Genomic DNA, 54,856 nt, shown 5'->3' with positions numbered 1-54,856 from the left:
CATCCGACACGGTCACCGTTCCCAGCGCGCCGCTCGCGAAGCGCAGCAGCAGCGCGGCAGTGTCCTCGACCGCGAAGCCGCGCACCTTGTTCGAGGTCAGCGCCTGCACCTCGACGATCTCGCCGCAGATGAAGCGGAGATTGTCGATGTCGTGAATGAGATTGAGCAGCAGCGGCCCGCCGCCTGCTTCGCGTCGCCAGGCGACCTTGAAATAATCATCGGGCTTCTTGAGGAGCCACAGCCCGACCACGGCCGTCAGTTGGCCGAGCTTGCCGCCCGCCACCGTTTCGCGCGCCGACTTGATGATGGGATTATGCCGGCGGTGGTGGCCGACCAGCATCGGCACGCCGGTGCGTCTCACCGCTGCGCACAGGCGCTGTGCGGTGGCGACCGTCTCGGTCACCGGCTTTTCGATCAACGCCGGCACGCCGGCTTCGGCGCAGTCGAGCGCCATCGGCAAGTGCAGCGTGTTGGGCGAGGCGATGATGAGGCCGTCGGGCTTCGCTTGTCCGAGCAGCGCACGATGATCGGGATAGCAGGGCACGTTGTGCGCCAGGGCCAAATCCGTCGCGGCGGGCGAGGGGTCGGCGATGCCGGCGAGCTCGCAGTGCTTTGATGCCGCGATCACCTCGATATGGCGACGGCCGATCAGGCCGGCGCCGGCCACGGCGATCCGCATTTTCGCGCTCATGCTGCACTCTCCTCCATGGCGCCACCGAGGAAGAGCTGCCCGATGCGCGGATCATTCAAAATGCGCTTGGCGTCGTCGACCATGCGGGTCTGGCCAAGCTCGAGCACGATGCCGATGTCGGAGATCTCCAGCGCCGAGCGTGCGTTCTGCTCGATCATCAGGATGGTGACGCCGCGGTCGCGCAAGCTCTTGAGGATGTCGAAGGTCTGCTGCACCATCAGCGGTGACAGGCCGATCGAAGGCTCGTCGACCAGCACCAGCTTCGGCTCGAGCAGCAGGGAGCGGGCGATCTCGAGCTGCTTCTGCTCGCCGCCGGAGAGCGTCGAGGCCTGCTGCGCGGACTTGCGCCGCAATGCCGGAAACAGGTCGAGCGCCGCCTCGATCCGTTTGGGCAGGTCGAGGCCCTTGTCGGCGGCGACGCCGCCGAGCTCGATGTTGTGGCGCACCGACAGCTCGGGGAAGATGTTGCGGCCCTGGGGCACATAGCAGATGCCGGCATTGAGCAGCGCGCGCTGGCTCAAATTGGTGACATCGCGGCCGGCGAAGCTGATCTTGCCCTCACGCAGCTTGAGCAGGCCGAAGATCGCCTTGAACACGGTCGACTTGCCGGCGCCGTTCGGGCCGATGATCGTCGTGATCGTGGCTGAAGGAACGGCAAACGTCGTGCCGTTCAAGATCGTCATCTTGCCGTAGCCGCCGACGAGATTGTGGACAGAGAGGATCGGGTCGCTCATCGCTCGCTCCCTACAGCATGATCCGGAAAAGTGCGCAGCGGTTTTCCGACAAGATCATGCTCAAACAATAAAACCCAAGCGCGATGACAATTCATTCCAATCTCCATCGCGCTTTAATGTCCGAGATAGGCTTCGATCACGGCGGAGTTCTTGCGGACCTCGTCGGGCCGGCCCATCGCCAGCACCTTGCCTTCCGCCATCACCATCACGCGCGAGCACAGCGACATCACGAACTCCATGTTGTGCTCGATCACGACGAAGGTGGCGTTCTTCTCGCGATTGATCGCGACCAGACGCTCCCTGAGGTCCGCCAGCATCGACGGGTTGACGCCGCCGGCGGGCTCGTCGAGCAGCACCAGGCGCGGGCCGCCCATGAAGGCCATGGCGGCATCGAGCAGCTTCTGTTGACCGTAGGAGAGACCACCGGCTGGCTCGTCGGCGAGATGGTCGAGCTTGAAGAAGCCGATCATCTGGTTGGCGGCCTCGGTCAGCCCGGCATCGGAGCGGCCGATCAGGCGCGAGGCCATGTTGCCCTGGTGCTCCTGTCCGGCGAGGATCAGGTTCTCGCGCACCGACAGCTTTGGGAACACCTGCAGCAGCTGGAAGGTGCGGCTGACGCCGAGCTTGTTGAGCTCGGAGGGGCGCAGGCCCGTGACGACCTGCCCGTCGAGCTTGACCTCGCCGCCTGTCGGCGTGAGCTGGCCGAGGATGCAGTTGAACAGCGTGGACTTGCCGCAGCCGTTCGGCCCGATCAGGCCGAGGATCTCGCCCTCGCGCACGTCGAACGAGACCCCGTTGACGGCGTGAATGCCGCCAAAGCTCTTCTTGATGTCGGTGACCTCGAGGACCGCGCTCATTGCACGGTCTCCAGGCGCGACTTTGCGACGGCGCGCAGCGCGGAGGCCGCCTTGGTGCGGCGTTCGGCGAGATAGCGGTCGAGGATTCCGAGAATGCCCGTCGGCGACCAGATCAGCAGCAGCATCACGGCCACCGCGTAGAGCATCAGATAATAGCCTTCCGTGAAGCGCAGCCATTCCGGCAGCAGCACCGCGATCATCGCGCCGAGGAACGGACCGAAATAGAAGCCGGCACCGCCGACGATCACCATCAGCAGGAGGTCGAGCGAGAGCGACAGGTTGAACGGCACCGGATCGATATATTGCGTCAACGGCGCGTAGAGCGCGCCGGCGACGCCGCCGAGCGCCGAGCCGATCGCGAACGCCATCAGCGTGTAGCGCCGGGTATCGACGCCGAGCGATTGCGCGCGCAAGGGATTTTCCCGCAGCGCCATGAAGGCGCGGCCCCAGGGCGAACGGATCAACCACCACACCGCCAATGAGACGATCGCGAGCGAGCCGAGGCAGACATAGTAGAACGGCAGCGGCTTGTTGGTCGCGATGCCGAAGATGTGCGGGCGCGGGATGTTGGAGATGCCGTAGATGCCGCCGGTGAGCCAGCTCTCGTTGCGGAACACCAGGAAGGCGAGGGTGGAGAAGGCCAGGGTGACGAAGGCGAGATAATGGTGCTGCACGCGCAGCGCGGGATAGCCGAGCACCCAGCCGATCGCAAAGCTCAAGCCGATCGCGACCAGGATCGCCGCCGGCAGCGGCCAGCCATGTGTGGTCATGATCGCGGCCGCATAGGCGCCGATGCCGACGAAGGCGCCCTGCGCCAGCGAGACCTGGCCGGCATAGCCGAGCGTGAGATTGAGCCCCATCGCCGCGATGCTCATCACCGCCCATTGGCTGAGGATGAACAGGCCGTAGCGGTTGAAGTTCATGGGGACGATGATCAGCGCGGCGATGATGGCGAGGCCGAGCGCGATCTTCAGGGGTTTGGCGAAGCCGCTCATACGGTGCGCTCCTCGGCACGGCCGAGCAAGCCCTGCGGCCGGAACAGGATGACGGCGATCAGGAAGATCATCGGCACGGCGGCGCGGTATTGCGTCGAGACATAGGCCGCCGCGAGATTGTCGAGCACGCCGATCAAGAGGCCGCCGACGATCGCGCCGCGCACCTGGTTGAAGCCGCCGACGATCGCGGCGATGAAGGCGGCCTGGCCCAGCACCTCACCGGACGAGAATTTTGCGAGGTAGATCGGCGTGATCAGCAGCGAGGCCAGCGCCACCAGGAAGGCGTTGATCAGGAAGGTCAGCAGGATCATGCGCTCGACCGGCACGCCGATGATGCGCGCTACCGTCGGGTTCTGCGCCGCCGCCTGCATCTGGTGGCCGAGCGAGGTACGGTTCAGCAGCGTGGTCAGGCCGAGAACGGCGAGGATGGCGACCGCGAGCACGCCGATGCTCTGCAGCGACACGGCATGGCCGAGGATGGAGACGTCGCCGGTCGGCACGATCGAGGGGAACGGCGAGGCCTCGGCGCTGAAGAACTGCTTGACGGCCTCCTTGATGCCGATCGCGAGCGCCATGGTCGCGATCGCGAGCGGCAGCACGCCGTGGCGCATCATCGGGTCCACCAGCAGCAGCTTGAAGGCGAGGCCGAGCAGGATCATCGACAAGAGGATGCCGAGGATGATCGCGAGCCAGAACGGCGCGCCGACATGCATCGCCGCCAGCATCAGGAACGCCGGCAGCATCACGAACTCGCCTTGCGCGAAATTGATGGTCTGCGAGGTCTGCCACAGCAGCGTGAAGCCGACCGCAACCAGCGCGTAGATCGCGCCGGTGGCGAGTCCCGCGACCAGAAGATCGAATAGATTGGACATTTTCCCCTCTCTCTTCTCCCTCTCCCCGCTTGCGGGGAGAGGGTTGGGGTGAGGGGGAGTCTCCGCGAGGTCGCTGACAGTCGGACTCGTGGAGGCTCCCCCTCACCCGGAATTTGCTCGCGCAAATTCCGGCCTCTCCCCGCACGCGGGGAGAGGCGAACACCCTCACTTCACCTTCGGCAGCACCTGCTTCACCACCTGCTTGCCCTCGACCACCTCGACCAGGAAGCTCTGGCGGTCGATGTCGCCGGTGTCGCTGAAGGTGACGTCCATCAGGATGCCCGGCTCGTCCGCGGCCTTGATGGTGAGGCCGTGCAGCGTGTCGGCGAATTTCTTCGGGTCGACCTTGCCCATCTTTTCGGTGGTGGCCTTCACCATGTAGACGGCGAGGTAGCCCTTCAGGCCGTTATGATCAGGGACGTAATTGTACTTCTTGGAGAACTTCTCGCGGAACGCCTTGATCAGGTCGACCGGTGCGTCGGTGGTGAGGCCGACATGGCCGCGCGCGCCGTTGGCGGCATCGCCGGCGAGCTCGATCACCTTCTGGCCGATCAACGTGGTCTCGCCCATCAGCGGCCCGGTGACGCCCTGGCGCTTCAGCTCCTTCAGGATGCGCGCGCTCTCTTCTTCATTCAGGTAGACGAACACGGCATCGGGATTGGCGGCCTTGATCTTGCCGACGTCGGCGGCGAAGTCGGCCTGACCCGCCTCGGTGGAGAGATCGGCGACGACCTTGGAGCCGAGCCGGTCGAGCTCCTTGATCATCACGTCGCGCCCGCCGCGGCCGAAGTCGTTGTTGACCCAGACCACCGCGACCGTCTTGGCCTTCATCTCGTCGTGGATGTACTTTGCGACCTTCGGCATCGAGGATTGCTGGCCGAACGAAGTGCGGAACAGGAACTTGTTGCCGCCTTGCGTCAGCTCGGCGGCTTCGCCGCCCATGATCTGCGCGATGCCGGCTTCGGCCGCGAGCGGCGCGGTCACCTTCACCGAGCCGGAATAGCCGGGTCCGAGCAGCACATAGGGCTCGGCGTCGAGCGCCTTCTGCACCTGGGCGCGCGCCACCCCCGGGTTGGACTGCGAGTCGGCGTGGCTGACCTCGAGCTTGCGGCCGAGCACGCCGCCCTTGGCGTTGATCTCCTCGATCGCGAGATCGATGCCGTTCTTCCAGTTCGTGCCGACGGTGGCGCCGCCGCCCGAGAGCTCCGCGACATTGGCGAGCTTGATCGCTTGGCCAAAGGCGCCCGTTGCCGTGATGACGGTGAGCAATGCGCCCACCACTAGCGTTGACTTCATCGTCCTCTCCTCCCGTTTCAAATCTTGCAAGCGGCCTTGTATCCGGCCGCTTCGCCTCAAGCTGCCTGATAGGCCGCGCTGCGCGCAGCCATCACGGCGTCAAAAGCCTCTCCCATGATCTCGGTCGATGGGGCAAGGCCTGTGAACAGTTCGAAGGCGTCGGCGGCCTGGTAAATCGCGAGCTCGCGGCCGGTCATGATCCGGGCGCCTTTCTCTCGCGCTGCGGCCAGCAGCGGCGTGATCAGCGGCGAATAGACGGCGTCGGCGACCCAAAGGTCCGCCCTGAGCAGTCCCACCGGCACCGGCGTGTCACGGTTCGGCAGCATGCCGACCGGGGTGCCGTTGACGAGACCGGTCGCGCCCTCGAGGGCGTCCTCGACGCTGGTGGCGACGCGGGCGCCGCGCGAGGCGAGCAGAGCGACCAGTTTCTCGGCGCGCGCCGGCTCACTGTCGAGAATGCGGATGTCGGCTACTTTCAGGCTCGCCAGCGCAAACGCGATGGCCTTGCCGACGCCGCCGGCGCCGATCACGGCGACGGCGTTGCCGGACGACGCCAGCAACGGCATCACCGCCCGCGCAAAACCCGTGGTGTCGGTGTTGTGGCCGGTCAGCCGGCCATCCCGGACGACGACGGTGTTGACCGCGCCCATGCTGGCCGCGCCCGGCGCCAGTGCGTCGAGCAGCGGCACGACCGCTTCCTTATAGGGGTAGGTGACATTGACGCCGGCAAAGCCGAGCCGCCGGACGCCCTCCAGCATCAGGCGCAGCCCGGCCGCATCGGCGCCCGCGACCTCGATGAGCTGGTAATGGCCGCGCAGGCCGAGCGCCTCGGCGGCGCGCTCGTGCATGGCGGGGGACGCGGAATGCGCGATCGGCGCGCCGATCAGGCCGGTGAGGAGCTTCTTGCTGGCGGCGTATCCGCGTTTCGACATGGTTCGCGATCGTTTCGTTGGGAGCATCCGGCCCCGGCCATTAGCGGGGAAATCTGTGCAATTCCAGCTGCGACGATAGTCTTTCCCCCGCCTAACACAATTACCCTTTTGTCCTGCAAACCTAACATCATGTTACTTCCTTCGTCCGCGGGCCGGGGTGGCCTTGCCACTGCCGCGGGACGGCTCGACCGCGCGCATCTCGGTGCGCAGCGCCTCGATGAAGTATTCGGCGTGCAGCGACAGCGGCGTGCCGCGCTTGACCGCGACATAGGTGTCGAACCGCGTCGGCTCGGCGATCTTCAAGAGCTCGATGCCGGGATAGCCGCCATGGGCCACCGTGAACTGGTCGATGATGGCGATGCCGAGCCCCGCCTTCACCAGCGCGCAGACCGTGGTGCCGAAGCGCGCGCGGATGGTGATGTTGTAGTCGAGCCGATGACGCGCGAAGATCTCGGCCATGATGCGGCCATAGGGATCGTTGGGGTCGATGCCGATCAGCGGATAGCGCGTGATCTCGGCGGCCGAGACCTGCTTGCGGCCGGAGAGCTCGTGGCCCGGCGGCACGATGCAATAGAGCTCGCCCGAGGCGAGCGGCATGAAGTCGAGCCCGGAATGCTCGAGCCGATAGCTCATCGCCACGCACTCGCCGCGGCCTAGCATCAGGTAGTCGATGGCTTCCTCGAGCTTGAGGATGTTGATGTCGATGCCGAGATCGGGATAGCGGCGGCGGACGCGCTCGATCGCGCGCGGCACCATCACCTGCGAGATGCTCGGCACCGAGCCGATGCGTAATTCCGACAGGCCGCCGCGGCCGATCTTGGAGATGATCTCGGAGAGGTCGTCGACCTTCTTGTAGACGCCGTTGATCTGCTCGAAAATGTTCTCGGCTTCCGGCGTCGGGAAGTAGCGCCCATTCTGGCGCTGGAAGAAGCGGATGCCGAGCGAGCGCTCGGTGTATTTGACGAGGCGGCTGATCCCCGGCGCCGAGACGTTGAGCAGCTTCGCCGCACCGCCAATGGTGCCCGTCACCATCACGGCACGGATCACTTCGACCTGGCGCAGCGTCATCATGGCCTTGAAATGTCCCTGGCATCGACAAGAGATCGTGGCGGCGATCATCTCACGAGAGATGCGATGTCATCCAGCGGCAAGTGTGTGTCGATGTGGACGGAGGCGCCCTGCTTTACCCTCCCCTGGAGGGGGAGGGTCGATCGCGCGAAGCGCGAGCGGGGTGGGGTGATCTCTCCACTCGGGCACTGTTCGTCGCGGAGGGACCGTCACCCCACCCCGTCTCACATTTCGCTGCGCTCAATATGAGACGACCCACGGGCGAGCTACGCTCGTCCCGGACCCTCCAGGGGAGGGCAAGAGCGCAGCAGGCTCGTTGCGGATGATGACGAAGCAACTTCCCGGTCAGAGTGTTCGACTAAAATCCGCGCGTTCAGATGGAGAGGCGTTCTCGTGGCGCGATCTGTTGCTTCGGCTGTTGCAACGGCACTCTAGCTCGCTGGCCCTTCCGGCAACACGCTCCCGGCCAGCTCCGCGCGCTCGCTCTGCAGCACCTCGCGCGCAAACTCGATGATCTTCTGCTTGTTTGCGGTTTCGCGGACGGCAAAAAACACGCGGTTCAATTCCAGGCCGAGCACGCTGTTGAGGGCGATGTCCTCGTCTTCCATCGTTGGTTTCCCGCTTCGACGCCTTCAGGTGTATCGTGGCGTCAATTCTGCCACAAGTAGTTTAAATCTTCAGAGTGGATGAGCACCGGGAAACTACTGCCATAGCGAATTGAGGCAGTCTGCGAATACGTGCTATACGGGAGCGGCGAGGGTCAGGAAACTTACGATGTCCGCCGTTGATTATGGCCGGGAGGCGCTCGATTTCATCGAAGGGCTCGCAGCCCATACCAAGGTTTCGGACGCCATGGACGCGCTTGCAACCGCGTTCGGTCGCTACGGTTTCGAACATATCATCGTGACGGGCTTGCCGAATCCCGAGCAGCGCTTTTCCCAGATGGTGCTTGCCAAGAAGTGGCCGGCGGAGTGGTTCAGCCTCTATACCGAAAAGAGCTACGACCGGGTCGATCCCGTGGTTCGCAAATGCCGGCAGACGGTGAACCCTTTCGAATGGTCCGAAGCGCCGTACGATCCGGAGCTGGAGCCCGGTGCGGTCGAGGTGATGCGGCGCGCAGCCGATTTTCGCATGTCGCGCGGCTTCGTCGTGCCGATCCACGGCTTGACTGGCTATGAGGCCGGCGTCTCGCTCGGCGGCGTCCACCTCGATCTCAATGCGCGCAGCAAGCCGGCGCTGCACCTGATCGGGATGTACGGCTTCGATCACATCCGCCGTTTGCTGGAGCCGGTGCCGCATCCGTCCACGCGTCTTACCCCCCGCGAGCGCGAGGTGATCGCCTGGGCCTCGCAAGGCAAGTCTGCCTGGGAAATCGGCGAGATCCTGCACATCACGCAACGCACCGCCGAAGAGCATCTTGCAACTGCTGCGCGCAAGCTCGGCGCCGTCAACCGGACGCATGCGGTCGCCATCGCGATCCGCCACAGAATCATCACTCCCTGAAATCTTCGCCTACTGGGAAATTTCCCAATAGTCGATTTTTCCTTTTTCGCTGAGGCTGCCCCCATTTCAAGCCATGGGGGACTTCATGATTCATGTGATTTCTTGCGTCAATCGGCACCTATACGAGGACGTTCTCGAACAGCATTTCCGAATTCGTCACGAGATTTTCGTCGAGGAGCGGAAATGGGAGGCGCTTCGCAAGCCCGATGGCCGCGAGATCGACACCTACGACAACGAGGACGCGGTCTACCTGCTGGCTCTCGAAAACCGCCGTGTGCTCGGCGGCTCCCGCCTGTATCCGACCACCCGGCCGACGATGATGAGCGAGGTTTTCCCGCATCTCGCCGCGGTGCGCGGTTGCCCTGCGGACCCGCTGGTCTGGGAGTGGTCGCGCTTCTTCGTCACGCGCGAGCGCCGCGATGGCGCGTTCAATTTACAATTGATGGCGGCCGCGCAGGAATTCTGTCTCGATCAGGGCATCGAACGGCTCTGCCTCGTCATGGAGACGTGGTGGTTGCCGCGGTTCCACGACATCGGATTTGTCGTGACGCCGCTGGGATTGCCGGCGCTGGTGGAGAATTCCTGGACCATGGCGGCGACCATCGAGATGCGCCAGGAGTCGCTCGATGTCGTGCGCGACCGTATTGGGATGACGAGCATCGTCCAGCAGGACGGTCCGCGGATCGACTGCATCGCCCGTGCCAACCTCCGCGGTCATGCTGCCGCGCAACGAAAGAGCGCCTGAAATGTCGAACGTGATGCGGGACAGCCAGATCATGGCGCAAATCCGGGACGAGGATCTCGGCTACATGTCCGACATGGCGCTCGAGCTGGCGCAGATGGCGGAAGACACCGGATTGACGACGCTCGCCTATCTGTTTCGGATGGCGGCCCTGGAGGCATCGACGGCCAACAGCGTCCTCACCGAGCCGGAGGAGCTCCCCCGGCAGATGACGTCGCACTAGGCGCAACATGATCGCACCCTCTCATCGCCAGCCGGTGAGAGGGTGATGTCATTTGAGTGCGGCAGGTTGCCTCACGGCGGGCGGCAGCCTTTTTGCATTGCAAGGCGCATATCGGCGCCCCTTTGCTGCACGAAGAAGCGCGGGATGCCTAAAATCCTCTATTGCTCCGAATTGTTTTAAGCCTAAAATGTTTTCTAGATCGTGCTGCCGGGTGCAATCCGCATGTGCCGAGATGCAACAAAGTGCATGTCTGGTGTCGAATCGCTCTTGCCTAGGAACGATACTGCCATTACCCATTTTTCGGCCTTGAAGAGGCAGGGGGAGCTCTTTCACTGATGGCGACTGTGTTCGAACATCGGCGCAACGCTGCGCGCGCCTGAAAGAGTCTTGATGCTGCTCGTCGTCGAACAATTCTTGAATGGGCTGCAGTTCGGCCTGCTGCTGTTCCTGCTCGCCGCCGGCCTGACGCTGGTGTTCGGGATCATGGATCTCGTCAACCTTGCGCACGGCTCGCTCTACATGATGGGCGCCTATTTCGCCGCGACCTTCGCAGCGTGGACCGGCAGCTTCCTGCTCGGCGCGCTGATGGCGCTGGGGGCCACGCTCGTGCTCGGCATCGTGCTGGAGGTGACGGCGCTGCGGCACCTCTACGGCCGCGACCATCTCGACCACGTGCTCGCGACCTTCGGCCTGATCCTGTTCTTCAATGAAGCCGTGCGGCTGATCTGGGGCCCGGCGGGCCTGGCGTTGCCGCTGCCGGCCTGGCTCACGGTGCCGGTGCCGATCCTGCCCGGCATTCATTATCCCGCCTATCGGCTCGCCATCATCGCGGTGGCGCTGCTGGTCGCGCTCCTCCTCTATCTCGGCGTGATGCGCACCCGCATCGGCATGCTGATCCGCGCCGGCGCCTCCAACCGCGAGATGATCGGTGCGCTCGGCATCAACATCAAGCTGCTCTACACGCTGGTGTTCGGCCTGGGCGCCGCGCTCGCGGGCCTCGCCGGCCTGATGCAGGCGCCGATCCTCACCGTGCAGATCGGCATGGGCGAGAACATCCTGATCCTCGCCTTCGTCATCATCGTCATCGGCGGCATCGGCTCGATCCGCGGCGCCTTCCTCGCCGCGATCTTCGTCGGCATGATCGACACGCTCGGCCGCGCCTTCCTGCCGAACCTGCTCCGCCAGGTGCTGAGCGGCGCCGCCGCGTCCACCGCCGCACCCGCGCTGTCCTCCATGCTGATCTATCTCCTGATGGCGATCGTGCTGGTGGTGCGGCCGGAGGGGCTGTTTCCGGCCAACCGTCGATGAAGGGTTTGAGCGTGAGCAAGGCCGTCACGGCCCTGATGCTGGCGGGCCTCGTGCTGCTGCCGCTCTATTCGCAGCTGTCCGGCAACATCTTCATCCTGACGCTGTTCACCCGCATCATCATCCTGGCGCTGGCGGCCGCGAGCCTCAACCTGATCATGGGGTTTGGCGGCATGATGAGCTTCGGCCATGCCGCCTATCTCGGTATCGGCGGCTACGCCGTCGGCATGCTCGCGCAGGAAGGCTTAGGTTCCGGCTTCATCCAGTTTCCGGTCGCGCTCGCCGCGTCCGCGATCTATGCGCTCGTGATCGGCGCGCTCTCGCTTCGCACCCGCGGCGTCTACTTCATCATGATTACGCTGGCCTTCGCGCAGATGGCCTATTACGTCGCCTCGGGGCTGGCGCGTTACGGCGGCGACGACGGCCTCACGATCTACAATCGCAGCGACTTCTCCGGCCTCATCAATCTCGGCAATCGCGTGCAGTTCTACTATCTCTGCCTCGCCTGCCTGTTCGGCGTCGTCTTCCTGATCTGGCGCATCGTCAATTCGCGCTTCGGTCTCGTGGTGCAGGGCCTGCGCTCCAACGAGCAGCGCATGCAGGCGATCGGCTTCCCGGCCAAGCGCTACAAGCTGGTCTGCTTCGTCATATCGGGTACCATGTGTGGCTTGGCCGGCGCGCTGCTCGCCAACAACACCGATTTCGTCAGCCCGGCCGTGATGTACTGGACCCGCTCCGGCGACCTCATGGTGATGGTGATCCTCGGCGGTATGGGCACGTTGTTCGGCCCGATCATGGGTGCGGTGGTGTTCCTGCTGCTGGAGGAGTTCCTGTCGCAGATCACCGAATATTGGGCGCTGATCATGGGGCCGCTGCTGCTGCTCATCGTGCTGTTCGGCCGCGGCGGCATCATGGGCGTGCTCGGGAGGGCTGGCCGTGGCTGAACCCTTGCTCCGCGTCGAAAAGCTGGTGCGCCGCTTCGGCGGCATCATCGCGACCGACAACGTCTCGCTCGACGTCGCATCCGGCGAGTTGCACGCCATCATCGGCCCGAACGGCGCCGGCAAGACCACGCTGATCAGCCAGCTCACCGGACATCTCGCGCCGCATTCCGGCAGCGTCTGGCTGGCGGGGCGGGACATTACCGACTTGCCGGCCTATCGCCGCTGCGCGCTCGGTCTTGCGCGTTCGTTCCAGATCACCTCGCTGCTGCTCGACTTCACCGCCGCCGACAACGTCGCGCTGGCGGCGCAGGCGCATGCCGGCACCTCGTTTCGCTTCTTCGCCAACGCGCGCAAGGAGCGACCCTTGCGCGATGCCGCACACGCCGCGCTCGACCGCGTCGGTCTCGGCCATCGGGCCGATGTCGTGGTGAACAGGCTCAGCCATGGCGAGCGTCGCGAGCTCGAGCTTGCCGTTGCGCTCGCCAGCAAGCCGAAGCTGCTGCTGCTGGACGAGCCGATGGCCGGCCTCGGTGTCACCGAATCCCAGCGCATGGTGAAGCTGCTCCAGGAGCTGCGGAAGGAGGTCTCGATCGTGCTGGTCGAGCATGACATGCCGGCGGTGTTCGCGCTCGCCGACCGCATCTCGGTGCTGGTCTATGGCCGCGTCATCGCCTCTGGCGATCCGGCCGCGATCCGGGCCAACGAAGACGTCAAGCGCGCCTATCTCGGCGATCAGCACGTGGTGACGCATCATGGCTGACACGCTGCTCGACGTCGACGGCATCGAGACCTGTTACGGCCTGTCCCAGGTGCTGTTCGGCCTGTCGCTGTCGATCAAGCCGGGCGAGATGGTCTCGCTGATGGGCCGCAACGGCATGGGCAAGACCACCACCATCCGCTCCATCATGGGCCTGACGCCGGCACGCGCAGGCGCAATCCGTTTCGCGGGCGCTGAGGTGCGGCAGCTTCCGTCCTACAGAATCGCCAAGCTGGGCGTCGGCCTCGTTCCCGAGGGACGCCAGATCTTCCCGAACCTCACCGTACGCGAAAACCTGGTCGCGGCTGCGGCCGATCGCTTCAACAGCGATAATCCCTGGACGCTCGCGGCCATCTACGTGCTGTTCCCGCGCCTGGCCGAGCGTGCGTCCAACATGGGCAACCAGCTCTCCGGCGGCGAGCAGCAGATGCTCGCAATCGGCCGCGCGCTGATGACGAATCCCAAACTCCTGATCCTGGACGAGGCGACCGAGGGCCTCGCGCCGCTGATCCGCGAAGAAATCTGGAACTGCCTGTCGTTGCTCAAGAGCCGGGGCCAGTCGATCCTGGTCGTCGACAAGAACGTCGATCATCTCGCCCGCATCTGCGATCGCCACTACATCATCGAGCGCGGCAAGACGGTGTGGAGCGGCACCTCCGACGAGCTGATGGCCGCGCCGGACTTGCAGCACAAATATCTGGGAATCTGACGCGTTCGTTGCCTTCCCGGCGCAACGCAAGCTTCCTTCGAGCAAATCCAATTTCGAAATCCTCCAAACTGCGCGCTGAGCTCTTGAGCGCGCCGCCGTCAGCCGTCAAAGAAGGCGCGGCGTTGTGGATTCGATGCGGGACTTTTACGAGCAAATTGTCGGGTTGCCTCAGGACGACATCGGTTCCGCACAGCGAGGGGCCGCCCAATGGCTGGATTATCCGGGCTGTGTGTTCGTCAAAGGTGAGTTTCGAGCAGACGCCGAGGGGCCTGCAATCGCGGCGCCGGGCCTGTTCATCTCGGTAGCGTTCGATGAAGCCGACACTGGCCGCGGCACTCTGACGCGCTCAATCGGCGAGAGGCGGATGGGCGTGATGGCTGTGCGGGAGTCCCTCGCCGTGAAACGCTCAGTGCGGTGTGGGAAGCGGCCCGCCATCGGCCTCGCGTTGCCCGAAGCTTCCATCGATCAGCTCGGACTCGGCGCCGCGTTTCGGGCGCTGTTCAAGGACGAGAGATCTGGTGCGGTCATCGTCTCGCGGACCGCACCAGCGCGGGTGCGGGCGGTCGCGGCGGAAATGTTCTCGCCGCCGGTCGCCGGAAACGCGGCGCGATTGTTGTTGTCGGCGCATGCCGCCGAGATCGTCGTCCATGTCTTGTTCGGTGAGTGCGGCCGGATCGCGGTTGATCCGGCGACAGATCTCCAGCGCATGCGGCTGCAATCGGCCAAGGAGCGGATGGACGCCGACCTTGCCTATCCCTGGAGCATCGACGAGCTGGCGCGCAACGCAGGCCTGAGCCGGCGATCTTTCAATCAGAAATTCCAGATCGCCTATGGCGAGAGCGCCATCGATTATCTGAGGGCCCGCCGGCTCGATACCGCACGAGCCCTTCTGATTCACCAGCGCTTGTCGGTCACCGAGGCGGCCTATCGGGTCGGCTATACCCATCCGGCGAACTTCGCGACGGCCTTTCGCAGGCGCTTCGGTCATTCGCCGAGCCGCTGCCAGTAACAGCAGCACGCGATGCGCGGCCTCAGGCCTCAGTCTTGAAAGCTTCCACGTGGAATCAAAGGCGATTTGCGCGGTCGCAAAGGCGGCGTGCGCCTCGATCTGGTTACTCCCGGGTTGTCCAAAGACGGAGCTTGGGGAAGACGATGAGGCGTGGCGACGGGCAAACGTTCCGTTGGGAACGGGTGATGAAGGCTGGTCTGGGTGTGGCCGGTCTGGGCGCGGTTTTGCAGTCGACGCCGACCCTTGCACAGGTCTCCGGGACCAATTCGGGATCAACGGCCGCGACATTGCCGCCCGTCACCGTGGAGGCGCCGAGCCAGGTGCGTCCGCGCGCCCCGTCTACCCAGCGCAATTCACCATCGCAGCGCGGCCGTGTCGCGGCGCAACGCGATGCCGCCTCCAGGCAAGCCGGAAGCCGGGATGCGCGCGAGGCAGGTGGCAGTCGCGCCACGACGTCGAGCGAGAACAGCTACGTCGCGAACAGCAGCTCCGCAGGCACCAAGACGAACACGCCCCTGCTGGAGACGCCGCAGTCGATCTCGGTCGTGACGCGCAAGGAGCTCAACGACCGCGCCGTGCAGACGCTGACGGAAGCAGTCGGCTATGAGCCGGGCGTGCGCATCGATGCCTCAGGCTACGATCCGCGCTTCGACGCCATCTCGATCCGGGGCTTCGACATCACCTATAACGGCATCTATCTTGACGGCCTGCGTCTCGTCGGCGCCGGCCTTGGCGTGTTCAAGACGGAGCCTTATGGCGTCGACAGCATCACCGTGGTCCGCGGCCCGAGTTCGGCGCTCTATGGCCTCGGCTCGCCAGGCGGACTGATCGATCTGCAAAGCAAGCTGCCGACCAGCCAGCCGTTCCACGAGGTGCAGACGCTGTTCGGCGACCGCGATCGCGTCCAGGGCAATTTCGATGTCTCGGGGCCGATCGATCCCAACGGCCAATTTTCTTATCGGCTGACCGGCGTGGTGCGCGACGCCGACGTGTTCGTGCCGGGAGGCAAGGACAATCGCACCTATGTCGCTCCCGCCGTCACCTGGCGACCGGATCAATCGACAACCCTCACGCTTCTCGGCGCCTATCAGAGATCGAAGACGCCGGGCTCGATGTTCACTTATTCGGCGGGGACCGGCACCACCACGGATATCTTCACGGGCAGCCCGTCTTACAATTCGCTCGAGCAGGAGCAGGGGCGGGTCGGCTATCTGTTCGAGCACGCGTTCAACAACGCCGTGACCGTTCGCCAGAAATTCCGCTACGTCGATCTCGACGCGGTTACGCGCTACGTCGGCTTTCTCGGTGTTCCCGTCGGCAATGTCGTGTCGCGTTATACCGGCTACGTCCACGACACGCTGCAATCGGCCATCATGGACAACCAGGTCGAGGCAAGGCTCTCCACTGGCCCCGTGCAGCACACGCTCCTGGTCGGCACCGACTATACGTCGTCGAGGTTCACCGACAAGCAGGGGTTCGGCTTCGGCGTGTCCGATCTCAATCTGGCTGCGCCGGTCTATGCGCCGGAATCGATTCCGGATCCCGCGATCTCGTCCTCCACGGCGCAGCGGCAAACCCAGTCCGGCATCTACATTCAGGATCAGGCCAAGCTCGACCACTGGATCCTGACGCTCAGCGGCCGCAGCGACTGGGTCCGCACCACGAGCGAGGACCTGTTCGCGCTGACGAGACAGGCGCAGTCCGATCAGGCCTATAGCGGGCGGGCAGGACTGACCTATGTGTTCGATTCCGGTGTGGCGCCCTACGTCGCCTATTCGACGTCGTTCTTTCCCAATCTCGGCGTCGATCCGTCGGGCGCCTTCTTCAAGCCGACCACCGGCAAGCAGACCGAGATCGGCGTGAAGTATCAGCCGCTGGGGACGCGGAGCTTCATCACCGCCGCGCTGTTCGACCTGACCCAGGATGGCGGCCTGGTGACGACGGGCGCGGGCGTGACGATCCAGCGCGGCGAGATTCAAAGCCGCGGCTTCGAATTGCAGGGGCTTGCAAGCCTCGGCAACGGTTTCGATATCACCTCGTCCTACACCTATCTCGACATGGTCACCAAGCAGGCCGGCGACAGCGCGCTGGTCGGCAAGTTTCCGTCCGGCAATCCTCCGCACACCGTGACACTGTGGGGGAATTATGCCCTGCCGCTGGCTGGCCCCTTCGCGGGCCTGAGCGTCGGTGCCGGCGCGCGCTACATGTCCTGGAGCTATGGCGATGATCTGAACACGTTCAGGAACAGCTCGGTGACGCTGGTCGACGCGGCGCTGAAATACGATTTCGGCCAGGCGGCGAAGGAGCTGAAAGGGCTTCAGTTCCAGGTCAACGCCAAGAACCTATTCAATGTGCACTACACGACCTGTCAGGTCGGTTATTGCTACCGCGGTGCGCCGCTGACCGTCATCGCCACGCTTGGCTATCGCTGGTGAGCGTAGCTGCCGGGCGGATGCGGCCGGACGATTACCAATAGATCCCGTGGCGGTGCAGTTCGCGGATCACGCGGGCTTCGACGGACGGCTGCCGGCGTTTCGGCTTTGGCGTTTCGGTCGTCTTTGCCGCCGGCGTGGTGGTTGATTGCGCCGGAGCTGCGGCTGTCGGTGTCGTCGCGGCGGGCGCGGCCGGCGTCTGGACGTTTGCCGGTGAGGCTTGCGTCGCCTGCGGCGGCGTGGCGGCCGGCTGCTCGGTGGCCGGCTGGTTCGGATTGGCCGCCGCCAGGCTGAGGCTCCGCGAGCCTCCGGCGTGGGCTTGGCTTGCGAGCAGCGACATCGCAGCGATCAGGATCAGCTTGCGCATGGAAATCCCCGTCATCTGGTCAATCGATCTTACCTAATTCCCGTGCGGCTCAACGCGCGAGGCGGTGCACGCCGATCTCGACCAGGGTGGTCCGGCAGGACAGGCGATAGATCAGGCTGAAAAGCTGACTCCACATGACCGAACTCCGTTGTTGATCATTGGAAGGCGTTGTACGCCGCCTGCCTTTCCGGCGTTTTTCGCCGGATGAGGAAAATGGCTTCGTCCGGGGCCGGCGCGATGTCGTCGGAACATTCCGGAAGAAGCCGCCTCACGCCGGCGTGAAGCAGCGTGCCGATCAAGGCCGGACCGGATTCCGATAGAGGCCGGTAGTTGTCCCGAGATGAAGCGTGCGCGGCGCGGCAGTATCGTGCGGGCGGCCTTCAGACCCGGTTATTGTATGAGTTCCGATCGCGAAGACGATCCGCCGATCCTCATCTGCTCAAAATGCAGGCGCCCGATGAAGTTCCTGGCGACACTACCTGGAATAGTCACACTGCCTGCGGAGCACGTTTATTTTTGCGTCCAGTGCCGTCGGGTCGACACGATTCGGCTGAAGTGAGGCGCCGGCGCCGGCGAGCCCGACCTGCTCAAAACACCTCGAAATATTCGCGATGCTCCCAGTCGGTCACTTCCGACAGGAAGCGGTCGATCTCGGCGTTCTTGATGTGGGTGTAGTAGTCGACGAACTCCGCCCCGAGCTTCTCGCGGAAGAACGGGTCGTCCTTGAGCGCTGAGACCGCATCGCGCAAGCTTTTCGGCAATGGCGGCGCCTTGGTCTCGTAGGGCGTGTCGGCCGAGGGGCCGGGATCGAGCTTGCGATCGACGCCGTCGAGGCCGGAGAGAATCTGCGAGGCCATGTAGAGATAGGGATTGGCCGCGGGCTCACCGATGCGGTTCTCCAGGCGCGTTGAGGCATCACCGGCGCCGCCGAGCACGCGGATCATCACGCCGCGATTGTCGCGGCCCCAGATCGCACGGTCGGGCGCCAGCGAATAGGAGCGATAGCGCTTGTAGCCGTTGATGGTGGGCGTGGTGAACAATGTCGAGGCGCGGGCGTGATCGAGCAGGCCGGCGAGGTAGGATTTGCCGAACGCGCTGAGCGGCTCGCCGCCATCCGTCGCCGCTTCCTGGGCCATGAACAGATTGTCGCCGCTCGCGCGCGAGACGATCGACTGATGCAGGTGCCAGCCGCTCGCGAACACGTTCGGCAGCTTCGGCCGGCACATGAAGGTGGCGTGATAGCCATGGCGGCGCGCGATCTGCTTCACCGCGCTGCGGAACAGCACCATGTTGTCGGCGGGCTCCAGGCCCTTCTTCGGCTGGAACGTGAATTCGCACTGGCTGGGGCCGAACTCGACCTCGACCGAGCGCAACGGCAGCCCCAGCGCGACGATGTCGCGGCGCAGGATCTCCAGCACCGGCTCCATCTGATCGAAGCGTTGCTCGGTGAGATATTGGTAGCCGTGGCTGAGCAGGCTGACCGACGGCGGCGTGCCGGGCTGGCCTGCGTCTTCCGCGCGCATATGCGGATCGTCGAGCCTGAAGATGTGGAATTCCACTTCGAGCCCCGCCACGAAATCGTGGCCGCGCGTGCCGAGCTCGCCGAGGACGCGCTTGTAGAGCCCGCGCGTCGCGAAAGGCACGGGACGGCCGTCGTTGAAATAAAGGTCGCACAGCACCCAGCCCGTGGTGGGCGCCCACGGCAGCACGCGAAACGTGGTGGGATCAGGCACCATCAGCACGTCGGCCGCGCCCTCCATCTCCTTCATGCCGAAGCCGCCGCCTGCCGTGAACACGGGGAATACCGTGCGATGCGAGGTATCCTTGGCCAGCATGGTGGTGGTGATGGAGCAGCCGCTCTCCAGCGAGGCGATCGCCTCGGATGCGACGATGGTCTTGCCGCGCAGGATGCCGTGCTGGTCGGGGAAGGCGAGGCGGATGACCTCGAGGTTCTTCTCCTCGGCGATGCGGCGCATGCGCTGGGCTGCGTCCCTCTGCTCATCCGACCACAGCGCATGTCGCGCGACGAAAGTCACTTTGCTACTCCTCCAGTCGTGAGGCGCGAAGCATGCGCCACATTCTCCGTCATTGCGAGGAGCTCTTGCGACGAAGCAATCCAGAAATGCATCCGCGGTGACAGACTGGATTGCTTCGCTTCGCTCGCAATGACGAGGATAGACGTCACTCCGCCGCCGTCAGCCGGTGCACGTTGTCCGCGATCTCCTTCGGCACCGGCGCGGTCCATGGCGCGCCGCGGCGGCGCTTGACGTCGACTTCCATCCAATAGGTCTCCCAGCCCCGCGTCGGTCCGATGCCGTCCATCGTCGCTGGCCCCTGAATGCTGCGCGCGTTGGCCGCGTCCAGAAACAGCATCGGCCTCTCGCCGCCGGAGACCTTCTCGATCTCCTGCCGCAGCAGGCGGCGATACTGCACGATCGCCTTGTCGCTCTGTCCGAGATGCTCCTTGGTACGATCCTGGATCGCGCCCATCGATTCCACCGCCCATTGGTCGTGGACGTTGATGTCGTTGCCCATGCCGGTATAGGTCGCGGTCTGCTGCTCGTGCGGATCGAAACCGTAATCGTTAGCTCGGTTCTTGCGCGATTTGTAGTCGGGCAGCTCGTAGAGCTCGAGCCGCTGGTCGCGCATCTTCTGCTTTTCGACCGGGTTCGAATAGCTCGTGAAGATCGCGTACCAATAGCAGTTCTCGTCATCGACAGGCACGTGCCACTGCGTGATCGTCATCTCCGTGCTCATGGGGATGACGAAGCCGTGCGGGAACAGCTGGTTGGTGACGCGCACATGGGTGCGCTCCTCGTCGATCTCGCGCAGCGCGATCAGGCGCAGGCCATATTCGGTGTGCTCGACATTGATGATCGGGCGGTCGTATTCGCGCAGGATCTTCGTCATCGGCAGATCGCTGCCGGCGGAGGCGCCGCGAAACTGCTTGCCGTAGGCGGTGGAGGTGTCCTCGTCCTCGAAGAAGCGGTGCAGATAGGAGGCGTGGGCGGGATCGATGCCGACCTCCAGCGCCTGCAGCCAGTTGCAGGCCATGTGGCCCTTGAACGCGAAGGTATGGCTGCTTGGTGCAATGAAGCAATCGATCTCCGGGAACGCCGGCGGCTCACCCTCGCCGAGATAGGCCCAGAGGATGCCGCTCTTCTCGATGACGGGGTAGGAGCGCTGGCGGATGTTCTGGCAAAGCTTGGAATCCTTCGGCTCGGCCGGCGTCTCGATGCACTGGCCGGTGGCGTCGAACAGCCAGCCATGGAAGGCGCAGCGCAGGCCACCATGCTCGAGCCGTCCGAAGGCGAGGTCGGCGCCGCGATGGGCGCAGTGGCGGTCGATCAGCCCATAGCGCCCGGTCTCATCGCGGAACAGCACCAGGTTCTCGCCGAGCAGTTTCACCGGACGGATCGGCCGCGCACCCTCCAGCTCGTCCACCAGTGCCGCCGGCTGCCAGTAGCTCCGCATCAGCTTCCCGCACGGATCCTTCGGCCCGGTGCGGGTGATCAGGTCGTTCTGCTCCTGGCTCATCATGGCGGTCGCGTCCTTTTCTGGAGAAGCGTTCTGTTCGCCTATTGAACGAATGGGCGAATTATGACATGAGCTGGAGCGCCAGCAAGTACTATTTTGCAGGATTTTCCCCTGACATGCCCAAGCTGAAGCGGACTGAGACTGACGAGCGCGCAACGGATTTCGTCGAGGCCCTCGACCGCGGGCTGCGCCTGCTGCAGTGCTTCGGCACAAATGCCGGCCCGATGACGCTGAGCGATCTCGCCCGCGCTGCCGATCTGCCGCGTGCGACGGCGCGGCGCATGCTGTTCACGCTCCAGCGCGGCGGCTTCGTCAGCGGCGATGGGAAACTGTTCTCGCTGACGCCGCATGTGCTGACGCTGGCCGCGTCCTATTTGCGATCCAACCAGCTCGTCACGGTGCTGCAACCGGTGCTCGATCGCGTTGCGACGGCGGCGAATGAAATCTCCTCGCTGGCCGTGCTCGACCGCGACGAGGTCGTGTTCATCGCCCGCAGCAGTCCGGCGCGCATGTTCTCCGGCGGCCTCGAGATCGGCTACCGCCTGCCGTCCTTCTGCACCTCGGTCGGCCGCGCCATGCTCGGCCAGCTCGACGACGCCGATCTCGCTGCCCGGCTGAAGACGATGAAACGGGAGGCGCTGACGCCGCAGACGGTGACCGATCCGAAGGCGCTGCTCGCGCGCATCGCTGCCGACCGGTCCCAGGGCTATTCGCTGGTCGACCGCGAGGCCGAGCCGCATTTCCGCTCGATCTCGGTCCCCGTCCGCCGCTACGACGGCGTGATCGTCGCCGCCATCAACATGGGCGCGCATGTCGACCGCGTGCCGGCGCAGGAGCTGATCGACCGCTTCCTGCCGCTGTTGCGGGACGGTGCGGAGGCGGTGCGTTCGCAGTTGCTGTAAGCGTGTAGGGTGGGTTAGCCGAAGGCGTAACCCACCACTTCCGTCCACGCGGAAACTAAAGAGGTGGGTTACGCTTCGCTAACCCACCCTACTCAGCTATAATGCGCTCCACACAAGACCAGGGAGCACGCCATGCAACACACCATGGTTCCCAGTGATCGCGTGGAGCACGTCGCCGTCTACGGACGCGACGGCACGAAGCTCGGCACGATCGAGCGACTGATGCTCGACAAGATGAGCGGAACGGTCGCCTATGCCGTGATCAAGACCGGCGGGCTGCTCGGTACACGTCACCATTATCCGCTGCAGTGGAGCGCGCTGAAATACGATCCGGCACGGCAGGCGTTCCAGATCGAGCAGACGCTGGACGAACTCAGCAGCGGCCCGTGCGAGTTCGATGGCGACGCGTTCGACTGGGGCGACCGCTCGCGGCCCTACCCGCATCCGAATTACTGGTCGATCTAGCGGGGAAACGGTCGGCCAGCGCGCATTCTCGGCGCGGATGCGGCTGGCTCAAGCGGCGCCCGAGCGTTGTCCGACGCGAGCGCCCGCTAGCCGGGAAGCGGCTGCTCGCCGACTTTGGGCCAATAGGTGCCAAAGCTCCAGAGCCCGCCCTCCGGATCGCGCGCGGCGAAATCGCGGCTGCCATAATCGGTCGTGTAGGGCTCCATCTCGATCTGCGCCCCGGCGGCCTTGATCTTTTGATAGAGCGCGTCGGGCTCATCAACAGCGAGATAGACGGCATCCGTCCGCCGGCCGCCGATGTCGCCAACCTGTCTGCCGTAGGCGTCGTCGCGATGCGCGCCCAGCATGAGGATCGACGATCCGAACGCCAGCTCGGCGTGAACGACCGTGCCCTCCTTGCGGTACACCACGCGTTCGGTGAAGCCGAGAACGTTCTTCAGCCAGGCGATCATCGCCTCCGTATCCTTGCAGCGCATGGTGTGGAAGAGGCGCGGCGCTTCATAAACGTTCGGCGGGTTCATGACACTCTCCAAGCTCGTTCCAAGTCCGGTGCAAGTCCTTGTCTGTTGCGAAACCGACCCTAGTCCGGATCAAGCCAGCCGGCTTGAACAAATGGGACCTGCCCGTGTCTCGCCCCGCGTGGCGCTAGCCTCCGCCGTCGCGCATCAGTCGTGGATCGATGACATCGAGCCGCGCGGCCCATCCGGTCGGTGTCTCTCCGCTGAAGATGCGGAAATCGCGCGCAAGATGTGCCTGGTCGGCATAGCCGGCCTCCGCGGCAATGGCCGCCCAGCCGCCTGCGCCGTCCGTCCGGGCCAGGATGCAAGCTCGATGAAAGCGCAGCATCTGGGCCAGCGTCTTTGGCGGAACGCCGATCTCGTGGTGGAAGCGGCGCGTGAGATGCTTGCGGCTCCAGCCGATGTCGGAGGCAATGTCGGCGATTCTGACCGCGCCCGCGCCTCGCCAGAGCGTCTGCAACGCGAAAGCGATCTCAGGCGAGGGCTCATGCACGGCGTGGCGAAGCACGAAGTCTTCCACGATCTCGAATCGTCGCTGCCAGCCGGCCGCCTCGGCCACCCTCGCGCGGAGGTCGCTACCGTGCCGCCCCCAAATGTCGTCGAGTCCGACGATCCGTGCGGTCAGATCGGGCACGGCTCCTCCGAAGAAACGATACGCCCCGAGCGGCGTGAAATCGACCTGAACGCATTCGGCGTGTCCGTCGGATTCGATAACGACCGGTCCGGGAAACAGACCCGCCGCGAAACTCGGCCGCGCATCGGCGGTGTCCGGTTGGTGTCCGAGTGCAATACGGAAGGGCGTTCCCAAATTCACCAGCAGAGGCAGTGTAAGCGGCGCGGCGTGCCGGAAGGCGGCCAGGCCGATGCCGCGCTCGCGGTAGAACGAAATGCTGGAGACCAGGCGCGCAAGGCGCGGCGAGGGCGGTCGACGAACGACATCGGGAGGCGCGTCCATCGCACGCTACCTTTCGTCCGCCTCGCGCTCCACCTCCTTGTAGAGCACGCCTGCCATCTCACGTGTGCTCGCGTCCGCGCGCACGGTGTCACGGAGGATCTCGGTCATGTCTGGAGCTTAGCAGGCGATCGCGGCGGAACTCAAATGACCCGGTGCAGGGTACGTGATACGCCGTCGGACTGCGCCAAAGGCGGCCCTGTCACGGCCGGTTGCGCATCCAATCCGCAAGGCTCGACAGTGCCTTGTCGAGATCCTGCCGTGCGATGGCATCGGTGATCGTCTGCTCCATCGCGCCGCGCATGCACAGCATCCACGCGTCGCGCTCGGCGTCTCCAATGGAAAAGCCGAAATGGCGCTGGCGCAGCCGCGGATGGCCTTTCTCGGGCGTATAGAGCCGCGGGCCGCCGGTCCATTCGGTGAGGTAGCGCTTCAGCACGTCCCTGATCAGGCCGAGGTCGTCCGCATGCATGGCGCGGATGATCTTCGCCTCCGGCAGCGAGTCCATGCGGTCGTAGAAGCGGTCGACCAGGGCGTCGATCGTGGCGCGGCCGCCGATCCGCTCGAACATGGAGATTACGGTGGTGGTGTCGGTCATTCTCTACAGCGCCACGCTGCGTAGGCCGAAGCTGCGGGCCTCGTTCTGCAGCACCGGGCGCACCGCATCGATCAGGCGCGCGGCGGCGGCGTCGACCGACAGCCCCGCCGTATCCACCACCGCGGTCGCGCGCGAATACAGCGGCTCGCGGCTCAGCAGGATGTTGCGCAGCTCCGTCATCGCCGAGCGATCATCCGCCATCGGGCGCAGATCGCCCTGGCGGCGCACGCGCGCCATGTGCTCCTCGGGCTCGGCCTTCAGCCAGATCGTGTAGAACGAGCTCAGGACCTTGTCGAAGGTCAGGGGCTCGGAGACGATGCCGCCGCCGGTTGCCAGCACCATCAGCTCGTTGCGCGCCAGCAGCTGTTGCAGCGCCGCCTGCTCCATGCGGCGAAAGCCTTCCTGGCCGTAGAGCGCGATGATCTCGGCGACCGAGAGCCCGTTCTGCTGCTCGACCTCCTTGTTGAGCTCGACAAAGCTCCAGCCGATCTTCTTCGCCAGCATCCGCCCAAGCGTCGACTTGCCGGCGCCGCGCAGGCCGATCAGCGCGATGCCGCAGAATGGCGCGCGCCGCGGCGCGGAGGCGCTGGCCCCAGTGAGCAGATCTTTTGCTTGCGCGATCTGGCTGGGGGTCGCCTTGCGCAAGAGGTCGCGAAACATCTGCCAGTCCGGCGTCGGATCGGCGCTTGGCAGCAGGTCTTCGAGGTGCGCGCCCATCGCGTCGGAGACGCGGCGCAGCAGCACGATCGAGACATTGCCCTTGCCGCTTTCGAGCTGCGCGATGTAGCGCTCCGAGATTCCCGATACCTTGGCGAGCACTTTGCGCGACATGCCGCGCAGCGCGCGCATGGTGCGCACACGCTGGCCGAGCTGTTCGAGGAAGCGGGATTCGGCGTCGGGACTTTCGGTCATGAGCCTTCTTTACAGGTGTCCTGCGGCGCGTTTTAATGAAACATAGTGCCTGCTGGCATTGACAGCAAGCCGCCGTGGTGTCTTTCTATGAATTATAATTCTAAATTCGGGAGAGATGTCCGTGAGCGAGGGATCCTACAACGCGGTGACCTGGCTGCTCGACCGTAACGTCGAGGAGGGCAGGGGCAGCAAGCTGGCCTTCGATGACACCGTCTCGCGGCTCACCTATGGCGAGCTCCAGCAACAGACCCGGCGCGCCGCCAACATGCTGCGCCGGCTCGGCGTCCGCCGCGAGGAGCGCGTGGCGATGATCATGCTCGATACGGTCGATTTTCCGATCGTGTTCCTGGGCGCGATCCGCGCCGGCATCGTGCCGGTGCCGCTCAACACGCTGCTGACCGCGGACCAATACGCCTACATCCTCGCCGATTGCCGCGCGCGCGTGCTGTTCGTGTCCGAAGCGCTCTACCCCGTCATCAAGGACGTCGTCGGCCGCATGCCTGATCTCGAGCATGTCGTGGTCTCCGGCGCCAAGCAGAACGGCCACAAGCAGCTTGCCGAAGAGCTGGCCGCCGAGAGCGACCAGTTCACCACCGCCGCGACGCATCCGGACGAGCCGGCGTTCTGGCTGTATTCGTCGGGGTCAACGGGCATGCCCAAGGGCGTGCGCCACATCCATTCCAATTTGCAGGCGACCGCCGACACCTACGCAAAACAGGTGCTCGGCATTCGCGAGAGCGATGTGTGTCTCTCCGCGGCGAAATTGTTCTTCGCCTATGGCCTCGGCAATGCGCTGACCTTTCCGATGTCGGTCGGCGCCAGCGTGATCCTCAACAGCGAGCGGCCGACCCCGGCGCGCATGTTCGACCTGATGAACCGCTACGATCCCTCGATCTTCTACGGCGTGCCGACGCTGTTCGCGGCGATGCTCAATGACGAGACGATGAAGAGCGAGCGCGGCGGCAAGGCGTTGCGCATCTGCACCTCCGCGGGCGAGGCGCTGCCGGAATCGGTCGGCAACAGCTGGAAGGCGCGCTTTAACGTCGACATCCTCGACGGCGTCGGCTCGACCGAGCTGTTGCACATTTTTCTTTCGAACGCGCCCGGCGACATCAAATACGGCTCGTCCGGCAAGCCGGTGCCAGGCTATGCGGTGCGGCTCGTCAACGAAGCCGGGCAGGATGTTGCCGACGGCGAAGTCGGCGAGCTCCTGGTCGATGCGCCCTCGGCCGGCGAAGGCTACTGGAACCAGCGTCACAAGAGCCGCCGAACCTTCGAGGGACCGTGGACCCGCACCGGCGACAAATATGTCCGTGACGCGGATGGCCGCTACACCTTCTGCGGCCGCGCCGACGACATGTTCAAGGTCTCAGGCATCTGGGTCTCGCCGTTCGAAGTGGAGAGTGCGCTGATCACGCATCCGGCGGTGCTGGAAGCTGCTGTCGTGCCCGAGGCCGATCCGGAAGGACTCTTGAAGCCCAAGGCCTTCGTCGTGCTGCGTCCCGGCGCCAAGACGACGGATTTGCAGGAGATGCTCAAGGAGCACGTCAAGCAGAAGATCGGCCCCTGGAAATATCCGCGCTGGATCGACGTGGTGGACTCGCTGCCGAAAACGGCGACCGGCAAGATCCAGCGGTTCAAGCTGCGGGAAGGGGCGCATTGAGCGTGTGGCGCTTGCTTACCCTCCCCTGGAGGGGGAGGGTCGGCACGCGATCGAGCGTAGGGAGACGCGTGACGGGGTGGGGTGATCTCTCCACACGGGCACTGCATCTGCGGAGAGGCTGTCACCCCATCTCGCTTCACATCTCGCTGCGCTCGCTGTGAATCGACCCTCCCCCTCCAGGGTGGGTGAGCATCTCGGCATTTGGCTAGGAATGGGAATTCGACCATGACCAAACTCACCCCCACCGGCTTCCTCGACATCGGCGGCGCCAGCCTCGAATACAAATGGCTCGCGCCGCAATCGGCCGACGCGCCCACCATCGTGATGCTGCATGAAGGCCTCGGCTCCGTCGGCCTCTGGGGTGATTTCCCGGACAAGCTGCAGCAGGCCACGGGCGCGGGCATCTTTGCCTATTCGCGCGCAGGCTACGGCCAGTCCAGCCCGGTCGCGCTGCCGCGCCCGCTCGACTACATGCATCGCGAGGCCCTGGACGCGCTGCCGAAGCTGCTCGATGCGATTCAGTTCAAGCGCGGCCTTCTGCTCGGCCATTCCGATGGTGCCTCGATCGCCACCATCTATGCCGGGGCGCATCAGGATCATCGCCTCAACGGCCTCGTGCTGATCGCGCCACATTTCATCGTCGAGGACATCTCGATCAAATCCATCGCCGCGATCAAGACGACGTTCGAGACCACGGACCTCAGGTCAAAGCTCGCCCGCTGGCACAAGGACGTCGACAATGCCTTCCAGGGCTGGAACGGCGCCTGGCTCGATCCGAAATTCCGCGATTGGGATATCTCCGAATACCTCGCCTACATCCGCGTGCCCGTCATGATCGTGCAGGGCGCAGATGATCAATATGGGACGCTGCGCCAGGCCGAGATCGCGCAGGAGGAATGTTACAGCCCAGTCGACCTGAATGTCTTTGCCGGCGCGGCGCATTCCCCCCATCGCGAGGCCCCGGGACCCACCCTCGATCTCATCACGCAGTTCGCAAAGGCCGCCTTGCGGGACGATCCAGGGCTTCAGGCCGCATGAGGTGCATGCGGCCGAGATGAAGCAAAGTGCATGTGAGTCCGAGATTCGGGCTAGACTGACTGGGCAGGATGCATTATTGTGCATCTAACGCTCGAAATGCATAACCAAGCTTAAGGGTGGCTCATGGCCGGGGAAGATCGGCGCCTCGCAGGCGGCGCGACATTCATCGATTTCCAGACCGAACCGTCCCGCTACAAGCATTGGAAGCTCGCGGTCGAGGGCGACGTCGCGACGCTGACCATGGACGTCGACGAGAATGGCGGCCTGTTCGAGGGCTATTTGCTCAAGCTCAATTCCTACGATCTCGGCGTCGACATCGAGCTGGCCGACGCGATCCAGCGCCTGCGTTTCGAGCATCCCGAGGTGAAGGTCGTCCTGCTGCGCTCGGCCAAGAACCGCGTGTTCTGCGCCGGGGCCAACATCCGCATGCTCGCGGGCTCCACGCATGCCCACAAGGTGAACTTCTGCAAGTTCACCAACGAGACGCGCAACGGTATGGAAGATTCGTCGGAGAATTCCGGCCAGCGCTTCATCACCGTCGTGAACGGCTCCGCCGCCGGCGGCGGCTATGAGCTGGCGCTCGCGACCGATCACATCATCCTCGCCGACGATGGCTCGTCTGCCGTGGCGCTGCCCGAGGTGCCGCTGCTCGCGGTGCTGCCGGGCACCGGCGGTCTGACCCGCGTCGTCGACAAGCGCAAGGTGCGCCGCGATCACGCCGATGTCTTCTGCACCATCGAGGAAGGCGTGAAGGGCAAGCGCGCCGTGCAATGGCGCCTCGTCGACGAGATCGCGCCGAACTCCAAGCTCGAGGCCAAGATCGCCGAGCGCGCCAGGGAGTTTGCGGTCGCTTCGAAACGCAAGGGCAGCGGCAAGGGCATCGCGCTGACGCCGCTCAGGCGCCTGATCGACGAGAACAGCATCCGCTACGGCTTCGTCACCGTCGACATCGATCGCACCGCCCGCATCGCCACCATCTCGATCAAGGCATCGGAGACCGCACCGCCCGCGGACATCGACGGTATGATGGCGCAAGGCGCCTCGTTCTGGCCGTTGCAAGTGGCGCGCGAGCTCGACGACGCCATCCTGCATTTGCGCATCAACGAGCTCGAGATCGCGATGCTGGTGTTCAAGAGCCATGGCGACCGCGCCCATGTGCTCGCCAGCGATGCCTTCCTCGAAGCCAACAAGGCGCATTGGCTGGTCAACGAGATCAGGCATTACTGGAAGCGCGTGCTCAAGCGCGTCGACGTCACCTCGCGCACGCTGGTGACGCTGGTCGAGCCCGGCTCCTGCTTTGCCGGCACGCTCGCCGAGCTCGTCTTCGCCGCCGACCGCTCCTACATGTTGATCGGCACGCGCCAGGGCGACAACCGCCCGCCGCCCTCGATCGAGCTGTCCGCGATGAATTTCGGCCCGTATCCGATGAGCCACGGGCTGACGCGACTGCAATCGCGCTTCCAGGCCGACCCGTCCGATCTGGAGCGCGCGGAAGCGACGCTCGGCACCAGCCTCGATGCCGAGCAGGCCGAAGAGCTCGGCCTCGTCACCTTCGCGCTCGACGACATCGACTGGGACGACGAGGTCCGCGTGTTCCTCGAGGAGCGCGCCAGCTTCTCGCCCGACAGCCTCACCGGCATGGAAGCGAGCCTGCGCTTCGTCGGTCCCGAGACGATGGAATCAAAGATCTTCGCACGCCTCACCGCCTGGCAGAACTGGATCTTCCAGCGCCCGAACGCCGTCGGCGAGGAAGGCGCGCTGCGCCGCTACGGCAGCGGCCAGAAGCCGAAATTCGATATGACGCGGGTTTAATGACGATCGTGTCCCGGGCGCGCTGCGGCATGCAATGCCGCTGCGCAGAACCGGGACCCAGAGCGACCAGACAATGGGTCCCGGCTCTGCAGCGCACCGCTTCGCGCTGCGCAGCGTCCGGGACACGGGACAGACCAAGGAGCACGGCCATGAACATGAACATCATGAACGTCGACTACTCGACCAAGATTCCCAACAACGTCAATCTCGCCGAAGACCGCCAGGTGCTGAAAGCGCTGGAAGGCTGGCATCCCGGCTACATGGACTGGTGGAGCGACATGGGGCCGGAGGGTTTCCAGGAATCGCTGGTCTATTTGCGCACGGCGTACTCGGTCGATCCGCGTGGCTGGGCCAAGTTCGATTACGTCCGCATGCCCGAATATCGCTGGGGCATTCTCCTTGCGCCGCAGGAAGAGAACCGCGTCGTGCCGTTCGGCGAGCATTATGGCGAGCCGGCCTGGCAGGAAGTCCCGGGCGAGCATCGCGCCATGCTGCGCCGCCTGATCGTGATCCAGGGCGACACCGAGCCGGCCTCGGTCGAGCAGCAGCGCCATCTCGGCAAGACCGCGCCCTCGCTCTACGACATGCGCAATTTGTTCCAGGTCAATGTCGAGGAAGGCCGCCATCTCTGGGCGATGGTCTACCTGCTGCAGAAATATTTCGGCCGCGACGGCCGCGAGGAAGCCGACGATCTCTTGCGCCGCCGCTCCGGCGACGCCGACGCGCCGCGCATGCTGGGCGCCTTCAACGAGGCGACGCCGGACTGGCTGTCCTTCTTCATGTTCACCTATTTCACCGACCGCGACGGCAAGATGCAGCTACACTCACTGGCGCAGTCCGGCTTCGATCCGCTGTCGCGCACCTGCCGCTTCATGCTGACGGAGGAAGCGCACCACATGTTCGTCGGCGAGACCGGCATCACCCGCGTCGTGCAGCGCACTTGCGATGCGATGAAGGCGGCCGGCATCACCGATCCCACGGACATCGCGAAGGTCCGCGCGCTCGGCGTCATCGATCTCCCGACCATCCAGAAGAAGCTGAACCTGCACTATACGCTCTCGCTCGACCTGTTCGGCTCGGAGGTCTCGACCAACGCGGCCAACGCCTTCAACGCCGGCATCAAGGGCCGCTATCACGAGACCCAGATCGACGACGATCATCAGCTCAAGAACTCCACCTACCCGGTGCTCAAGCTCATCAACGGCGAGGTCAAGCTGGTCGACGAGCCGGCGCTGACCGCGCTCAACATGCGCCTGCGCGACGATTACAGCCAGGATTGCGTCAAGGGTATGCTGCGCTGGAACAAGGTGATCTCGACCGCGGGCTACGACTTCAAGCTGACGCTACCCAATGTCGCCTTCCACCGCCACATCGGCGAGTTCAAGGACGTGCATGCGACGCCCGACGGCATTCTGATCGACGATGCCACCTGGGCCAAGCGCAAGGACGAATGGCTGCCGTCGGCCAGCGACGGTGACTTCATCACGTCATTGATGCAGCCCGTCACCGAGATCGGCCAGTTCGCCTCCTGGATCTCGCCGCCGAAGGTCGGCATCGACAACAAGCCCGGCGATTTCGAGTACGTGAAGATCGAGTCGTAACGGCTGCTAGCGAGATGCGATGGCCGCGCCACGCACTCACTGTCATCGCCCGGCCTTGACCGGGCGATCCAGTATTCCAGAGACTGTCGTGATAGAGCCGCGAGGCCGCGGCTTACTGGATGCCCCGGTCAAGCCGGGGCATGACAGCGGAGGATGAGGCGAGAGCGGAGTACCGATCGCCTCCTTCAGCTATCCCACCCGCTGCCCTTGATCCCCGCATTCGCATAGACGATGCCGCCGTCGACCGCGATGGTCGCGCCGACGACGTAATCGCCGGCGCGCGAGGCGAGGTAGATCGCGGCGCCCGCCATGTCCTCATCGGTGCCGATGCGGCCCGCAGGCACGCGCGTTGCGACCTCGTCGCCGTGATCGCGCGCGGCGCGGTTCATGTCGGATTTGAATGGCCCCGGCGCGATGGCGCTGACCACGACATGGTCGGGGATCAGCTTCACCGCCATGCGCCGGGTCAGATGGATCAGCCCGGCCTTGCTCGCGGCGTAGGAATAGGTCTCCATCGGATTGACGAAGATACCGTCGATCGAGGCGATGTTGATCACTTTCGCCGGCCGCTCTGCGCTCGCTGCCGCGCGCAAGGGACCGGCCAGCGCCTTGGTCAGGAAGAACGGCGCCTTGACGTTGAGGTTCATCACCTTGTCCCAGCCGCTCTCCGGGAATTCGTCGAACTCGGCGCCCCAGGCCGCGCCGGCATTGTTGACGAGGATGTCGAGCCTCGGCTCCAGCTTGATGATCTCGCCGGCGAGCCTGTTGCAGCCTTCGATGCTCGAAATGTCGATCGGCAGCGCGATGCATTCGCCGTCATATTGCGCGCTGAGCTCCTTGGCGGTCTCCTCGCAAGGTCCGGCCTTCCGCGCGGTGATGTAGACCTTCGCCGCGCCGGCGCTGAGAAATCCCGCCGCGATCATCTTGCCGATGCCGCGCGAGCCGCCGGTCACCAGCGCGATGCGGCCTTTGAGCGAGAACAGATCGTTGAACATGTGTTCCTCCCTTTGTTGCCGCTGGTTGTGGGCGGAGCGGGAAGGGGAGTCAAGGAAGGCGCGCTTGTCCTCACGTACGCAGAATGAGGCCTAAGCCGCCGCGATGCGGCGGAAGCCGTTCCACATCGCGGTCGCGGCGCCCGAGGTCAGCACCGGCAGGATACGCGTGTCCTGATAATTGCCGTTGAGCGAGACGCGGGGCAGCGCGGTCATGTAGTCGGCGCTCTCCGCGAAGAGCATGCCGGGCCGTGTCGTCACCGCGGTCTTGAAGCCGGCGGATGCGGCAAGGGCGAATTCGCGCGCGCCCGCGGCGTCGCGGTCGCCATAGGGATAGGCGAGGTGCAGCACGGGGCGCTCCAGCACCTGCTCGATCCGCGCGCGGCTCGTGCCCATCTCCTGCGCGGCGATGTCTTCCGCCTGCTTGGCGAGATTGCAATGGCTGACGCTGTGCGCGCCGATCGTGACCAGCGGATCGGCGGCAAAGGACTTCAGCTCGGCCCAGGACAGGCAGAGGCTGCGGCACAGCGCTTCCATGTCGACGCCGTAGGCCGTGCACAGCGCCCCGATCTCGCGCGCAAGATCGTGTTCGCCCGGCAGCGCGCGCAGCCAGTCGTGCAGGCGGTCGAACGCCGCCTGCTTCGCCGCAATCGTGGTCGCATCGAGCCGCAGCGCGGAATTGCCGATCCGGACGTCGATCTGGTCGGTCTTGGCGATCACGGCCTCCAGCGCCGTCCACCACAATCGCCCGGTGCCGTCGGCAAAATCGCTTGCGACGTAGACCGCCAGCGGCGCGTCAAATTCGCGCAGCACCGGCAGGGCGTAATGCAGATTGTCGCGATAACCGTCGTCGAGGGTGAAGGCGGCGAAGCGCCGGTCGAACCGGCCTTCCACCAGCCGCTCATGCAGCTCGTCCATGCTGACGATGTCGATGTCGCGCGAGCGCAAATGGCACAGCGTGGCGCGCAGGAATTCTGGGGTGACCTCGAGATGCCGGTTCGGCTGGAACGCGGCCTCGCGCGCCGGCCGCACGTGGTGCAGCATGAAAATGGCGCCGACGCCCGACAAAAGCGGGCGCAACAGGTGGTGCGCCCCGCTGAAATAGAGAGCTCCCAGCCCGGCGCGGATGACGTTGTTACGCAGTTGTTTCATGACCGGGTGGGGGACTTTGGCATTCCGCGCTCAACTTACGGAAGAACCCTTGAAGAAAAAGTTATTCCAATTGTCCCACCCGGGCCTTCGGAACAGTGCCATTTCCGGTTTGACAGCCTGCCAAGGGTTTGTTTTGTCTCCGTTTCCAGAGTTCGGGTCGTCGAATGCAGAAGCTTTTCTCGTGGGCCGGTAAATGGTGGCCGGGGCTCATCCCCCTTGCCGTCATGTGGGGATTTGCGGCCTGGAATAACACCTTACCGGTCGAGGCCGATCTGTCGGCCCGCAGCTCGGCTGCGCTGAAGGACACCGTTCTGGACAAGACCCGGATCGCGGTTGACGGCCGCGACGTCAGCCTGGCCGCGGACGCCTTCTCCGAGGAGGGGCGCCGCGACGCGGTGATGGCTGTCGAAACCGTGCCCGGCGTGCGGCTGGTCGACGACCGGACCCGTCTCGTTCCTGAGGCCAAGCCCTTCGTCTGGAACGCCGAGCGCGACGTGGTGCGGGTGACGCTGTCGGGCTCCGCGCCGCTGCCGTCGATGAAGGGTCGGCTGACCGAGGCGGCCCGAAAGGAAGTCGGCGGCGTCGAGGTCGCCGACCAGATGGGGCTGGCGCGCGGGGCGCCACCGCGGTTCGAGGCCGCCGCGATGCTGCTGCTCGATCAGATCGGCAAGCTGAAGGACGGCAAGATCACGATCACGGACACCAAGGTCAACCTGTCGGGCATGGCGCGCGAGCTCGGCGGCCGCGAGGCAATCGCGGCTGCGCTGAAGAACCTGCCCGAGGGCTTTTCGATCGCCGCCAACGAGATCAAGGCGCCGCCCTACATCTTCCAGGCCTACAAGGATCCGGTAGCCGCGACGGTGACGCTCACCGGCTACGTTCCTGACAACAACGTCCACGCCGCAATTGCCACCAGCGCCTCGCGAAAGTTCTTCACCGAAAAGGTCGTCGACAATCTCAAGGCCAGCATCGGCGCACCCGGCTCCTTCAACACGGCGGTCGTCGCCGCGCTCGGCGCGCTGTCGCGGCTGTCGACCGGCACGCTCGTCGTCTCCGACCGCGAGGTGAAGCTCTCGGGCGATGCGCTCTACGAAGGCGCCGCCAACGAGATCCGCGCAGGCCTCGGCAAGGACTTCCCGAAGAACTGGCAATACAAGCCGGAGATCACGGTGAAGCCCGCCGCAGGCCCGGTCGACGGTACCGTGTGCCAGCAATTGTTCTCGGAGCTTCTGACCAAGGGCAAGATCCGCTTCGCCAACAAGCGCGCGGACATCGATCCCGATTCGGCCGGCATCCTCGATCGTCTCATCGAGACGGCGCTGCGCTGCCCCACCACCAATATCGAGGTCGCCGGACATACCGACGCCGATGGCGAGGATTCCTTCAACCAGGCTCTCTCCGAAAAGCGCGCTCAAGCAGTGATCGACTATCTGGTCAGAGCGGGCCTGCCGGCCAGCCGTTTCACCGCGGTCGGCCATGGCAGCACGCAGCCCGTCGCCGGCAACGACACCGATGAAGGCAAGGCGCAGAACCGCCGCATCGAATTTCTGGTGAGGTGACGATGCCCTATCTCGTCTCGTTCCATCTGGGCTGGCTGATCGGCTCGCTGCTGCTGGGCTTCTGCATGGGCTGGATCTCGGTGGTCCAGCGCGGCAACGGCACTTCGAAGGTGACCGCGCGCTGGCTCGCCGTGCTTGCCGCCGTCCTGGTCGCGGCCTCCCTCGCCCATGTGGTCCCCGGCCGCTTCGGTTACTGGCTCGACCTCGGCCTGATCATGTTCGCCTGTTACCTGGTCGGCTGCACCATCGGCGCCTGGCTGCGCGATCGCGTGGTCGCGCGCAGCATGCGGGCAGGCTGAAGCCGCGCCGCCGAGCCCGCTTTCTCCCCCAGCGAGGTCATGAAGAGCCGGGAAAAGCTGCACTTGACAATAATACGTACGTACGTATTATTTGCTCATGCCCAAGCCCTCGCTCAAAGACGCCATCCTCGACGCCGGCCTCAAGGTCATGTTCCGGACCGGCTATCACGGCACCAGCGTGCGCGATGTCACCGCCGCGGCGGGCGCCCCGCAGGGGTCCTTCACCAATCATTTTCGCTCCAAGGAAGCGTTCGCTTCGGAGGTGCTCGACCGCTATTTCGAGATCACGAAGGGATTGGTGGCGGAGGCCCTTGAAGACGCCTCGCTGACGCCGCGGGCGCGGCTCAAACGCTATCTCGACATCATCACCGGCCGCCTCGGAGCCGACGGCTACGGACGCGGCTGCCTCATCGGCGATCTCAGTCTGGAAGCGGCCGGCAGCAGCGAACTGCTGCGCACCCGCCTCGCCGAAATATTTGCCGAGTGGCGCATGCCGTTCGCGGCCTGCATCAGCGAGGCGCAGGAAAGCGGCGAGATCGATTCCGAATTCGAGCCCGAGGAGCTTGCCGACTTCCTGCTCGCGTCCTGGCAGGGCGCGATCCTGCGCATGAAGGTCGACCGCACGCCCCGCGCGCTCGAGCGATTCAAGACCATCGCCTTCAAGACCGTCTTCAAGGAGCCGACATGAGCCAGCAAGCCGAGATTCAGATCCGCAGCGCCTCCGTGCTGGGAAGCACGATGGCTTATCGCGAGACGGGCGCGAAGGATGCGCCGGTCGCGCTCTTTCTTCACGGCAATCCGACGTCGTCCCATATCTGGCGAAACATCCTGCCGCTGGTGGCGCCGGTGGCGCATTGCATCGCGCCCGATCTCATCGGCTTCGGCCGGTCCGGCAAACCCGATATCGCCTATCGCTTCTTCGACCACGTCCGCTATCTCGACGCGTTGATCGACGAGCTCGGAATCAATTCGGCCTATCTCGTTGCGCAGGACTGGGGCACGGCGCTCGCATTTCATCTGGCGGCGCGCCGGCCGGCGTTCGTGCGCGGGCTTGCCTTCATGGAGTTCATCCGGCCGATGCCGACCTGGCAGGATTTCCACCAGGCGGAAGCTGCACGCGAAACTTTCCGAAAATTCAGGACGCAAGGCGAGGGGGAGGCCATGGTCCTGGAGGCGAACGCCTTCGTCGAACGCGTGCTGCCCGGCGGCATCATGCGAAGTTCGAGCGAAGACGAGATGGCGCCTTATCGCGAGCCTTTTCCGACGCCGGACAGCCGCCGGCCCGTTCTTGCACTCCCGCGTGAATTGCCGATCGCCGGCGAGCCCGCCGATGTCTATCACGCGCTGCAATCGGCTCATGCGTCGCTGAAAGCGTCCGCCTATCCGAAGCTGCTGTTCGCGGGCGAGCCGGGAGCCGTCGTCGCTCCCGCATTTGCCGAGACATTCGCGGCCTCGCTGCGGCACTGCGCGCTCGTCCGCCTCGGGCCCGGTCGGCACTACCTCCAGGAGGATCATCCCGATGCGATCGGCCGATCGGTCGGCGGCTGGATCGCCGGAATCGAAGCGGTGCGTCCACAGCTTGCGGCCTGAAGGAGGATGAGATGTCCGACGTGACCATCATCTATTGCCGGCCGTGTGGATACGAGAAGCGCGCCAAGGAGGCGGCCGCGGCGCTGCGCCGGCAGCTGGGGCTGGAATCGGATCTCGTCCCCGGCAAGGGCGGCGTTTTCCAGGTGAAGCTCGGCGACCGGATTGTCGCCAGCCGCAGCAAAGGCCATTTTCCTGACAGCGACGAAATCGTGGCGGCCGTCAATGCCGCCCGGGACTGAGCCGGGGAGGCTTTTGCGATGTCGATTCTCTGGTCCGACGATCTCGCCGGTGTCGACTGGGATGAGCTGTCCGCGCTCTACCGCATCGCACCGCTCGGCACCAAGACACCGGCCGATCTCGCGCTCGTGTTTGGCAACAGCATGTTTCGAACCTTCGCTTATGAGCAGGGGCGCCTCGTCGGCGCCGGCCGCGTACTCGCCGATGGCCGCGACTGCGCCTATCTCTGTGATGTCGCAGTGCACCCGGATCATCAGGGGCGGGGTCTCGGCCGCGACATGATCGAACGTCTGCTTGCGCGTTGCCGCGGCCATCGCAAGATCATCCTCTACGCCGTGCCGGGCAAGGAAGGCTTTTACGAACGCCTGGGCTTCAGGCGGATGACCACGGCCATGGCGATCTTCGAGGATCAGGCCGGCGCCTATGGCCGCGGCTATTTGACCGCGCCTTGAGTGCGGTCTGGAGCCCGCGACCTTCCGGCGCATCGGAAAATCCGGGAACGATGCCGGGATTGCCCCCCTCTTTCAACAGGCGGGCGGGCCCCATAGATTGACGTCGGCTTAAGGCGTGACGGAACATTGTGCGGCCGAAATCATCAAAACTTCATGGCCCCTGCGCAGGATCGCCATGGAGATTCGCGCCAGGCCTTGCCGCCGAAAGCGCCAACCCCTGCACCGGGAGCCGCTACCCTGCCTAAAATATTGAAGGCACGCGTTTTTGTTCGAATTGCCGAATTCCACTTCGGCCGAAAACGCGCTAGTGGAGGGGCGGGGGGCATGCGCGATGCCGGTGCCGGCAGCGCGGGTTCGTTGAATGCCTGCGCGTCCGCCTGTCCGCCGGCCACCCTGGCCGTTGAAGCGTTGTTCGAGGTCTAGATGCTGGAAGCCATACGCAGGGTGACGACGTTTCTGCGCCAGAAGCAAATCCTGCATAAGCTTGGAGTTGTGATCAGCATCGCGGTCATCGGCATCGCTTGCTACGTGCTCTACCACATGCTGCGGGGCATCGATTTCAACGAGGTCCTCGAAGCGATCAAGAGTACCGAGCCGAGCCAGATTGCGATGGCGGCGCTGTTCGTCGCTGCGGGCTATTTCACGCTGACCTTCTACGACCTCTTCGCCACGCGCGCGATCGGCCATGCCCACGTGCCCTATCGCATCAACGCGCTCGCGGCCTTCACCAGCTATTCGATCGGCCACAATGTCGGCGCATCCGTCTTCACTGGCGGTGCGGTGCGCTACCGCATCTATTCGGCCTACGGGCTGAACGCGATCGACGTCGCAAAGATCTGCTTTCTCGCCGGCCTGACGTTCTGGCTGGGCAATGCCGCCGTGCTCGGCCTCGGCATCTCCTACCATCCGGAGGCGGCGGCCTCGATCGACCAGCTGCCGGCCTGGCTGAACCGGACGCTGGCGCTGATGATCATCGTGGCGCTGATCGGCTATGTGGTCTGGGTCTGGACCCAGCCGCGGGTGGTCGGCCGCGGCCCCTGGACCGTGGTGCTGCCGGGAGGCCCGCTGACGCTGCTCCAGATCGCGATCGGCATCGTCGATCTCGGCTTCTGCGCGCTGGCGATGTATGTGCTGGTCCCGGACGAGCCCAATCTCGGCTTCGTCGTGGTCGCGGTGATCTTCGTCTCGGCGACCCTGCTCGGCTTCGCCAGCCATTCGCCCGGCGGCTTGGGGGTGTTCGACGCCGCCATGCTGGTCGGCCTCTGGCAGATGGACCGGGAGGAGCTCCTGGGCGGCATGCTGCTGTTCCGCGTCCTCTATTATCTGTCTCCGTTCGTCCTATCTGTAATCTTGCTGACGTTTCGAGAAGTTATCATCGGCGCCCGATCGAAGCGGTTGCAACAGGCGGCGCTCAAGCTGGACCCCGGTCCTGCGCCTGAAGCCGCCTATGTGAGAGAGCGCAGCGACAGCGGCGCCTGACCGATGTCAGGTCCTTAAGGACAGCCCCCAGGAGAAGCCCGCCCCGATGGCGATCGACGCCCCCTCTTCTCCCTCCGCCCAGCCCTGGTCCGACCGGCTGCGGCACTCGACCATCATTCTGATCGCCGCGGCGCTGGCGCTGTCCGTCGTTGTCTCGCTCGGCGAATTGTCGGCGCTGCACGCCGCAATCGTGTTCCTCTGCATCGCGGCGGCCGCCTTGATCCCGTGGCGGCTGCACGATCCCGCCGCCTCCCGCGACGACGTCAGGCGCATCAACCCGGTCGAGAGCGCGGCGGTGGCCGCGGTGGTTGCCGGCATGCCGGATCCGGCGGTGCTGCTCGACCGCGCCGGCCGCGTCGTCCACCTCAATGCCGCGGCCGCCCAGCTCGCGCCGGCGCTGCGCCGGAACGAGCTCGCCCAGTTCGCGCTGCGCTCGCCGGAGATCATCACCGCGCTGCGCGAGGCCATCGCGACCACCGAGCCGCGGCGCGCGACCTATCTCGATCATGTTCCGGTCGATCGCTGGATGGAGCTGATCATCACGCCGGTACCGGTGCCGACCAGCTTCGGCGGCACCGACAAATGCATGCTGATGACCTTCCACGACCAGACGCCGCTGCGCCGGGTCGAGGAGATGCGCGCCGATTTCGTCGCCAATGCCAGCCATGAGCTGCGCACGCCGCTCGCCGCACTGTCCGGTTTCATCGACACGCTGCAGGGCCAGGCCAAGGACGATCCAAAGGCACGCGAGCGCTTCCTCGGCATCATGCACAATCAGGCGACGCGCATGGCGCGCCTGATCGACGATCTCTTGTCGCTGTCGCGGGTCGAGCTGTCGGCCCATGTCCGGCCGGACACCCTGGTCGATCTCGTCCCGATCATCCGCCAGGTCGCCGACGGGCTCGAGCCGCTGGCGCGCGAGCGTCAGGTCGAGGTGGACATCCACCTGCCGGAGCCGCCGGTGATGATCGCGGGCGACCGGGAGGAACTGCTCCGCCTGTTCGAGAACCTGATCGAGAACGCGCTCAAATATGGCGCCTCGGGCGGACGCGTCATCGTGTCGCTGACATCGAGCGCGGCCACTGATGGAACTCAGGAAATCCGGGTCATGGTCCGCGATTTCGGCCCTGGCATCGCGCCCGAGCACCTGCCCCGGCTGACCGAGCGCTTCTACCGGGTGGATGTCGGCGACAGCCGCTCGCAGGGCGGCACCGGGCTCGGATTATCGCTGGTGAAACATATTCTTAACCGTCATCGCGGTCGGCTTCTGATCGAAAGCGTGCCCCGGCAGGGCGCCACTTTTACCGCCTGTTTTCCCCAGGCCAAGACGCCGGCTTAGACCTAAAAATCCAGCGATTTCAGTCGGTTGACTCTGTCATCCAGCTGTCACGAAACCTTCGTAAAAGCACAGCCGACCGCTCCTAAACGGGCGGCACGGGGAGCGCGATCGGGCGCGGATGGCGCTTCGCTCCCCTGTATGGAGACCAGCATGAATTTCCTCAAAACTCTCGTCGCTGCTGGCTTGGTCGCCGCATCGGCGACGGCAGCCTTTGCTGCCGACATCACGGGTGCCGGCGCGACGTTCCCGTTCCCGATCTATTCGAAGTGGGCTGACGCCTACAAAAAGGAGACCGGCAACGGTCTGAACTATCAGTCGATCGGCTCCGGCGGCGGCATCAAGCAGATCCAGGCCAAGACCGTGACCTTCGGCGCCAGCGACGCGCCGCTCAAGGCCGAGCAGCTCGAGAAGGACGGCCTCGTCCAGTGGCCGATGGTGATGGGCGCCATCGTCCCTGTCGTCAACCTCGAGGGCGTGAAGCCCGGCGAGCTGGTGTTCGACGGCGAGACCCTGGCCAACATCTATCTCGGCAAGATCACCAAGTGGGACGATGCCGCGATCAAGAAGCTCAATCCGAACGCGAAGCTGCCCTCGGAGGCGATCACCGTGGTCCGCCGTTCGGACGGTTCGGGCACCACCTTCAACTTCACCAACTACCTCTCCAAGGCCAGCGCGGACTGGAAGAGCAAGGTCGGCGAGGGCACCGCGGTCGAGTGGCCGGTCGGCGTCGGCGCCAAGGGCAACGAAGGCGTGTCGGGCAACATCAGCCAGACCAAGAACTCGATCGGTTACGTCGAGTACGCCTATGCCAAGCAGAACAAGCTGACCTACACCGGTCTCGTCAACAAGGCCGGCAAGCCGGTGCAGCCGACCGTCGAGGCCTTCCAGGCGGCCGCCTCCAACGCCGACTGGGCCAAGGCACCCGGCTATTACGTCATCCTGACCGACCAGCCCGGCGAGAAGTCCTGGCCGATCACGGCGGCGACCTTCATCCTCATGCACAAGTCCGCCACCGACAAGGCGGCCTCGCAGGAAGCCATCAAGTTCTTCCGTTGGGCCTTCAAGAACGGCGGCAAGGCGGCTGAAGAGCTCGATTATATCCCGATGCCGGACAGCGTCGTCCAGCTGATCGAGAAGACCTGGGCTGCCGAGATCAAGAGCTAAGTAGAGCTCTCGTGTCCCGGACGCGGTGCGGCCCTGGCGATGCAAAGCATCGTCCACTGTGCCGCTCCGCAGAGCCGGGACCCACAAGCACCAGGCCCCGGATCAGCGGCGCACCGCTTCGCGCTGCACCGCATCCGGGGCACGGGACCGCCACCAACAACAAGCGTATATAAAACGGGCACAGGGGATCGGCGTGGCTGAGATGGCTGTCGAGAGCAATGTGATTGATGCTGCCGGTCCATATGATCGCGCCAAGGCCTTGAGCGCGTTCAAGCTCGGCGACGTCACCTTCTACTGGATCACGCGGTTGTCCGCGATCTCGGTGCTGCTGATCCTCGGCGGCATCATCATCTCGCTGATCGTCGGTGCGTTCCCGGCGATCAAGGAATACGGCATCTCCTTCCTGTGGACGCAGCGCTGGGCGCCCTCCGCCGATCCGCCGGTGCTCGGCGCGCTCGGGCCGATCTACGGCACGCTCGTCACCTCCTTCATCGCGATGCTGATCGCCATTCCCGTCGGTCTCGGCATTGCGATCTTCCTCACCGAGCTCTGCCCGCAATGGCTGCGCCGCCCGATCGGCATGGCGGTGGAGCTGCTCGCCGGCATCCCCTCGATCATCTACGGCATGTGGGGCTTCTTCGTGCTCGGCCCGTTCCTAGCCAACACCTTCCAGCCCTTCATGATCAGGGTGTTCGACGGTATTCCCGTGCTGGGCGCGATCTTCGCGGGTCCCCCGTCCTATCTCAGCCTGTTCAACGCCGCCCTGATCCTCGCCATCATGGTGCTGCCTTTCATCACCTCGATCTCGGTCGATGTGTTCAAGACGGTGCCGCCGGTGCTGAAGGAAGCCGCCTATGGCGTCGGCTGCACCACCTGGGAAGTCGTCCGCAGCGTCGTGATCCCCTACACCCGCGTCGGCATCATCGGCGGCGTCATGCTGGCGCTGGGCCGTGCGCTCGGCGAGACCATGGCGGTGACCTTCATCATCGGCAATTCGTTCCGGATCTCCTCGTCGATCTTCGCGCCGGGCACCACGATCTCGGCCGCGATCGCATCCGAGTTCGCCGAGAGCGACGGCCTGCACCAGTCCGGCCTGATCCTGCTCGGCCTCCTGCTGTTCGTGCTGACGTTCTTCGTGCTCGCGGCCGCCCGGTTGATGCTGCTGCGCCTGGAAACCAAGGCGGGGAAGTGAAGCCATGAACCCGATCTATTCGCGCCGCCGCCGCTGGGACATCGTCATTCGCGGACTCTGCATCGCAGCCGCTGCGTTCGGCGTCACCTGGCTCGCGCTGATCCTGATGACGTTGCTCTACAACGGCCTGGCCGGGCTCAACCTCCAGGTCTTCACCGAGAACACGCCGCCGCCCGGATCGAACGAAGGCGGTCTGCTCAACGCCATCGTCGGCTCGCTGATCATGACCGTGATCGGCGTCGGCATCGGCGCGCCGCTCGGCCTGTTCGCCGGCACCTATCTTGCCGAATACGGTCGCAACGACAAGCTGACCTCGGTGATCCGTTTCATCAACGACATTCTCCTGTCGGCGCCCTCGATCATCATCGGCCTGTTCATCTACGGGGCGGTGGTGGTGCCGATGCGCGGCTTCTCGGCGATCGCGGGCAGCCTCGCGCTCGCCGTCATCGTGATCCCGGTCGTCGTGCGCACCACGGAGGACATGCTGCTGCTGGTGCCGAATCCGCTGCGCGAGGCGGCCTCTGCGCTCGGCCTGCCGCGCTCGCTGGTGATCAAGCGCATCGCCTATCGTGCCGCGCGTTCCGGCCTCATCACCGGCGTGCTGCTGGCGACCGCCCGCGTCGCGGGCGAGACCGCACCGCTGTTGTTCACGGCGCTGTCGAACCAGTTCTTCAGCCTCGGCCTGAACAAGACGATGGCGAACCTACCTGTCACCATCAACAACTTCGTGCAGAGCCCCTACGAATATTGGAAGCAACTCGCCTGGAGCGGCGCGCTGCTCATCACCCTGACCGTGCTTGCCCTGAACATTGGCGCGCGCATCCTTGGCGCCGAGAGGACTGCAAAATGAGTGAAATGTCTGTTTCCGTCAGCGCGCCGACCGTTCATCCCGGCTCGCAGCCGCTGCCCGAGGCGCCCGCCAAGGTCACCGCGCGCAACCTGAATTTCTACTACGGTGAGCACCACGCGCTGAAGAACATCAATCTGACGCTCGGCACCAACCGCGTCACGGCGTTCATCGGCCCGTCGGGCTGCGGCAAGTCCACCCTGCTGCGCATCTTCAACCGGATGTACGACCTCTATCCGGGCCAGCGCGCCACCGGCCAGCTGCTGCTCGACCAGACCAACATCCTCGACGCCAAGCTGGACCTCAACCTGTTGCGGGCCCGGGTCGGCATGGTGTTCCAGAAGCCGACGCCGTTCCCGATGACGATCTACGAGAACATCGCCTTCGGCATTCGTCTGTACGAGAAGATCTCGAAGTCCGAGATGGACGGCCGCGTCGAGAAGGCGCTGCGCGGCGGCGCGCTGTGGAACGAGGTCAAGGACAAGCTCAATGCCTCCGGCCTGTCGCTCTCCGGCGGCCAGCAGCAGCGCCTCTGCATCGCCCGCACCGTCGCGGTGCGGCCCGAGGTGATCCTGTTCGACGAGCCTTGCTCGGCGCTCGACCCGATCTCGACCGCCAAGGTCGAGGAGCTGATCCAGGAATTGTCCGAGAACTACACGATCGCGATCGTCACCCACAACATGCAGCAGGCGGCGCGCGTCTCCGACAAGACCGCCTTCATGTATCTCGGCGAGCTGATCGAGTTCGACGACACCAGCAAGATCTTCACGTCGCCGAGCGATCGGCGCACGCAGGATTACATCACCGGCCGGTTCGGCTGAGGAGACGGAATATGGGTTCTGAACATACCGTAAAGGCCTTCGACAGCGACCTTCAGGAGCTCACTCGCCTGGTCGCCGAGATGGGCGGCATCGCCGAGCGCATGATCGTCGATTCCGTCGACGCGCTGATCCGCCGCGACGTGGCACTCGGCCAGCGCGTCGTCACCACCGACGCCGATCTCGACGCGCTGCAGAAGCGCATCGAGGAGCGTGCCGTGCTCACCATCGCCCGCCGCCAGCCGATGGCCGTCGACCTGCGCGAGATCGTCGGCGCCATGCGCGTTGCGACCGATCTCGAGCGCATCGGCGATCTTGCCAAGAACATGGGCAAGCGCGTCGCGGCGCTGGAGACGGACTTCCATCCGCTCAAGCTGTTCCGCGGCCTGGAGCACATGACCGACCTCGTGCAGCAGCAGGTCAAGAGCGTGCTCGACGCCTATGCCGCGCACGATTTGCCGGCGGCGATGGCGGTGTGGAAGGGCGACGAGGAAGTCGACGCCATCTGCACCTCGCTGTTCCGCGAGCTCCTCACCTACATGATGGAGGATCCGCGCAACATCTCGTTCTGCATCCACCTGATGTTCTGTGCCAAGAACATCGAGCGGATCGGCGACCACGCCACCAACATCGCCGAGACCGTGTTCTACATGATCGAGGGCCAGGCGATCACCGACAAGCGGCCGAAGGGCGACATGACGACCTTCGCCACGACGGTGCCGAATACCTAAGGAGCGACGACAACATGGGCGCACGCATTATGGTGGTAGAGGACGAGGAAGCTCTCACCGAGCTTCTCCGCTACAACCTCGAAGGCGACGGCTATGACGTCGAGACGGTGATGCGCGGCGACGACGCCGACACCCGCCTCAAGGAGCACATTCCCGATCTGATCGTGCTCGACTGGATGCTGCCGGGCCTGTCGGGCATCGAGCTGTGCCGGCGGCTTCGGACCCGTCCCGAGACCAAGCAGCTGCCGATCATCATGCTCACTGCGCGCGGCGAGGAGAGCGAGCGGGTACGGGGCCTCGCAACCGGCGCCGACGATTACATCGTCAAGCCGTTCTCGGTGCCGGAGCTGCTCGCGCGCGTGAAGGGTCTGCTCAGGCGCGCCAGCCCCGAGCGGCTCGCCACCGTGCTCGCCTATGGCGACATCGAGCTCGACCGCGACAAGCGCCGCGTGGCGCGCTCGGGCCGGCCGATCGATCTCGGCCCGACCGAATATCGCCTATTGGAGTTCTTCCTGGAGCATCCCGGCCGCGTGTTCTCGCGCGAGCAGCTGCTCGATAGCGTCTGGGGCCGCGACATCTATATCGATGAGCGTACCGTCGACGTCCATATCGGCCGCCTGCGCAAGCTGCTCAATCTCGGCCGCGAGCAGGACCCGATCCGCACCGTCCGCGGCGCCGGCTACGCGCTGGATGATCGCTTCGCGAAGGCCGAGCAGACGTAAGATCTGCGAGCTGTTGGTGTGGTGAGCTGCGGCTACACCCTCAACCGTCATCCCGGGGCGCGCCCAGCGCGAGCCCGGGATCTCAGCGCGAGCGCTTGCGCTCGTCGCGATCAACCACAGGACGTGGTTTGACGATGACTCGGAGTGACCATCTCGCGCAACGATCGCGCCCTGTGGTTATGGATCCCCGCCTTCGCGGGGATGGCACCGAGTGAGTTCAGCCGTCATCGTGTGACGGCTGCCGTATGTGCAGCCAACTAATTCCGCAAGCTCAGCGCGTGCTCGGCTTCGCCGGTGCGCGACGGCGGTCCGCTGCGGGCTGATAGGCCACGCGCGAATGCTGGGCGCAATAGGGCAGGCCCGAGAGCGCCTTGCCGCCGCAGAAGAAGAAATCCGGGCTCGATGGATCGCCGACCGGCCAGTGGCACGTCGCCTCGTTCAATTCCAGCAGCGACAGGCGCTGGCTCATCGGCACCACGTTGTCGTAGGTAACCGGCTCGGCTTCCACCTCGACCTCGAAGGCCTGCGCCAGCGCGGTGTTGCCGCGCGCAACGGGTCGCGTCACCCGCATCATGTGCTGCGCGGGCCGTGCCTTGCGCGGCCGCGGCGCTGCCGATGAAGGGCTCTTGGCGCGGCCGGACAGGCCGAGCCGGTGCACCTTGCCGATCACGGCATTGCGGGTCACATTGCCGAGCTCCGCCGCGATCTGGCTGGCCGAAAGTCCGGCCTCCCAGAGCTTCTTCAGCTGCTCGACGCGATCATCGGACCAGGTCAAAACCGTCATTGCACCCTTTCCCTCGCAGCGCGCCTGCCATCCTGGAGCCTTCGCCGCGATTGCCTAAAGCCTTGAAAAACCCGTGCCGCCAGAATCCCTTAAGGCTCGCCGGGCGCGCTCAAGACGCCCGAACGTTTACGCCGGTACATGAGGACTTTTGGGATCAGAACTGCTGCACGAGATGTCGTATCTGACAGTCCAAACGCTACAATATGGCGTGACTCCCGCGCAAGAGTCCGCCGACTCGCTTCCACATGTTCCGTGGTGAAAAACCCGCAAAATCGGCACCGCAAGACTACGGATTCAGCGTTTCGCGAGGCTTTCCGGGCGGCATTGACACCCGTCTTTCCAGGCATAAGATAGTGCCACGTGCCGCCCTTAAAAGGCGGCACGTTTCGTTTTCCGGGGCCGGTCAATGGTGCGTTGCGCAATGCGTGCCTCACACCGTCCGCAACATTCAAGTGACGTCATGACTAACAGCGCCGCGCCGCATTTGCTCCCCGTCTTCGCCAGGGCCGACCTCGGTTTCGAGCGCGGCGAAGGCTGCTGGCTGATCGCGACCAATGGTGATCGCTATCTCGATTTCACCTCGGGCGTGGCGGTGAATGCGCTCGGCCACGTTCATCCCGCGCTGGTCAAGGCGTTGCAGGAGCAGGCGACGAAGCTCTGGCACATGTCGAACCTGTTCCAGAGCCCCGATGGCGAGAAGCTCGCAAGCCGCCTCTGCAATGAGAGCTTCGCGGACTTCGTGTTCTTCTGCAATTCCGGCGCCGAGGCGCTGGAAGGTGTGGTCAAGCTCGTCCGCCATCATCACTTCTCCAAGGGCCATCCGGAGCGTTATCGCATCATCACCTTCGAAGGCGCCTTCCATGGCCGCACGCTGGCGACGCTGGCTGCGACGGGATCTGCGAAATATCTCGAGGGCTTCGGTCCGCCGATGGACGGCTTCGATCAGGTGCCGCACGGTGACCTCGACGCCGTGAAGAAGGCGATCGGCCCGCACACCGCCGGCATTCTCATCGAGCCGATCCAGGGCGAGGGTGGCGTTCGTGCTGCGCCTCCCGCCTTCCTGAAGGCGCTGCGCGAGCTCTGCAACGAGCGCGGCCTGTTGCTCGCCTTCGACGAGGTGCAGACCGGCATGGGCCGCACCGGCGAGCTCTTTGCCTACAAGCGCACCGGCGTCACACCGGACGTGATGTCGCTCGCCAAGGCGCTCGGCGGCGGCTTCCCGATCGGCGCGGTGCTGGCGACCGCGGATGCGGCCGCCGGCATGGGGCCCGGCTCGCACGGCTCCACCTTCGGCGGCAATCCGCTCGCGATCTCGGCTGCCAACGCCGTGCTCGACGTCATGCTCAAGCCCGGCTTCTTCGACCACGTGCAGAAGATGTCGCTGCTGCTCAAGCAGAAGCTCGCCTCCGTGATCGATCGTCATCCCGATGTCGTCAGCGAGGTGCGCGGCGAGGGCCTCCTGATCGGCATCAAGGCCGTGGTGCCCTCGGGCGATCTCGTCGCGGCGCTGCGCGCCGAAAAGCTGCTCACCGTCGGGGCCGGCGACAATGTCGTGCGCTTCCTGCCGCCCTTGATCGTCACCGAAGCGGAAATCGAGGACAGCGTCGGCCGGCTCGAACGCGCCTGCACGGCGATCTCCTCCAGTCAGACCAAGCGGGCGGCAAGCTGATGAGCACGACGCCCAACAAAGCTCCAAAGCACTTCCTGGACATCAACGAGCTGCCGCTGTCGGAGCTCAAGAGCATGCTCGCCGCCTCTTCCGCCATGAAGGCGAAGCAGAAGGCGCAGCAGCCGGTCAGGCCGCTCGAAGGCAAGACGCTGGCGATGATCTTCGAGCGTCCCTCCACCCGCACCCGCGTCTCGTTCGACGTCGGCATGCGCCAGCTCGGCGGCGAGGCGATCATGCTCACCGGCGCCGAGATGCAGCTCGGCCGCGGCGAGACCATCGCCGACACCGCGCGGGTGCTGTCGCGCTATGTCGACGCCATCATGATCCGCATCCTCAATCACGATGCGCTGCTGGAGCTTGCGGCCAACGCCACCGTGCCCGTCATCAACGGCCTGACCCGGCGTTCGCATCCCTGCCAGGTGATGGCCGACCTCATGACCTATGAGGAGCATCGCGGCCCGATCGAGGGCAAGACGGTGGCCTGGACCGGCGACGACAACAACGTGCTGGCGTCCTGGGCCCATGCCGCCGAGCGCTTCAAATTCCAGCTCAACGTCGCAACGCCGCCGGAGCTCGCACCGAAAAAGGTCATGCGGGACTGGATCAAGGCGACGGGCGCGCCGATCGTGCTCGGTACCGATCCCGAGGCCGCGGTGCGCGGCGCCGATTGCGTCGTCACCGACACCTGGGTGTCGATGGGCGACAAGGAGGGCGAGCACCGTCACAACGTGCTCAAGCCCTACCAGGTCAATGCCAAGCTGATGTCGCTGGCCAAGGCGGATGCATTGTTCATGCACTGCCTGCCGGCCCATCGCGGCGAGGAGGTCACGGATGAAGTGATCGACGGCCCGCAATCGGTCGTGTTCGATGAGGCCGAAAACCGCCTGCACGCGCAGAAGGGAATTCTGGCCTGGTGCTTCGACGCGGTGAAGTAGCCTTTCTGAAGCCCGGATGGAGCGCAGCGAAATCCGGGGTTCTCAGCGTGCGGAACGATCTCCCCGGATTACGCTGCGCTCCATCCCGGCTACGCGGCCCGTCGTTCTGAGGACGACGGAATGCGGCCGTTCCCCTTCCATTTCCGCCCACCGACCCCAGATAATGCGCCATGGTTTTCCAATCTCCTGACATGAATACCGGGCCTGAAGGCCCGGTTCGCGCGCCATCATCGGTTCCGGTCGATGACGCCGTGCTGCCTTACGAGGTCGACGCGCTCGACGTGCGCGGGCGCCTGGTGCGGCTTGGCCCTGCGCTCGACGACATCCTCACCAAGCACGATTATCCCGCGCCGGTCGGCAAGCTGCTCGGCGAGGCCATCGTGCTGACCACGCTGCTCGGCTCGGCGCTGAAATTCGAGGGCCGCTTCATTCTTCAGGCCCAGACCGATGGCCCGGTGTCGTTCCTGGTGGTCGACTACAAGGCCCCGGACCGTCTGCGCGCCTATGCGCGGTTTGATGCCTCGCGCTTGGGCACGGCAAAAGATTCCGGCACGCTGCTCGGTCGCGGCCATCTCGCCATGACCATCGACCAGGGCCCCGACATGAGCCGCTACCAGGGCCTGGTTGCGCTCGATGGCGGCAGCCTGGAAGATGCTGCTCATGAATATTTCCTGCGCTCCGAGCAGATCCCGACGCGTGTGCGACTCGCGGTCGGCGAGGAGTGGCGCTCGAGCGACGGCGGCAAGCATCGCTGGCGCGCCGGCGGCATGCTGATGCAGTTTCTGCCGAAGGCGCCGGAGCGCGCGCGGCAGGCGGACTTGCATCCCGGCGATGCTCCCGACGGCACCGAGGTGCACAGCGTCACCGAGGACGATGCCTGGGTCGAGGCGCGCTCGCTGATCGAAACCGTCGAAGACGTCGAGCTGATCGATCCCGAGCTCTCCGGCGAGCGGCTGCTCTACCGCCTCTTCCACGAGCGCGGCGTGCGCGTGTTCAATCCGCAGGTGCTCGAGGCGCGGTGCTCCTGCTCGCGCGATGCGGTCGCCGCGATGCTCAAGAGCTTCTCGCCCGACGACCGCGCCGCCATGGTCAAGGACGACAAGGTCGTCGTCACCTGCGAGTTCTGCTCGTCGGTGTACCAGTTCACGCCGCACGAGGCGGGCGCGGAGGACGCGTAGCGTCGCCTTCGTCATTGCGAGCGCAGCGAAGCAATCCAGAGTCTTTCCGCGGTGGCAGTCTGGATTGCTTCGCTGCGCTCGCAATGACGAGGCTGGAGAGGCTATTCGCCAAGCGCTCGGACATCGTAGGGGTTAGCGTAGCGTAACCCACCTCTTCTGGTTCTGCGGATACAAACAATGGTGGGTTACGCCTTCGGCTAACCCACCCTACGGCACCGAAGTCCGCCCCCTAGTTCAACACCCGCTTGTTGTCCGGGCTGTCGAGCGAAAACGTGGGCACGTCGATCTCGAAGCGCTCGCCGGTTTCGCTGACCATCTGGTAGCGGCCGGTCATGAAGCCGGAGGCGGTCGAAAGCGGCACGCCGGAGGTGTATTCGAAGCGCTCGCCGGGGGCGAGGATCGGCTGCTCGCCGACCACGCCCTCGCCCTTCACCTCCTGCTGGCGGCCGGAGGCATCGGTGATGATCCAGTGCCGCGTCTTGAGCTGCACGGTCTCCTCGCCCGAATTGGTGATGACGATGGTGTAGGACCAGAAGTAGCGCGAGCGGTCGGCCGACGATTGCTCCGGAACAAAGTTCGGCTCGACGGTCACTTCGATCTGGCGGGTCACGGCGCGGTACATGGCTGCCATCATACCGAAATCCGCCCCGGGAACCAAACCCCTACGGGCGGCCTTGGCGACATCGTCCCGCCAGAATTGGAGGAAAAGCACACCACCGAGGGAGACACCCTTATGTGATCCGGGCGCTTTGCGAGACGACAGCCGGACCATTACACTGCTTCAACGTCGCGATTTGCGGAACGGTTTCCAGGCCCCGATGACCATTGCCGACCGAGTGACGGGATCGACCATCGCAGGAACCGCGGGCGCCAAGCCGCGCGCCGCTGCGCCGGCCATCACGCTGCCTGCCATCGGCGAGCGCGAGCTCCGGCTCGATCTGTTCCGCGGACTCGCGCTATGGCTGATCTTCATCGACCATCTGCCGCCCAGTCTGCTGACCTGGTTCACGATCCGCAATTACGGCCTCAGCGACGCCACCGAGATCTTCATCTTCATCTCCGGCTACACCGCTGCCTTCGTCTATGGCCGGGCCATGCTGGAGAGCGGCGTTCTCATCGCCACCGCGCGCATCCTGCGCCGGGTCTGGCAGATCTACGTCGCCCACGTCTTCCTGTTCACGATCTTTCTCGCCGAGATCTCCTATGTGGCGACCAGGTTCGAGAACCCGCTCTACACCGAAGAGATGGGCATCATGGACTTCCTCAAGCAGCCCGACGTCACCATCGTGCAGGCGCTGCTGCTGCGCTTCCGTCCCGTCAACATGGACGTGCTGCCGCTCTACATCGTGCTGATGCTGGCCCTGCCTCTGATCCTGTGGTCGATGAAATGGCGGCCGGACGTCACGCTCGGGCTTTCGGTCGTGCTCTACGCGGTGACCTGGGAGTACGATCTCTATCTCTCGGCTTATCCGAACGGCTTCTGGGCCTTCAATCCCTTCGCCTGGCAATTGCTGTTCGTGTTCGGTGCATGGTGCGCGCTCGGAGGTGCGCGTCGCATGTCGCGCATCCTGGCCTCGCCCGTGACGATGTGGATCTCGATCGCCTATCTCGTCGCGGCGTTCTACGTGACGCTGACCTGGTACGTGCCGCAGCTGTCCCAGTTCATGCCGAAGCGGATCGAGCAGTGGATGTATCCGATCGACAAGACCGACCTCGACGTGCTGCGCTTCACGCATTTCCTGGCGCTGGCCGCGCTCACCGTGCGTTTCCTGCCCCGGGATTGGCCGGGCTTGAAATCGCGCTGGCTGCGACCATTGATTCTATGTGGCCAGCATTCGCTCGAGATCTTCTGCCTCGGCGTCTTCCTGGCCTTTGCCGGCCATTTCGTCCTCGCCGAAGTCTCCGGCGGGCCGGCCATGCATGCGTTGATTAGCCTCTCCGGAATCCTGATCATGTGGGGGGTTGCCTGGGTCATTTCGTGGTACAAGCGTGTGGCTGACAAGAGCGGTGCGAAAACCAAAAACGCCGTCGGCAACGCCGATCTGGCGGGAGGGGGCTGATGAAGGCGAAGGTTCTCCTGAGCCTGATCCTGCTATGCGGTAGCCTCGCCGCGCCCACGGCGCGCGCGGGCGATGCCGCGTCCCCCGTGCCTGCGGCCTGCGAATTGCCGTCCTATCTGCTGACCAGCGAAAGCCAGCTGCCCAAGGTCGCCGAGGCGGTCAAGGCCGGCAAGCCGCTCGATATCCTGGTCATCGGCAGCCGCTCGACCACGATTCCCTCCTCGGAGGGCAGCTCCTATCCGGCGCGCATGGAGGCGATCCTCAAGGAGAAGCTGCCGCCGTCCGAGGTCGTGCACGTCTCCGTAGAAATACAGAGCAAGAAGACGGCAGAGGAGACCGCGTCCAGCTTCGTTAAGCTGATGGAAGCAAAAACGCCTACTTTGGTCATCTGGCAGACCGGGACCGTGGATGCTATCCGATCCATCGATCCCGACGAATTTCGTGGCGCGGTGACCGACGGGGTTGTTGCGCTGCAAAAGGCAGGGGCTGACGTCGTCTTGATGAATTTGCAATACAGCCCGCGCACCGAGACCATGATCTCGGCGCAGCCTTTTCTCGACAATATGCGCGTCGTTGCGCAGGAGCACGACATTCCGCTGTTCGATCGTTTCGCGATCATGCGGCAGTGGAATGAGCAGGGCCAGTTCGACCTGTTCAGCCCGTCCCGCGGGCCTGAGCTGGCGAAGCAGGTCCATGATTGCCTGGGCCGGGCGTTGGCACAGTTCGTGATTGACGCTGCTCACCTGGAGCCGGCCCAGCAGCAAAATTGAGGTCTAGCGTTAATGAGTTCTCTCCGCCCTTTTTGCCTGACGTCATGGCTGGCCGTGCCCGCAGCAGCGGCGCTGTTATGGCTGACGCCCGCCTCGCATGCGCAGACGCCCGCGCAACCTGCCCCCGCACCCGCCCAGTCACCTGATCCCGCGCCCGCTGCGCCGTCCCAGACCACCGTCGCGGCGAGGTCGTCCGAGCCGCGCGGCGTCACCTCGCGCGCCATCGACAAGGTGAAGGAGGTCGCGAAGTCCGCCGCCGACATCTTCAGCCGCGTGCCTTGCCTGCCGCCGAAGGGCGGCTCCAAGGCGATGGGCTCGCTGCCGCATGTCGCGAGCAAGCTCGTCGCCGGACAGCCCGTCGTCATCGTCGCGTTCGGTTCGTCGTCGACCGCGGGCTTCGGCGCGAGCTCGCCGGAGTTCAACTACCCCAATCGCCTCGCCGCGCAGCTGCGGCGTCACTATCCGAGCGCCGACATCACGGTCGTCAATGCCGGCGTCGGCGGCGAGGATGCGCCCGAGATGATGAAGCGCCTGCAGACGCAGGTGATCGACGTGCATCCGGATCTCGTGATCTGGCAGGTCGGCACCAACGCCGTGCTGCGCAACCTCGATCCCGCCGATACGGCCAAGCTGGTCGAGGACGGCATCAGCCGCATTCAGGCCGCCGGCGGCACCGACATCGTGCTGGTCGACCCGCAATATTCGCCGGCCGTCAACCAGCGCAAGGAGAGCGCCGGCAAGATGATCAAGCTGCTCGGCAACGTCGCCGAGCTGCGCAAGGTCGGCATCTTCCCGCGCTTCGAGGTGATGCGCGACTGGCACGAGAACCAGTCGATCCCGGTCGAGAGCTTCGTCATCGCCGATGGCCTGCACATGAACGATTGGGGCTATGCCTGCTTCGCCCAGCTGCTCGGCGACGACATCATCCGCTCCGTCGGCCAGATCAAGCTCGGGGTGAACGTGCCCGCCGATGTGAGAACATATCGGCCGATGTGAGGCTCGGTGCCGTAGGGTGGGTTAGGCGAAGCCGTAACCCACCACTGTCTATCTCCGCGGATGCAGAAGAGGTGGATTACGCCTTCGGCTAATCCACCCTACGGGAACTCGCCTCACGCCTTCTCCAGCGCCGCGGTGAGATCCCCGATCAGGTCATCGGCATGCTCGAGCCCCGCCGAGAAGCGAATGAAACCCTCGCTGATGCCGAGCGCGGCGCGGTCTTCCGGCTTCAGGCGCTGATGCGTCGTGGTCGCCGGATGCGTGACGAGGCTCTTGGCGTCGCCGAGATTGTTCGAGATCTTGGCAAGCTTCAATTCGTTGAGCACGCGGAACGCCGCCGCCTTGCCGCCCTTCACCTCGAAGCCGACCAGCGTCGAGCCGCCGCGCATCTGCTTCTTCACCAGCGCCGCCTGCGGATGATCGGCGCGGCCGGGATAGACCAGCCGCGAGATCTTGG

Annotated in this window: 57 protein-coding genes (2 of these 57 only partly in view); 35 read left to right on the top strand and 22 right to left on the bottom strand. The window is 64.9% G+C overall.

Translation table 11 applies throughout. The annotated features are described in order from the left end of the window. The 9 genes from ACNJYA_RS37115 to ACNJYA_RS37075 form a co-directional block, all read right to left on the bottom strand. On the bottom strand, positions 1–691 hold the 5' portion of the coding sequence (locus ACNJYA_RS37115) for a Gfo/Idh/MocA family protein (RefSeq protein ID WP_439401723.1). It extends 368 nt beyond the left edge of the window; the window shows 691 of its 1,059 coding nt (coding positions 1–691); its start codon is at positions 689–691; its stop codon lies beyond the left edge, outside the window. Continuing rightward, positions 688–1,425 (bottom strand): ABC transporter ATP-binding protein, encoded by a 738-nt coding sequence (locus tag ACNJYA_RS37110; RefSeq protein WP_271546402.1) that lies wholly within the window; start codon positions 1,423–1,425, stop codon positions 688–690. Before ACNJYA_RS37110 ends, ACNJYA_RS37115 begins: the two co-directional genes overlap by 4 nt. Before the next feature lie 113 nt (positions 1,426–1,538). Continuing rightward, complete coding sequence (locus ACNJYA_RS37105; protein ID WP_172786157.1) at positions 1,539–2,282, bottom strand: ABC transporter ATP-binding protein; 744 nt, start codon at positions 2,280–2,282, stop codon at positions 1,539–1,541. Continuing rightward, entirely contained in the window at positions 2,279–3,277 is a 999-nt protein-coding gene (locus ACNJYA_RS37100) for a branched-chain amino acid ABC transporter permease (protein WP_260381239.1), read from the bottom strand. Before ACNJYA_RS37100 ends, ACNJYA_RS37105 begins: the two co-directional genes overlap by 4 nt. Then, on the bottom strand, positions 3,274–4,149 hold the full coding sequence (locus ACNJYA_RS37095) for a branched-chain amino acid ABC transporter permease (RefSeq protein ID WP_212256014.1): 876 nt from the start codon (positions 4,147–4,149) through the stop codon (positions 3,274–3,276). Before ACNJYA_RS37095 ends, ACNJYA_RS37100 begins: the two co-directional genes overlap by 4 nt. A 165-nt stretch (positions 4,150–4,314) precedes the next feature. Beyond that, positions 4,315–5,445 carry an ABC transporter substrate-binding protein gene (locus tag ACNJYA_RS37090; protein ID WP_439401722.1) on the bottom strand — a complete coding sequence of 377 codons (1,131 nt, stop codon included), beginning with the start codon at positions 5,443–5,445 and terminating at the stop codon, positions 4,315–4,317. Positions 5,446–5,501: 56 nt separating this feature from the next. Then, positions 5,502–6,377, bottom strand: coding sequence for a shikimate dehydrogenase (locus ACNJYA_RS37085; RefSeq protein WP_439364866.1), 876 nt, complete (start codon positions 6,375–6,377; stop codon positions 5,502–5,504). 132 nt (positions 6,378–6,509) lie between these two features. Further along, the gene (locus ACNJYA_RS37080; RefSeq protein ID WP_439401721.1) at positions 6,510–7,448 is read right to left on the bottom strand and encodes a LysR family transcriptional regulator; all 939 of its coding nucleotides are present in this window, start codon (positions 7,446–7,448) and stop codon (positions 6,510–6,512) included. A gap of 428 nt (positions 7,449–7,876) precedes the next feature. After that, positions 7,877–8,053 (bottom strand): hypothetical protein, encoded by a 177-nt coding sequence (locus ACNJYA_RS37075; protein ID WP_172786151.1) that lies wholly within the window; start codon positions 8,051–8,053, stop codon positions 7,877–7,879. A gap of 166 nt (positions 8,054–8,219) precedes the next feature. Here ACNJYA_RS37075 and ACNJYA_RS37070 point away from each other — a divergent pair, with 166 nt between their 5' ends. The 9 genes from ACNJYA_RS37070 to ACNJYA_RS37030 all read left to right on the top strand — a co-directional run bounded on the left by ACNJYA_RS37070 (position 8,220) and on the right by ACNJYA_RS37030 (position 17,072). Next, positions 8,220–8,948 (top strand): helix-turn-helix transcriptional regulator, encoded by a 729-nt coding sequence (locus ACNJYA_RS37070; RefSeq protein ID WP_172786150.1) that lies wholly within the window; start codon positions 8,220–8,222, stop codon positions 8,946–8,948. A gap of 85 nt (positions 8,949–9,033) precedes the next feature. Then, complete coding sequence (locus ACNJYA_RS37065) at positions 9,034–9,693, top strand: acyl-homoserine-lactone synthase (protein WP_212256020.1); 660 nt, start codon at positions 9,034–9,036, stop codon at positions 9,691–9,693. Between the two features lies 1 nt (position 9,694). Beyond that, positions 9,695–9,913 (top strand): hypothetical protein, encoded by a 219-nt coding sequence (locus tag ACNJYA_RS37060; RefSeq protein WP_172786148.1) that lies wholly within the window; start codon positions 9,695–9,697, stop codon positions 9,911–9,913. Positions 9,914–10,303: 390 nt separating this feature from the next. After that, on the top strand, positions 10,304–11,221 hold the full coding sequence (locus tag ACNJYA_RS37055; protein WP_018644491.1) for a branched-chain amino acid ABC transporter permease: 918 nt from the start codon (positions 10,304–10,306) through the stop codon (positions 11,219–11,221). Continuing rightward, positions 11,218–12,162 carry a branched-chain amino acid ABC transporter permease gene (locus ACNJYA_RS37050; RefSeq protein ID WP_172786147.1) on the top strand — a complete coding sequence of 315 codons (945 nt, stop codon included), beginning with the start codon at positions 11,218–11,220 and terminating at the stop codon, positions 12,160–12,162. Before ACNJYA_RS37055 ends, ACNJYA_RS37050 begins: the two co-directional genes overlap by 4 nt. After that, a complete protein-coding gene (locus tag ACNJYA_RS37045) occupies positions 12,155–12,922 on the top strand; it encodes an ABC transporter ATP-binding protein (RefSeq protein WP_439401720.1) in 768 nt (255 codons plus the stop codon). Before ACNJYA_RS37050 ends, ACNJYA_RS37045 begins: the two co-directional genes overlap by 8 nt. Next, positions 12,915–13,628 carry an ABC transporter ATP-binding protein gene (locus ACNJYA_RS37040; RefSeq protein WP_439401719.1) on the top strand — a complete coding sequence of 238 codons (714 nt, stop codon included), beginning with the start codon at positions 12,915–12,917 and terminating at the stop codon, positions 13,626–13,628. Before ACNJYA_RS37045 ends, ACNJYA_RS37040 begins: the two co-directional genes overlap by 8 nt. A 133-nt stretch (positions 13,629–13,761) precedes the next feature. Beyond that, positions 13,762–14,637, top strand: a complete 876-nt coding sequence (locus tag ACNJYA_RS37035; protein ID WP_439403515.1) for a helix-turn-helix transcriptional regulator — start codon at positions 13,762–13,764, stop codon at positions 14,635–14,637. Between the two features lie 185 nt (positions 14,638–14,822). Next, complete coding sequence (locus ACNJYA_RS37030) at positions 14,823–17,072, top strand: TonB-dependent siderophore receptor (protein WP_439401718.1); 2,250 nt, start codon at positions 14,823–14,825, stop codon at positions 17,070–17,072. 31 nt (positions 17,073–17,103) lie between these two features. On the opposite strand, the gene ACNJYA_RS37025 is transcribed toward ACNJYA_RS37030, so the two are convergent. The 4 genes from ACNJYA_RS37025 to ACNJYA_RS37010 all read right to left on the bottom strand — a co-directional run bounded on the left by ACNJYA_RS37025 (position 17,104) and on the right by ACNJYA_RS37010 (position 20,976). Continuing rightward, positions 17,104–17,436 carry a hypothetical protein gene (locus tag ACNJYA_RS37025; RefSeq protein ID WP_172786231.1) on the bottom strand — a complete coding sequence of 111 codons (333 nt, stop codon included), beginning with the start codon at positions 17,434–17,436 and terminating at the stop codon, positions 17,104–17,106. A gap of 155 nt (positions 17,437–17,591) precedes the next feature. After that, the gene (locus ACNJYA_RS37020; RefSeq protein WP_439401717.1) at positions 17,592–17,735 is read right to left on the bottom strand and encodes a hypothetical protein; all 144 of its coding nucleotides are present in this window, start codon (positions 17,733–17,735) and stop codon (positions 17,592–17,594) included. Positions 17,736–18,023: 288 nt separating this feature from the next. Further along, complete coding sequence (locus ACNJYA_RS37015) at positions 18,024–19,472, bottom strand: glutamine synthetase family protein (protein ID WP_212256027.1); 1,449 nt, start codon at positions 19,470–19,472, stop codon at positions 18,024–18,026. A 145-nt stretch (positions 19,473–19,617) separates the two neighbouring features. After that, complete coding sequence (locus tag ACNJYA_RS37010; protein ID WP_439401716.1) at positions 19,618–20,976, bottom strand: aromatic ring-hydroxylating dioxygenase subunit alpha; 1,359 nt, start codon at positions 20,974–20,976, stop codon at positions 19,618–19,620. 113 nt (positions 20,977–21,089) lie between these two features. Here ACNJYA_RS37010 and ACNJYA_RS37005 point away from each other — a divergent pair, with 113 nt between their 5' ends. Both ACNJYA_RS37005 and ACNJYA_RS37000 read left to right on the top strand, forming a co-directional pair. Then, complete coding sequence (locus tag ACNJYA_RS37005) at positions 21,090–21,875, top strand: IclR family transcriptional regulator domain-containing protein (RefSeq protein WP_439401715.1); 786 nt, start codon at positions 21,090–21,092, stop codon at positions 21,873–21,875. A 132-nt stretch (positions 21,876–22,007) separates the two neighbouring features. Further along, positions 22,008–22,340: a PRC-barrel domain-containing protein gene (locus ACNJYA_RS37000; RefSeq protein ID WP_172786141.1), complete on the top strand. Its 333-nt coding sequence runs from the start codon at positions 22,008–22,010 to the stop codon at positions 22,338–22,340. 86 nt (positions 22,341–22,426) lie between these two features. Here the strand turns inward: ACNJYA_RS37000 and ACNJYA_RS36995 are convergent, their stop codons facing one another. From ACNJYA_RS36995 to ACNJYA_RS36980, 4 genes are all read right to left on the bottom strand, one after another. Beyond that, on the bottom strand, positions 22,427–22,861 hold the full coding sequence (locus ACNJYA_RS36995) for a VOC family protein (protein ID WP_439401714.1): 435 nt from the start codon (positions 22,859–22,861) through the stop codon (positions 22,427–22,429). A 124-nt stretch (positions 22,862–22,985) separates the two neighbouring features. Continuing rightward, a complete protein-coding gene (locus ACNJYA_RS36990; RefSeq protein WP_439401713.1) occupies positions 22,986–23,813 on the bottom strand; it encodes a helix-turn-helix domain-containing protein in 828 nt (275 codons plus the stop codon). A gap of 199 nt (positions 23,814–24,012) precedes the next feature. Beyond that, positions 24,013–24,408 (bottom strand): group II truncated hemoglobin, encoded by a 396-nt coding sequence (locus ACNJYA_RS36985; protein WP_439401712.1) that lies wholly within the window; start codon positions 24,406–24,408, stop codon positions 24,013–24,015. A gap of 3 nt (positions 24,409–24,411) precedes the next feature. Next, the gene (locus ACNJYA_RS36980) at positions 24,412–25,320 is read right to left on the bottom strand and encodes a helix-turn-helix transcriptional regulator (protein WP_439364860.1); all 909 of its coding nucleotides are present in this window, start codon (positions 25,318–25,320) and stop codon (positions 24,412–24,414) included. 121 nt (positions 25,321–25,441) lie between these two features. Here ACNJYA_RS36980 and ACNJYA_RS36975 point away from each other — a divergent pair, with 121 nt between their 5' ends. The 4 genes from ACNJYA_RS36975 to boxB all read left to right on the top strand — a co-directional run bounded on the left by ACNJYA_RS36975 (position 25,442) and on the right by boxB (position 31,434). Continuing rightward, positions 25,442–26,983: a benzoate-CoA ligase family protein gene (locus ACNJYA_RS36975; RefSeq protein WP_439364859.1), complete on the top strand. Its 1,542-nt coding sequence runs from the start codon at positions 25,442–25,444 to the stop codon at positions 26,981–26,983. A gap of 225 nt (positions 26,984–27,208) precedes the next feature. Beyond that, positions 27,209–28,021: an alpha/beta fold hydrolase gene (locus ACNJYA_RS36970; RefSeq protein ID WP_439401711.1), complete on the top strand. Its 813-nt coding sequence runs from the start codon at positions 27,209–27,211 to the stop codon at positions 28,019–28,021. A 123-nt stretch (positions 28,022–28,144) separates the two neighbouring features. Next, the gene (gene boxC / locus ACNJYA_RS36965; RefSeq protein WP_439401710.1) at positions 28,145–29,833 is read left to right on the top strand and encodes a 2,3-epoxybenzoyl-CoA dihydrolase; all 1,689 of its coding nucleotides are present in this window, start codon (positions 28,145–28,147) and stop codon (positions 29,831–29,833) included. Positions 29,834–29,982: 149 nt separating this feature from the next. After that, positions 29,983–31,434, top strand: a complete 1,452-nt coding sequence (boxB, locus tag ACNJYA_RS36960) for a benzoyl-CoA 2,3-epoxidase subunit BoxB (RefSeq protein WP_212256045.1) — start codon at positions 29,983–29,985, stop codon at positions 31,432–31,434. 185 nt (positions 31,435–31,619) lie between these two features. Here boxB and ACNJYA_RS36955 read toward each other — a convergent pair whose 3' ends face one another. Next, positions 31,620–32,429 (bottom strand): SDR family oxidoreductase, encoded by an 810-nt coding sequence (locus tag ACNJYA_RS36955; protein WP_439401709.1) that lies wholly within the window; start codon positions 32,427–32,429, stop codon positions 31,620–31,622. Positions 32,430–32,519: 90 nt separating this feature from the next. Then, complete coding sequence (locus ACNJYA_RS36950) at positions 32,520–33,578, bottom strand: polysaccharide deacetylase family protein (protein ID WP_439401708.1); 1,059 nt, start codon at positions 33,576–33,578, stop codon at positions 32,520–32,522. Between the two features lie 164 nt (positions 33,579–33,742). Here ACNJYA_RS36950 and ACNJYA_RS36945 point away from each other — a divergent pair, with 164 nt between their 5' ends. The 14 genes from ACNJYA_RS36945 (at position 33,743) to phoB (ending at position 46,007) form a co-directional block, all read left to right on the top strand. Continuing rightward, positions 33,743–35,137, top strand: a complete 1,395-nt coding sequence (locus tag ACNJYA_RS36945) for an OmpA family protein (protein ID WP_172786130.1) — start codon at positions 33,743–33,745, stop codon at positions 35,135–35,137. A gap of 2 nt (positions 35,138–35,139) precedes the next feature. Then, complete coding sequence (locus tag ACNJYA_RS36940; protein ID WP_172786129.1) at positions 35,140–35,436, top strand: hypothetical protein; 297 nt, start codon at positions 35,140–35,142, stop codon at positions 35,434–35,436. Positions 35,437–35,533: 97 nt separating this feature from the next. Continuing rightward, positions 35,534–36,124, top strand: coding sequence for a TetR family transcriptional regulator C-terminal domain-containing protein (locus ACNJYA_RS36935; RefSeq protein WP_439401707.1), 591 nt, complete (start codon positions 35,534–35,536; stop codon positions 36,122–36,124). Next, entirely contained in the window at positions 36,121–37,026 is a 906-nt protein-coding gene (locus ACNJYA_RS36930) for a haloalkane dehalogenase (protein WP_439401706.1), read from the top strand. Before ACNJYA_RS36935 ends, ACNJYA_RS36930 begins: the two co-directional genes overlap by 4 nt. Positions 37,027–37,037: 11 nt before the next feature. Then, positions 37,038–37,265 (top strand): SelT/SelW/SelH family protein, encoded by a 228-nt coding sequence (locus tag ACNJYA_RS36925; RefSeq protein ID WP_439401705.1) that lies wholly within the window; start codon positions 37,038–37,040, stop codon positions 37,263–37,265. A gap of 18 nt (positions 37,266–37,283) precedes the next feature. Continuing rightward, positions 37,284–37,715: a GNAT family N-acetyltransferase gene (locus ACNJYA_RS36920; RefSeq protein ID WP_439401704.1), complete on the top strand. Its 432-nt coding sequence runs from the start codon at positions 37,284–37,286 to the stop codon at positions 37,713–37,715. A 423-nt stretch (positions 37,716–38,138) separates the two neighbouring features. Then, positions 38,139–39,194, top strand: a complete 1,056-nt coding sequence (locus ACNJYA_RS36915; protein ID WP_172786124.1) for a lysylphosphatidylglycerol synthase domain-containing protein — start codon at positions 38,139–38,141, stop codon at positions 39,192–39,194. A gap of 46 nt (positions 39,195–39,240) precedes the next feature. Beyond that, the gene (locus tag ACNJYA_RS36910) at positions 39,241–40,533 is read left to right on the top strand and encodes an ATP-binding protein (protein WP_172786123.1); all 1,293 of its coding nucleotides are present in this window, start codon (positions 39,241–39,243) and stop codon (positions 40,531–40,533) included. Positions 40,534–40,683: 150 nt separating this feature from the next. Further along, complete coding sequence (gene pstS, locus ACNJYA_RS36905) at positions 40,684–41,697, top strand: phosphate ABC transporter substrate-binding protein PstS (RefSeq protein ID WP_172786122.1); 1,014 nt, start codon at positions 40,684–40,686, stop codon at positions 41,695–41,697. A 202-nt stretch (positions 41,698–41,899) separates the two neighbouring features. Next, a complete protein-coding gene (gene pstC / locus ACNJYA_RS36900) occupies positions 41,900–42,889 on the top strand; it encodes a phosphate ABC transporter permease subunit PstC (RefSeq protein ID WP_439367555.1) in 990 nt (329 codons plus the stop codon). Positions 42,890–42,893: 4 nt separating this feature from the next. Continuing rightward, entirely contained in the window at positions 42,894–43,739 is an 846-nt protein-coding gene (pstA, locus tag ACNJYA_RS36895) for a phosphate ABC transporter permease PstA (protein ID WP_172786121.1), read from the top strand. Then, on the top strand, positions 43,736–44,557 hold the full coding sequence (gene pstB, locus ACNJYA_RS36890; protein WP_260381220.1) for a phosphate ABC transporter ATP-binding protein PstB: 822 nt from the start codon (positions 43,736–43,738) through the stop codon (positions 44,555–44,557). Before pstA ends, pstB begins: the two co-directional genes overlap by 4 nt. Before the next feature lie 11 nt (positions 44,558–44,568). Then, a complete protein-coding gene (gene phoU / locus ACNJYA_RS36885) occupies positions 44,569–45,285 on the top strand; it encodes a phosphate signaling complex protein PhoU (RefSeq protein ID WP_025033425.1) in 717 nt (238 codons plus the stop codon). Positions 45,286–45,299: 14 nt separating this feature from the next. Beyond that, positions 45,300–46,007 (top strand): phosphate regulon transcriptional regulator PhoB, encoded by a 708-nt coding sequence (gene phoB / locus ACNJYA_RS36880; protein WP_008143479.1) that lies wholly within the window; start codon positions 45,300–45,302, stop codon positions 46,005–46,007. A gap of 271 nt (positions 46,008–46,278) precedes the next feature. On the opposite strand, the gene ACNJYA_RS36875 is transcribed toward phoB, so the two are convergent. Continuing rightward, positions 46,279–46,791 (bottom strand): GcrA family cell cycle regulator, encoded by a 513-nt coding sequence (locus ACNJYA_RS36875; RefSeq protein WP_025033426.1) that lies wholly within the window; start codon positions 46,789–46,791, stop codon positions 46,279–46,281. Between the two features lie 460 nt (positions 46,792–47,251). On the opposite strand from ACNJYA_RS36875, the gene ACNJYA_RS36870 reads away from it, so the two are divergent. The 3 genes from ACNJYA_RS36870 (at position 47,252) to ACNJYA_RS36860 (ending at position 50,573) form a co-directional block, all read left to right on the top strand. Next, entirely contained in the window at positions 47,252–48,460 is a 1,209-nt protein-coding gene (locus tag ACNJYA_RS36870) for an aspartate aminotransferase family protein (protein ID WP_212256064.1), read from the top strand. Further along, positions 48,460–49,395 carry an ornithine carbamoyltransferase gene (gene argF / locus ACNJYA_RS36865; protein ID WP_172786118.1) on the top strand — a complete coding sequence of 312 codons (936 nt, stop codon included), beginning with the start codon at positions 48,460–48,462 and terminating at the stop codon, positions 49,393–49,395. The genes ACNJYA_RS36870 and argF overlap by 1 nt, the downstream gene beginning before the upstream one ends. Before the next feature lie 170 nt (positions 49,396–49,565). Further along, a complete protein-coding gene (locus tag ACNJYA_RS36860; protein ID WP_212256066.1) occupies positions 49,566–50,573 on the top strand; it encodes an Hsp33 family molecular chaperone in 1,008 nt (335 codons plus the stop codon). Positions 50,574–50,802: 229 nt separating this feature from the next. Here the strand turns inward: ACNJYA_RS36860 and apaG are convergent, their stop codons facing one another. Continuing rightward, entirely contained in the window at positions 50,803–51,195 is a 393-nt protein-coding gene (gene apaG / locus ACNJYA_RS36855; RefSeq protein ID WP_024337101.1) for a Co2+/Mg2+ efflux protein ApaG, read from the bottom strand. Positions 51,196–51,391: 196 nt separating this feature from the next. On the opposite strand from apaG, the gene ACNJYA_RS36850 reads away from it, so the two are divergent. Genes ACNJYA_RS36850 through ACNJYA_RS36840 form a run of 3 tightly spaced genes read left to right on the top strand, consistent with a single transcriptional unit; the run spans position 51,392 to position 54,399 of the window. After that, positions 51,392–52,633, top strand: coding sequence for an OpgC domain-containing protein (locus ACNJYA_RS36850; protein WP_172786116.1), 1,242 nt, complete (start codon positions 51,392–51,394; stop codon positions 52,631–52,633). Further along, complete coding sequence (locus ACNJYA_RS36845; protein ID WP_439401703.1) at positions 52,633–53,403, top strand: SGNH/GDSL hydrolase family protein; 771 nt, start codon at positions 52,633–52,635, stop codon at positions 53,401–53,403. The genes ACNJYA_RS36850 and ACNJYA_RS36845 overlap by 1 nt, the downstream gene beginning before the upstream one ends. A 12-nt stretch (positions 53,404–53,415) precedes the next feature. Beyond that, on the top strand, positions 53,416–54,399 hold the full coding sequence (locus ACNJYA_RS36840) for an SGNH/GDSL hydrolase family protein (protein WP_172786114.1): 984 nt from the start codon (positions 53,416–53,418) through the stop codon (positions 54,397–54,399). A 113-nt stretch (positions 54,400–54,512) separates the two neighbouring features. Here ACNJYA_RS36840 and ACNJYA_RS36835 read toward each other — a convergent pair whose 3' ends face one another. Next, positions 54,513–54,856, bottom strand: partial view of an O-succinylhomoserine sulfhydrylase gene (locus tag ACNJYA_RS36835; RefSeq protein WP_439401702.1) — the 3' portion only. It continues 844 nt past the right edge of the window; 344 of the gene's 1,188 nt are visible here — the last part of the coding sequence; the start codon falls outside the window, past its right edge — the gene reads right to left on this strand; it ends in the stop codon at positions 54,513–54,515.

This window comes from Bradyrhizobium sp. BLXBL-01, assembly GCF_051853025.1.
Taxonomy (GTDB): Bacteria; Pseudomonadota; Alphaproteobacteria; order Rhizobiales; family Xanthobacteraceae; genus Bradyrhizobium.
This window is presented reverse-complemented; position numbering and strand designations above follow the sequence as displayed.

Excerpts from the sequence above, each read along its gene's own strand:
- ACNJYA_RS36920 (WP_439401704.1), top strand. The coding sequence starts at position 37,284 with ATGTCGATTCTCTGGTCCGACGATCTCGCCGGTGTCGACTGGGATGAG.
- boxC (WP_439401710.1), top strand. The coding sequence starts at position 28,145 with ATGGCCGGGGAAGATCGGCGCCTCGCAGGCGGCGCGACATTCATCGAT.
- ACNJYA_RS36915 (WP_172786124.1), top strand. The coding sequence starts at position 38,139 with ATGCTGGAAGCCATACGCAGGGTGACGACGTTTCTGCGCCAGAAGCAA.
- ACNJYA_RS36950 (WP_439401708.1), bottom strand. The coding sequence starts at position 33,578 with ATGAAACAACTGCGTAACAACGTCATCCGCGCCGGGCTGGGAGCTCTC.
- ACNJYA_RS36940 (WP_172786129.1), top strand. The coding sequence starts at position 35,140 with ATGCCCTATCTCGTCTCGTTCCATCTGGGCTGGCTGATCGGCTCGCTG.
- ACNJYA_RS37110 (WP_271546402.1), bottom strand. The coding sequence starts at position 1,425 with ATGAGCGACCCGATCCTCTCTGTCCACAATCTCGTCGGCGGCTACGGC.
- ACNJYA_RS37090 (WP_439401722.1), bottom strand. The coding sequence starts at position 5,445 with ATGAAGTCAACGCTAGTGGTGGGCGCATTGCTCACCGTCATCACGGCA.
- ACNJYA_RS37060 (WP_172786148.1), top strand. The coding sequence starts at position 9,695 with ATGTCGAACGTGATGCGGGACAGCCAGATCATGGCGCAAATCCGGGAC.
- ACNJYA_RS36860 (WP_212256066.1), top strand. The coding sequence starts at position 49,566 with ATGGTTTTCCAATCTCCTGACATGAATACCGGGCCTGAAGGCCCGGTT.
- phoB (WP_008143479.1), top strand. The coding sequence starts at position 45,300 with ATGGGCGCACGCATTATGGTGGTAGAGGACGAGGAAGCTCTCACCGAG.
- pstC (WP_439367555.1), top strand. The coding sequence starts at position 41,900 with ATGGCTGTCGAGAGCAATGTGATTGATGCTGCCGGTCCATATGATCGC.
- ACNJYA_RS36970 (WP_439401711.1), top strand. The coding sequence starts at position 27,209 with ATGACCAAACTCACCCCCACCGGCTTCCTCGACATCGGCGGCGCCAGC.
- ACNJYA_RS36955 (WP_439401709.1), bottom strand. The coding sequence starts at position 32,429 with ATGTTCAACGATCTGTTCTCGCTCAAAGGCCGCATCGCGCTGGTGACC.
- ACNJYA_RS36990 (WP_439401713.1), bottom strand. The coding sequence starts at position 23,813 with ATGGACGCGCCTCCCGATGTCGTTCGTCGACCGCCCTCGCCGCGCCTT.
- ACNJYA_RS37100 (WP_260381239.1), bottom strand. The coding sequence starts at position 3,277 with ATGAGCGGCTTCGCCAAACCCCTGAAGATCGCGCTCGGCCTCGCCATC.
- ACNJYA_RS37080 (WP_439401721.1), bottom strand. The coding sequence starts at position 7,448 with ATGATGACGCTGCGCCAGGTCGAAGTGATCCGTGCCGTGATGGTGACG.
- ACNJYA_RS36870 (WP_212256064.1), top strand. The coding sequence starts at position 47,252 with ATGACTAACAGCGCCGCGCCGCATTTGCTCCCCGTCTTCGCCAGGGCC.
- ACNJYA_RS37070 (WP_172786150.1), top strand. The coding sequence starts at position 8,220 with ATGTCCGCCGTTGATTATGGCCGGGAGGCGCTCGATTTCATCGAAGGG.
- ACNJYA_RS37035 (WP_439403515.1), top strand. The coding sequence starts at position 13,762 with ATGCGGGACTTTTACGAGCAAATTGTCGGGTTGCCTCAGGACGACATC.
- ACNJYA_RS37010 (WP_439401716.1), bottom strand. The coding sequence starts at position 20,976 with ATGATGAGCCAGGAGCAGAACGACCTGATCACCCGCACCGGGCCGAAG.
- ACNJYA_RS37085 (WP_439364866.1), bottom strand. The coding sequence starts at position 6,377 with ATGTCGAAACGCGGATACGCCGCCAGCAAGAAGCTCCTCACCGGCCTG.
- ACNJYA_RS36910 (WP_172786123.1), top strand. The coding sequence starts at position 39,241 with ATGGCGATCGACGCCCCCTCTTCTCCCTCCGCCCAGCCCTGGTCCGAC.
- ACNJYA_RS37050 (WP_172786147.1), top strand. The coding sequence starts at position 11,218 with ATGAAGGGTTTGAGCGTGAGCAAGGCCGTCACGGCCCTGATGCTGGCG.
- ACNJYA_RS36980 (WP_439364860.1), bottom strand. The coding sequence starts at position 25,320 with ATGACCGAAAGTCCCGACGCCGAATCCCGCTTCCTCGAACAGCTCGGC.
- ACNJYA_RS36925 (WP_439401705.1), top strand. The coding sequence starts at position 37,038 with ATGTCCGACGTGACCATCATCTATTGCCGGCCGTGTGGATACGAGAAG.
- boxB (WP_212256045.1), top strand. The coding sequence starts at position 29,983 with ATGAACATGAACATCATGAACGTCGACTACTCGACCAAGATTCCCAAC.
- ACNJYA_RS36875 (WP_025033426.1), bottom strand. The coding sequence starts at position 46,791 with ATGACGGTTTTGACCTGGTCCGATGATCGCGTCGAGCAGCTGAAGAAG.
- ACNJYA_RS37005 (WP_439401715.1), top strand. The coding sequence starts at position 21,090 with ATGCCCAAGCTGAAGCGGACTGAGACTGACGAGCGCGCAACGGATTTC.
- ACNJYA_RS36945 (WP_172786130.1), top strand. The coding sequence starts at position 33,743 with ATGCAGAAGCTTTTCTCGTGGGCCGGTAAATGGTGGCCGGGGCTCATC.
- ACNJYA_RS36840 (WP_172786114.1), top strand. The coding sequence starts at position 53,416 with ATGAGTTCTCTCCGCCCTTTTTGCCTGACGTCATGGCTGGCCGTGCCC.
- ACNJYA_RS37030 (WP_439401718.1), top strand. The coding sequence starts at position 14,823 with ATGAAGGCTGGTCTGGGTGTGGCCGGTCTGGGCGCGGTTTTGCAGTCG.
- ACNJYA_RS37040 (WP_439401719.1), top strand. The coding sequence starts at position 12,915 with ATGGCTGACACGCTGCTCGACGTCGACGGCATCGAGACCTGTTACGGC.
- pstS (WP_172786122.1), top strand. The coding sequence starts at position 40,684 with ATGAATTTCCTCAAAACTCTCGTCGCTGCTGGCTTGGTCGCCGCATCG.
- apaG (WP_024337101.1), bottom strand. The coding sequence starts at position 51,195 with ATGTACCGCGCCGTGACCCGCCAGATCGAAGTGACCGTCGAGCCGAAC.
- ACNJYA_RS37095 (WP_212256014.1), bottom strand. The coding sequence starts at position 4,149 with ATGTCCAATCTATTCGATCTTCTGGTCGCGGGACTCGCCACCGGCGCG.
- ACNJYA_RS36935 (WP_439401707.1), top strand. The coding sequence starts at position 35,534 with ATGCCCAAGCCCTCGCTCAAAGACGCCATCCTCGACGCCGGCCTCAAG.
- pstA (WP_172786121.1), top strand. The coding sequence starts at position 42,894 with ATGAACCCGATCTATTCGCGCCGCCGCCGCTGGGACATCGTCATTCGC.
- ACNJYA_RS36995 (WP_439401714.1), bottom strand. The coding sequence starts at position 22,861 with ATGAACCCGCCGAACGTTTATGAAGCGCCGCGCCTCTTCCACACCATG.
- ACNJYA_RS36930 (WP_439401706.1), top strand. The coding sequence starts at position 36,121 with ATGAGCCAGCAAGCCGAGATTCAGATCCGCAGCGCCTCCGTGCTGGGA.
- ACNJYA_RS37000 (WP_172786141.1), top strand. The coding sequence starts at position 22,008 with ATGCAACACACCATGGTTCCCAGTGATCGCGTGGAGCACGTCGCCGTC.
- ACNJYA_RS37075 (WP_172786151.1), bottom strand. The coding sequence starts at position 8,053 with ATGGAAGACGAGGACATCGCCCTCAACAGCGTGCTCGGCCTGGAATTG.
- ACNJYA_RS37105 (WP_172786157.1), bottom strand. The coding sequence starts at position 2,282 with ATGAGCGCGGTCCTCGAGGTCACCGACATCAAGAAGAGCTTTGGCGGC.
- ACNJYA_RS36845 (WP_439401703.1), top strand. The coding sequence starts at position 52,633 with ATGAAGGCGAAGGTTCTCCTGAGCCTGATCCTGCTATGCGGTAGCCTC.
- ACNJYA_RS36850 (WP_172786116.1), top strand. The coding sequence starts at position 51,392 with ATGACCATTGCCGACCGAGTGACGGGATCGACCATCGCAGGAACCGCG.
- ACNJYA_RS37025 (WP_172786231.1), bottom strand. The coding sequence starts at position 17,436 with ATGCGCAAGCTGATCCTGATCGCTGCGATGTCGCTGCTCGCAAGCCAA.
- ACNJYA_RS36985 (WP_439401712.1), bottom strand. The coding sequence starts at position 24,408 with ATGACCGACACCACCACCGTAATCTCCATGTTCGAGCGGATCGGCGGC.
- ACNJYA_RS37055 (WP_018644491.1), top strand. The coding sequence starts at position 10,304 with ATGCTGCTCGTCGTCGAACAATTCTTGAATGGGCTGCAGTTCGGCCTG.
- pstB (WP_260381220.1), top strand. The coding sequence starts at position 43,736 with ATGAGTGAAATGTCTGTTTCCGTCAGCGCGCCGACCGTTCATCCCGGC.
- argF (WP_172786118.1), top strand. The coding sequence starts at position 48,460 with ATGAGCACGACGCCCAACAAAGCTCCAAAGCACTTCCTGGACATCAAC.
- phoU (WP_025033425.1), top strand. The coding sequence starts at position 44,569 with ATGGGTTCTGAACATACCGTAAAGGCCTTCGACAGCGACCTTCAGGAG.
- ACNJYA_RS37065 (WP_212256020.1), top strand. The coding sequence starts at position 9,034 with ATGATTCATGTGATTTCTTGCGTCAATCGGCACCTATACGAGGACGTT.